56 protein-coding genes and 2 pseudogenes are annotated in these 56309 nt (G+C 68.5%); 22 read left to right on the plus strand and 36 right to left on the minus strand.

Features of this window, described 5'->3' with window-relative positions:
* Positions 1-716 precede the first annotated feature (716 nt).
* The 3 genes from OG841_RS47475 to OG841_RS47485 all read left to right on the plus strand — a co-directional run bounded on the left by OG841_RS47475 (position 717) and on the right by OG841_RS47485 (position 5023).
* A complete protein-coding gene (locus OG841_RS47475) occupies positions 717-3557 on the plus strand; it encodes a DEAD/DEAH box helicase (protein WP_331724723.1) in 2841 nt (946 codons plus the stop codon).
* Complete coding sequence (locus tag OG841_RS47480) at positions 3554-3871, plus strand: hypothetical protein (RefSeq protein WP_331724724.1); 318 nt, start codon at positions 3554-3556, stop codon at positions 3869-3871. Before OG841_RS47475 ends, OG841_RS47480 begins: the two co-directional genes overlap by 4 nt.
* Positions 3872-4051: 180 nt before the next feature.
* A complete protein-coding gene (locus OG841_RS47485) occupies positions 4052-5023 on the plus strand; it encodes a DUF4238 domain-containing protein (protein WP_331724725.1) in 972 nt (323 codons plus the stop codon).
* A gap of 128 nt (positions 5024-5151) precedes the next feature.
* Here OG841_RS47485 and OG841_RS47490 read toward each other — a convergent pair whose 3' ends face one another.
* A complete protein-coding gene (locus OG841_RS47490) occupies positions 5152-5355 on the minus strand; it encodes a hypothetical protein (RefSeq protein ID WP_371571245.1) in 204 nt (67 codons plus the stop codon).
* A gap of 318 nt (positions 5356-5673) precedes the next feature.
* Here OG841_RS47490 and OG841_RS47495 point away from each other — a divergent pair, with 318 nt between their 5' ends.
* The 5 genes from OG841_RS47495 (at position 5674) to OG841_RS47515 (ending at position 11683) form a co-directional block, all read left to right on the plus strand.
* A complete protein-coding gene (locus OG841_RS47495; RefSeq protein ID WP_331724727.1) occupies positions 5674-6030 on the plus strand; it encodes a hypothetical protein in 357 nt (118 codons plus the stop codon).
* Between the two features lie 81 nt (positions 6031-6111).
* Positions 6112-6780 carry a hypothetical protein gene (locus OG841_RS47500; protein ID WP_331724728.1) on the plus strand — a complete coding sequence of 223 codons (669 nt, stop codon included), beginning with the start codon at positions 6112-6114 and terminating at the stop codon, positions 6778-6780.
* Between the two features lie 465 nt (positions 6781-7245).
* The gene (locus tag OG841_RS47505; protein WP_371571248.1) at positions 7246-8388 is read left to right on the plus strand and encodes an AAA family ATPase; all 1143 of its coding nucleotides are present in this window, start codon (positions 7246-7248) and stop codon (positions 8386-8388) included.
* 21 nt (positions 8389-8409) lie between these two features.
* Positions 8410-10629: a S8 family peptidase gene (locus tag OG841_RS47510; protein ID WP_331724730.1), complete on the plus strand. Its 2220-nt coding sequence runs from the start codon at positions 8410-8412 to the stop codon at positions 10627-10629.
* Between the two features lie 97 nt (positions 10630-10726).
* Positions 10727-11683 carry an ATP-dependent DNA ligase gene (locus OG841_RS47515; protein ID WP_331724731.1) on the plus strand — a complete coding sequence of 319 codons (957 nt, stop codon included), beginning with the start codon at positions 10727-10729 and terminating at the stop codon, positions 11681-11683.
* A gap of 162 nt (positions 11684-11845) precedes the next feature.
* On the opposite strand, the gene OG841_RS47520 is transcribed toward OG841_RS47515, so the two are convergent.
* The 4 genes from OG841_RS47520 to OG841_RS47535 all read right to left on the minus strand — a co-directional run bounded on the left by OG841_RS47520 (position 11846) and on the right by OG841_RS47535 (position 16331).
* Positions 11846-12310 (minus strand): hypothetical protein, encoded by a 465-nt coding sequence (locus tag OG841_RS47520; RefSeq protein WP_371571252.1) that lies wholly within the window; start codon positions 12308-12310, stop codon positions 11846-11848.
* The gene (locus tag OG841_RS47525) at positions 12307-14328 is read right to left on the minus strand and encodes a hypothetical protein (protein ID WP_371571255.1); all 2022 of its coding nucleotides are present in this window, start codon (positions 14326-14328) and stop codon (positions 12307-12309) included. Before OG841_RS47525 ends, OG841_RS47520 begins: the two co-directional genes overlap by 4 nt.
* Before the next feature lie 543 nt (positions 14329-14871).
* Positions 14872-15333, minus strand: a complete 462-nt coding sequence (locus OG841_RS47530) for a replication-relaxation family protein (RefSeq protein ID WP_331724820.1) — start codon at positions 15331-15333, stop codon at positions 14872-14874.
* Positions 15330-16331 carry an ArsR/SmtB family transcription factor gene (locus OG841_RS47535; protein WP_371571258.1) on the minus strand — a complete coding sequence of 334 codons (1002 nt, stop codon included), beginning with the start codon at positions 16329-16331 and terminating at the stop codon, positions 15330-15332. Before OG841_RS47535 ends, OG841_RS47530 begins: the two co-directional genes overlap by 4 nt.
* Positions 16332-16632: 301 nt before the next feature.
* On the opposite strand from OG841_RS47535, the gene OG841_RS47540 reads away from it, so the two are divergent.
* Entirely contained in the window at positions 16633-16932 is a 300-nt protein-coding gene (locus OG841_RS47540; protein WP_371571261.1) for a hypothetical protein, read from the plus strand.
* Positions 16933-17294: 362 nt separating this feature from the next.
* Here OG841_RS47540 and OG841_RS47545 read toward each other — a convergent pair.
* The 6 genes and pseudogenes from OG841_RS47545 to OG841_RS47570 form a co-directional block, all read right to left on the minus strand.
* Positions 17295-17612, minus strand: a pseudogene (locus OG841_RS47545) (hypothetical protein).
* Positions 17609-19435, minus strand: coding sequence for a MobF family relaxase (gene mobF / locus OG841_RS47550; protein WP_331724736.1), 1827 nt, complete (start codon positions 19433-19435; stop codon positions 17609-17611). The pseudogene OG841_RS47545 and the gene mobF overlap by 4 nt, the downstream one beginning before the upstream one ends.
* A 461-nt stretch (positions 19436-19896) precedes the next feature.
* Positions 19897-20700 (minus strand): hypothetical protein, encoded by an 804-nt coding sequence (locus OG841_RS47555; RefSeq protein WP_331724737.1) that lies wholly within the window; start codon positions 20698-20700, stop codon positions 19897-19899.
* Positions 20697-21602: a sigma factor-like helix-turn-helix DNA-binding protein gene (locus tag OG841_RS47560; protein ID WP_371571264.1), complete on the minus strand. Its 906-nt coding sequence runs from the start codon at positions 21600-21602 to the stop codon at positions 20697-20699. Before OG841_RS47560 ends, OG841_RS47555 begins: the two co-directional genes overlap by 4 nt.
* The gene (locus tag OG841_RS47565; protein WP_331724739.1) at positions 21599-21817 is read right to left on the minus strand and encodes a hypothetical protein; all 219 of its coding nucleotides are present in this window, start codon (positions 21815-21817) and stop codon (positions 21599-21601) included. The genes OG841_RS47560 and OG841_RS47565 overlap by 4 nt, the downstream gene beginning before the upstream one ends.
* Before the next feature lie 592 nt (positions 21818-22409).
* Positions 22410-23720, minus strand: a complete 1311-nt coding sequence (locus OG841_RS47570) for a competence protein CoiA family protein (protein ID WP_331724740.1) — start codon at positions 23718-23720, stop codon at positions 22410-22412.
* A gap of 418 nt (positions 23721-24138) precedes the next feature.
* Here OG841_RS47570 and OG841_RS47575 point away from each other — a divergent pair, with 418 nt between their 5' ends.
* Positions 24139-24663 carry a hypothetical protein gene (locus OG841_RS47575; RefSeq protein WP_331724741.1) on the plus strand — a complete coding sequence of 175 codons (525 nt, stop codon included), beginning with the start codon at positions 24139-24141 and terminating at the stop codon, positions 24661-24663.
* A gap of 146 nt (positions 24664-24809) precedes the next feature.
* Here the strand turns inward: OG841_RS47575 and OG841_RS47580 are convergent, their stop codons facing one another.
* Positions 24810-25283, minus strand: coding sequence for a lamin tail domain-containing protein (locus tag OG841_RS47580; protein WP_331724821.1), 474 nt, complete (start codon positions 25281-25283; stop codon positions 24810-24812).
* 539 nt (positions 25284-25822) lie between these two features.
* On the opposite strand from OG841_RS47580, the gene OG841_RS47585 reads away from it, so the two are divergent.
* The gene (locus OG841_RS47585; RefSeq protein WP_331724742.1) at positions 25823-26134 is read left to right on the plus strand and encodes a hypothetical protein; all 312 of its coding nucleotides are present in this window, start codon (positions 25823-25825) and stop codon (positions 26132-26134) included.
* A gap of 61 nt (positions 26135-26195) precedes the next feature.
* On the opposite strand, the gene OG841_RS47590 is transcribed toward OG841_RS47585, so the two are convergent.
* Positions 26196-26789, minus strand: coding sequence for a DUF6292 family protein (locus OG841_RS47590; protein ID WP_371571271.1), 594 nt, complete (start codon positions 26787-26789; stop codon positions 26196-26198).
* Between the two features lie 37 nt (positions 26790-26826).
* Positions 26827-27834, minus strand: a complete 1008-nt coding sequence (locus tag OG841_RS47595) for a DNA polymerase Y family protein (RefSeq protein ID WP_331724822.1) — start codon at positions 27832-27834, stop codon at positions 26827-26829.
* 87 nt (positions 27835-27921) lie between these two features.
* On the opposite strand from OG841_RS47595, the gene OG841_RS47600 reads away from it, so the two are divergent.
* Together OG841_RS47600 and OG841_RS47605 are read left to right on the plus strand one after the other, a co-directional pair.
* A complete protein-coding gene (locus tag OG841_RS47600; RefSeq protein ID WP_331724744.1) occupies positions 27922-28323 on the plus strand; it encodes a DUF6233 domain-containing protein in 402 nt (133 codons plus the stop codon).
* A gap of 342 nt (positions 28324-28665) precedes the next feature.
* Entirely contained in the window at positions 28666-29016 is a 351-nt protein-coding gene (locus OG841_RS47605; protein WP_331724745.1) for a hypothetical protein, read from the plus strand.
* A 14-nt stretch (positions 29017-29030) separates the two neighbouring features.
* Here OG841_RS47605 and OG841_RS47610 read toward each other — a convergent pair whose 3' ends face one another.
* Together OG841_RS47610 and ku are read right to left on the minus strand one after the other, a co-directional pair.
* Positions 29031-29327, minus strand: a complete 297-nt coding sequence (locus OG841_RS47610) for a hypothetical protein (protein WP_371571276.1) — start codon at positions 29325-29327, stop codon at positions 29031-29033.
* Between the two features lie 429 nt (positions 29328-29756).
* Positions 29757-30656, minus strand: a complete 900-nt coding sequence (gene ku, locus OG841_RS47615; protein WP_331724747.1) for a non-homologous end joining protein Ku — start codon at positions 30654-30656, stop codon at positions 29757-29759.
* A 248-nt stretch (positions 30657-30904) separates the two neighbouring features.
* On the opposite strand from ku, the gene OG841_RS47620 reads away from it, so the two are divergent.
* Positions 30905-31114 (plus strand): DUF6207 family protein, encoded by a 210-nt coding sequence (locus OG841_RS47620; protein WP_331724748.1) that lies wholly within the window; start codon positions 30905-30907, stop codon positions 31112-31114.
* Positions 31115-31333: 219 nt separating this feature from the next.
* Here the strand turns inward: OG841_RS47620 and OG841_RS47625 are convergent, their stop codons facing one another.
* Entirely contained in the window at positions 31334-32071 is a 738-nt protein-coding gene (locus tag OG841_RS47625) for a hypothetical protein (protein ID WP_331724749.1), read from the minus strand.
* A gap of 70 nt (positions 32072-32141) precedes the next feature.
* Between OG841_RS47625 and OG841_RS47630 the strand changes: the two genes are divergently transcribed.
* Positions 32142-32876: an ATP-dependent DNA ligase gene (locus OG841_RS47630; RefSeq protein WP_331724750.1), complete on the plus strand. Its 735-nt coding sequence runs from the start codon at positions 32142-32144 to the stop codon at positions 32874-32876.
* A gap of 562 nt (positions 32877-33438) precedes the next feature.
* On the opposite strand, the gene OG841_RS47635 is transcribed toward OG841_RS47630, so the two are convergent.
* On the minus strand, positions 33439-34503 hold the full coding sequence (locus OG841_RS47635) for a hypothetical protein (protein WP_331724751.1): 1065 nt from the start codon (positions 34501-34503) through the stop codon (positions 33439-33441).
* Positions 34504-35081: 578 nt separating this feature from the next.
* Between OG841_RS47635 and OG841_RS47640 the strand changes: the two genes are divergently transcribed.
* Positions 35082-35327, plus strand: coding sequence for a hypothetical protein (locus OG841_RS47640; protein ID WP_331724752.1), 246 nt, complete (start codon positions 35082-35084; stop codon positions 35325-35327).
* 231 nt (positions 35328-35558) lie between these two features.
* Here the strand turns inward: OG841_RS47640 and OG841_RS47645 are convergent, their stop codons facing one another.
* The 3 genes from OG841_RS47645 to OG841_RS47655 all read right to left on the minus strand — a co-directional run bounded on the left by OG841_RS47645 (position 35559) and on the right by OG841_RS47655 (position 37281).
* Entirely contained in the window at positions 35559-35762 is a 204-nt protein-coding gene (locus OG841_RS47645; RefSeq protein WP_331724753.1) for a cold-shock protein, read from the minus strand.
* Between the two features lie 305 nt (positions 35763-36067).
* The gene (locus OG841_RS47650; protein ID WP_331724754.1) at positions 36068-36646 is read right to left on the minus strand and encodes a hypothetical protein; all 579 of its coding nucleotides are present in this window, start codon (positions 36644-36646) and stop codon (positions 36068-36070) included.
* Between the two features lie 212 nt (positions 36647-36858).
* The gene (locus OG841_RS47655; RefSeq protein WP_331724755.1) at positions 36859-37281 is read right to left on the minus strand and encodes a hypothetical protein; all 423 of its coding nucleotides are present in this window, start codon (positions 37279-37281) and stop codon (positions 36859-36861) included.
* A gap of 601 nt (positions 37282-37882) precedes the next feature.
* Here OG841_RS47655 and OG841_RS47660 point away from each other — a divergent pair.
* A complete protein-coding gene (locus tag OG841_RS47660) occupies positions 37883-38014 on the plus strand; it encodes a hypothetical protein (RefSeq protein ID WP_331724756.1) in 132 nt (43 codons plus the stop codon).
* A 153-nt stretch (positions 38015-38167) separates the two neighbouring features.
* Here the strand turns inward: OG841_RS47660 and OG841_RS47665 are convergent, their stop codons facing one another.
* Together OG841_RS47665 and OG841_RS47670 are read right to left on the minus strand one after the other, a co-directional pair.
* Positions 38168-38854 carry a DUF402 domain-containing protein gene (locus OG841_RS47665; protein ID WP_371571283.1) on the minus strand — a complete coding sequence of 229 codons (687 nt, stop codon included), beginning with the start codon at positions 38852-38854 and terminating at the stop codon, positions 38168-38170.
* Positions 38855-39152: 298 nt separating this feature from the next.
* Complete coding sequence (locus OG841_RS47670) at positions 39153-40001, minus strand: PQQ-like beta-propeller repeat protein (RefSeq protein ID WP_371571286.1); 849 nt, start codon at positions 39999-40001, stop codon at positions 39153-39155.
* Between the two features lie 379 nt (positions 40002-40380).
* On the opposite strand from OG841_RS47670, the gene OG841_RS47675 reads away from it, so the two are divergent.
* Positions 40381-40683, plus strand: coding sequence for a hypothetical protein (locus OG841_RS47675; protein WP_371571288.1), 303 nt, complete (start codon positions 40381-40383; stop codon positions 40681-40683).
* A 301-nt stretch (positions 40684-40984) separates the two neighbouring features.
* Here OG841_RS47675 and OG841_RS47680 read toward each other — a convergent pair whose 3' ends face one another.
* From OG841_RS47680 to OG841_RS47690, 3 genes are all read right to left on the minus strand, one after another.
* Entirely contained in the window at positions 40985-41281 is a 297-nt protein-coding gene (locus tag OG841_RS47680) for a hypothetical protein (protein WP_331724823.1), read from the minus strand.
* 206 nt (positions 41282-41487) lie between these two features.
* On the minus strand, positions 41488-42309 hold the full coding sequence (locus OG841_RS47685) for a hypothetical protein (RefSeq protein WP_371571291.1): 822 nt from the start codon (positions 42307-42309) through the stop codon (positions 41488-41490).
* A 674-nt stretch (positions 42310-42983) separates the two neighbouring features.
* Complete coding sequence (locus OG841_RS47690; RefSeq protein ID WP_371571294.1) at positions 42984-43457, minus strand: hypothetical protein; 474 nt, start codon at positions 43455-43457, stop codon at positions 42984-42986.
* 415 nt (positions 43458-43872) lie between these two features.
* On the opposite strand from OG841_RS47690, the gene OG841_RS47695 reads away from it, so the two are divergent.
* The 4 genes from OG841_RS47695 (at position 43873) to OG841_RS47710 (ending at position 49846) form a co-directional block, all read left to right on the plus strand.
* Complete coding sequence (locus OG841_RS47695; RefSeq protein WP_371571296.1) at positions 43873-45462, plus strand: hypothetical protein; 1590 nt, start codon at positions 43873-43875, stop codon at positions 45460-45462.
* 20 nt (positions 45463-45482) lie between these two features.
* Positions 45483-46388 (plus strand): hypothetical protein, encoded by a 906-nt coding sequence (locus tag OG841_RS47700; protein ID WP_331724764.1) that lies wholly within the window; start codon positions 45483-45485, stop codon positions 46386-46388.
* A gap of 1224 nt (positions 46389-47612) precedes the next feature.
* On the plus strand, positions 47613-48761 hold the full coding sequence (locus OG841_RS47705) for a ParA family protein (RefSeq protein ID WP_331724765.1): 1149 nt from the start codon (positions 47613-47615) through the stop codon (positions 48759-48761).
* Positions 48758-49846, plus strand: a complete 1089-nt coding sequence (locus tag OG841_RS47710; protein ID WP_331724766.1) for a ParB/RepB/Spo0J family partition protein — start codon at positions 48758-48760, stop codon at positions 49844-49846. Before OG841_RS47705 ends, OG841_RS47710 begins: the two co-directional genes overlap by 4 nt.
* 83 nt (positions 49847-49929) lie before the next feature.
* Here the strand turns inward: OG841_RS47710 and OG841_RS47715 are convergent, their stop codons facing one another.
* The 10 genes and pseudogenes from OG841_RS47715 to OG841_RS47760 form a co-directional block, all read right to left on the minus strand.
* Complete coding sequence (locus OG841_RS47715) at positions 49930-50628, minus strand: hypothetical protein (RefSeq protein ID WP_331724767.1); 699 nt, start codon at positions 50626-50628, stop codon at positions 49930-49932.
* A 134-nt stretch (positions 50629-50762) separates the two neighbouring features.
* On the minus strand, positions 50763-50975 hold the full coding sequence (locus OG841_RS47720) for a hypothetical protein (RefSeq protein ID WP_331724768.1): 213 nt from the start codon (positions 50973-50975) through the stop codon (positions 50763-50765).
* Positions 50972-51481 (minus strand): hypothetical protein, encoded by a 510-nt coding sequence (locus OG841_RS47725; RefSeq protein ID WP_331724769.1) that lies wholly within the window; start codon positions 51479-51481, stop codon positions 50972-50974. The genes OG841_RS47720 and OG841_RS47725 overlap by 4 nt, the downstream gene beginning before the upstream one ends.
* Before the next feature lie 93 nt (positions 51482-51574).
* On the minus strand, positions 51575-52693 hold the full coding sequence (dnaN, locus tag OG841_RS47730) for a DNA polymerase III subunit beta (protein WP_331724770.1): 1119 nt from the start codon (positions 52691-52693) through the stop codon (positions 51575-51577).
* Positions 52694-52842: 149 nt separating this feature from the next.
* A pseudogene (locus OG841_RS47735) lies at positions 52843-53163 on the minus strand (hypothetical protein); the annotation flags it as partial.
* A gap of 4 nt (positions 53164-53167) precedes the next feature.
* A complete protein-coding gene (locus tag OG841_RS47740; protein ID WP_331724771.1) occupies positions 53168-53686 on the minus strand; it encodes a WhiB family transcriptional regulator in 519 nt (172 codons plus the stop codon).
* Positions 53683-54153 carry a hypothetical protein gene (locus OG841_RS47745; protein WP_331724772.1) on the minus strand — a complete coding sequence of 157 codons (471 nt, stop codon included), beginning with the start codon at positions 54151-54153 and terminating at the stop codon, positions 53683-53685. The genes OG841_RS47740 and OG841_RS47745 overlap by 4 nt, the downstream gene beginning before the upstream one ends.
* Positions 54150-54824, minus strand: a complete 675-nt coding sequence (locus OG841_RS47750) for a GGDEF domain-containing protein (protein ID WP_331724773.1) — start codon at positions 54822-54824, stop codon at positions 54150-54152. Before OG841_RS47750 ends, OG841_RS47745 begins: the two co-directional genes overlap by 4 nt.
* A 207-nt stretch (positions 54825-55031) precedes the next feature.
* Positions 55032-55730: a hypothetical protein gene (locus tag OG841_RS47755; protein ID WP_331724774.1), complete on the minus strand. Its 699-nt coding sequence runs from the start codon at positions 55728-55730 to the stop codon at positions 55032-55034.
* A gap of 248 nt (positions 55731-55978) precedes the next feature.
* Positions 55979-56236: a hypothetical protein gene (locus tag OG841_RS47760; RefSeq protein WP_331724775.1), complete on the minus strand. Its 258-nt coding sequence runs from the start codon at positions 56234-56236 to the stop codon at positions 55979-55981.
* Between the last annotated feature and the right edge of the window lie 73 nt (positions 56237-56309).

The raw sequence follows: 56309 nt of genomic DNA on the forward strand, positions 1-56309 counted from the left end.
TACCACATCGCTGCGCGATGTGCAAGCGAACAACCGTGCTGCGCACGGTTGTTGCGCTCCGCCCGCGGGAGCGCTGGCGGGACGCTGCGCGTCCCGCTCAACCCGACTGCTGCGCAGTCGGGTTGACGCTCCGTCCGCTGCGCTCCCGGAGCCTGTGGGACTTCGTCCCACTATCAGGCCTCCGCTTGCGCTCCAGCCTGAAGGGGCGGGTCCGCTGCGCTCCCCCGCCCAACGGTCCTTCCGGCTGCGCCTCCAGAACCTTGGGGCCCGCTAACGCGGGCCGGCTGGCTACGAGGGGGTGGGGTGCTCGTTCGTGCGGGTTCCAGTGTAGCGTGTGTCTCAAGTTGATGCACCATGTAGTATTGGCGGAAACACTGGATGGGGTTCTGGGAGTCGAAACGATTACTTGAGCCAATCCTCCCAGCGAGGGTGGGCCGGGTCGCATTGCCCGTTTTCAATCGCTAGTTGGTGAGCACTCTGCGGACTCACTGAGTCTCCGAAAGAAATGAAGACGCAGTCTGGGTAGACCGGCTGCATGCCGTACCAACAGACCGTTATGAGGAGCACGAGCATGAGGGAGGCGAGAAGGTGCTTCCACGTAGGAGGACCTGAGACGGGATAGATCACGCAGAGAGCGTAAGACAACTAAGAGCTGACCGATCACCTAGCGCTTCCCGGCGACCCATGTATGCCAGCTCACCCCTGAAATGGATGTTATGGCTGCCCTTCAGCTCCGAGAGCATCAGATCGACCAGAAGTCAGCTTTTCGCCGGTGGGTGGGATTCCCCGCAAAGTGCTCTGTGCCCCCGCAGGGCGCCCGCGGGACGATCGTGTCCGCGACCGGATCCGGGAAGACGATCACCGCAGCCACGTGCGCGCTGGAGTGCTTCCCTGGCGGCCGGATCCTGGTGACCGTGCCGACCCTGGACCTGCTCGTGCAGACCGCTCAGGCGTGGCGGGCGGTAGGGCACCACTCCCCCATGGTCGCGGTCTGCTCGCTGGAGAACGACCCGGTGCTGAACGAGCTGGGGGTGCGCACCACCACCAACGCGATCCAGCTCGCCCTGTGGGCCGGGCACGGGCCCGTCATCGTGTTCGCCACGTACGCCTCCCTCGTGGACCGCGAGGACATCGACGCACCCGTGGGCCAGAGGAAGGTTCGCGGGCCGCTGGAGGCCGCTCTGGCGGGCGGAGAGCGCCTGTACGGCCAGCAGATGGCAGGCTTCGACCTCGCGATCGTGGATGAGGCCCACGGAACTGCCGGTGATCTTGGGCGGCCGTGGGCGGCGATCCACGACAACACCCGCATCCCCTCCGACTTCCGGCTCTACCTCACCGCCACCCCCCGCATCCTCGCCGCGGCCCGGCCACAGAAGAGCGCGGACGGCCAGGAGGCGGAGATCGCGACCATGGCCGACGATCCGGACGGCATCTTCGGGGCATGGCTCCCCGGCGCTGAGCTGGGGCTCTCGGAGGCGATCGAGCGGGGCATCCTCGCCGGGTTCGAGATCGACGTGCTGGAGATCCGCGACCCCTCCCCCGTCCTCGGAGAGTTGGAAGAGGCGCGGCGGGGCCGGCGCCTGGCTCTCCTGCAGACCGCCCTCCTGGAACACGCCGCGGCGTACAACCTGCGCACCGTCATGACGTTCCACCAGAAGGTCGAGGAAGCCGCCGCGTTCGCGGAGAAGCTGCCCGAGACCGCGGCCGAGCTGTACATGAACGACGCCTCGGACGACGACCTGGCCGCCGCCGACAAGCTGCCCAAGTCCTCGATCGACGCAGAGTTCTACGACCTCGAGGCCGGCCGCCACGTACCCCCGGACCGGATGTGGTCGGCGTGGCTCTGCGGCGATCACCTCGTGGCCGAACGACGCGAGGTGCTGCAGCAGTTCGCCAACGGCATCGACGCGGCCGGGCGCCGGGTCCACCGCGCCTTCCTCGCCAGCGTTCGCGTGCTCGGGGAAGGCGTAGACATCACCGGCGAGCGCGGAGTGGAGGCGATCTGCTTCGCCGACACCCGCGGCTCGCAGGTGGAGATCGTGCAGAACATCGGCCGCGCGCTCAGGCTCAACCGCGACGGCAGCACGAAGGTCGCGCGCATCATCGTGCCGGTCTTCCTGGAGCCCGGCGAGGACCCCACCGACATGGTCGCCAGCGCCAGTTTTCGCCCTCTTGTTGCGGTCCTCCAAGGACTCCGCAGTCATGATGAACGACTCGTCGAGCAGCTCGCCTCCCGCGCCCTCACCAGCGGAAAGCGCAAGGTCCACATCCGGCGGGATGAAGACGGCCAGATCATCGGGACCGGCGGCGAGGGTGACGGCGAGGACCAGCAGCAGGACGGCACCGACGCCGCTGCCGAGTCGGCCCTCCTCCACTTCTCCACCCCGCGCGACGCGTCGACCATCGCGGCGTTCCTGCGTACCCGGGTGTACCGGCCGGAGTCGCTGGTGTGGCTGGAGGGCTACCAGGCCCTCATCCGCTGGCGGGCAGAGAACGAGATCACCGGCCTCTACGCCGTCCCCTACGACGTCGAGACCGAGGTCGGGGTCACGAAGGCATTTCCGCTTGGTCGATGGGTCCACCAGCAGCGGAAAGCCCTGCGGGCAGGGGAACTGGAGGAAAGGCGCAAGACCCTGCTCGACGCGCCGGAAGCCGGGATGGTGTGGGAACCGGGCGAAGAAGCCTGGGAGACCAAGCTCGCCGCACTGCGGTCCTACCGGCAGGCCACCGGACACCTGGCCCCGCGTCAGGACGCCGTCTGGGGCGAGGGCGACGCGATGGTGCCCATCGGGCAGCACATGGCCAACCTCCGCCGCAAGGGCGGCCTGGGCAAGGACCCGGAGCGGGCGGCACAGCGCGCGACGCAGCTGGCCGCAGTCGACCCGGACTGGGACTGCCCGTGGCCACTGGACTGGCAACGCCACTACCGCGTCCTCGCCCACCTCGCCGAGGACGAACCCGGCGGTGTCCTGCCCGACATCGCACCCGGCGTGCTGATGGACGGCGACGACATCGGACGATGGCTCCAGCGGCAGAAACAACTGGCCACCTGGAAGTTGCTGTCAGAGGAGCAGCAGGAACGGCTGTCTAAGCTGGGCGTGAAGCCTGTCCAGGCGCCGTCTCCGGCCCCTGCCGCCATGCGTACGACGAAGGGCCCGAGCAAGGCACAGCAAGCGTTCCAGCGGGGCCTGGCGGCCCTCGCGCAGTGGGTCGAACGCGAAGGCGCCCACCGGCCTGTACCACGCGGCCACGCTGAACAGATCGCCGTCGACGGCGAACCTGAGCCGGTGATCGTCAAACTGGGCGTATGGACATCGAACGTCCGTGCCAGGCGGGACAAGCTCACCCCCGACCAGCAGGCCGCCCTCGCCACCTTGGGTGTGCCCTGGGCGAAGGCCGCAGTGGTGCCTGCCCCGTCCGGCAGCATGGACGACGGTTCCGTCCGGCCCACGCCGTCGGACGCACAGGCACAGGAAGACCACGGCCAGGGCGACACGGTGACGCGGGAAGAGCGCGAGACCCAGGCAGCACGGGGCCGGGCGCGGGCGCAGGGATGAACGAGCTGATGCGCAACCACACCAAGGCCGAACTGCTGCGCATGGCCTACGCGGGCGGCCTGGTGAACCACAACTCCCCCGAGAAGTGGCGCAAGGACGAAATCGCCTCCGCCGTCGTAGACATCGAGTTCCGCGCGGCCGACCAGCCCAACCCGGCCCGGCCAGCCGCAGTCAGCTCGCGTCCCGCTCCGGCGAAGCCGCTGCTGGAGCGGAACCACCATGACGAGTGCGAGAAGGAGCTATACGAGGGCGGCACCTGCACCTGCGACCTCATCGAACAGTACGGACCGCCCTCCGAACGGGACGACTACTGAGAAGGCTCTGCCTGCTCCCGCCCCACCACGCCAGACCCCGGACCCTCTCTTCAAGAGGCCTGGGGTCTCGTGCTGTCGGCTGGCAGATAGCCGCCGCACCTACGCGTCCCAGCCCGTGAGCGGTCGGCGGACAGCGGAAAACCCAAGCGCGGTCCTTCCCGGTTCGCGACCATAGATCCCGTGAACGTCAAAATCACCGGGCCCGGAAGCAGAGATCCGGAACGGATCGCCGAACTCACTCCCCAGGCGAACGAGAACGTGACGGGCCAGCACGTCGTTTCGAAGGTGCTGTTGCGTGAATGGGCCGCCGCCGTGAAGCACACCACCGTTGAGCACGTGCAACCCTACGATCTACAACACCCGGAGCGCCGACTCAACACCCGGCCGCCTCGGGGCATCGGAAAGATCGAGAACTTCGTGCCGTGGGCTTCAACGTCGCTGGAGAACAAGTGGGGCCTGGTCGAGCAAGAGCTACCCGACGCCCTCGCCGCGGTCAAAACGGGGACCGCACTTGGAGAGCCGCGTACCGCCGGGATTCTGCGTGACCTGATCGCGTTGCATTACATCCGGTCCCACCACTACCGCGAGGCCTTCAACCGCGTTTTCACCGACTTCTTGCCGCGGCAACGGGAGTGGCTCCTCACCAAGCGTGCTGGCCAACTGGAAGCTGCCTACTTGCAGCACACAGGGCGGCCCGCGGCCGGACCGGAGGACTTGGCTGCCATCGCCGACGAGACGTTCAGCCCGATGCTCGACCAGTTCCACGACGGATCACTGCTTCGCGTGCGCATTGAGGCCTCCTTCGACCAAGCCCGCCAGCTCATGGCTCAGTATGCCCTGGAGATCCTGGAGCCCGAAGAGGGCGAATTCCTGATCGGAGACAACCCTGCTCTGACCGTACGCAAGGAAGGCGACAGCCTCTCCCACGGCATGGCCCTTCTCGACTCTCACACCACCGTCCTCCCTATCGGCCCCCACCACATGCTGTCACTGGGGCCGACTCCCCTTTACGGACGCCTCGCCAAGTCCGCGGTCGACAAGATGAACGTGCTGCAGATCAAAGCCGCCCGCGAATACGTGTACACCCGTCCGAACAGCTCCCTCGCCGCGATAATCCGAGAGGAAGCCACCTCAAGATCACCGAGGCTATAGATCAGGCACCTGTTCCTCGAGCGCCGGGCGGTCGACGTCTGCGTACGCTCGAGCAGTACGGACCGCCTCCGACCGAGACGACTTCCGACATGAGACCCCGGGCCGTCGCGGTCCGGGGTCTCATGACTTCAAGGTGAGGGCGTGAGTCGGTGCCACATGAAGATGCAGCTCTCCAGGCTGGCGAGTGACGGCCGGCGCAGCACGGACCGGATCCGCTCGGGTCCCACCAGGACGACGGGCATCCGGCGTTCACGGCCCTGGAACAGGCTCCACAACCCGTAGACGAACTGCAGGGCCCCGGTCCGCAGCAGATGGGCATCGCGTACAACCACCACCCGGCGCTCAAGTCCCCAAAATTGAGTACGAGTTGGGCCACCCTGACAGCACACTGGAGGGCATGGATGGACTGTACGTAGTCAGACATGAGCCGACCTGGCGCGAGGAGCCGGAGCCTGAGCCGGACGACGAGTACGACAACGACACGGACCACAAGACCGTGTACGCCCTCTTCGGCCTGGCCATCTACAAGGCCAACTGTCTCGAACACTCGCTCGTCAACCGTCAACACTCTCGCGCTCACCAAAATCATCACGGCGAGGGAGCAGGGAGAGCAGCTCATCCGCGACCCTTGGACTCAGGGCTTCAAGGACATGATGGGCAAGCTCATCAAGCGCGTCGAGCCTCACACCAGCGCCTACCCAGAGGTCATCGACGACCTCACCAACAGCCTGAAGCGGCGTAACCACCTGGTTCACAACTTCTGGCGCGAGCGCATCCAAGACATGATCAGCGAGGCTGGCCGGGCCAGGCTGTGCACGGACCTGAAGGCGGACTGTCGGCTACTCACGCAGACAGACGAACGCTTCAGCGAGAGAGTCTTGGACCCCATCATGGAGAGCATGGGAATCACGGCTGAGGCCGTTGCAGCCCAGTACGCGAAGGAACGCCGCGAGGCGATGGCGCGCTACGAGACCGAGGCGTTCACGGTCGAAGACGACTCGGACTGACCTGCGTGTTCACACGCCCCGGCGAAGCTGGGCTTGCTCTGGAGTTGCGGCGAGGCCACAGCCGTCATGTAGCTTCCGGCCATGAACACGTTGGCGGGGGACTGGTGGGAATCCGGCTCGTGGTGGCAGTTCGTCATCACGATCGCTGTCGGCATCGCGGTAGGCGTTCTCGCGGCCTGGGCAACGCTCAGGGCCAGCAACCCAAAGCGGCAACTCACCTGGTGGGTGCGGTCCAACACCCCGCTCATGAACATGCCAGGAACCTCTGAGCGGTCAGAGCTCGCGGTCACCTTCTTCGGTGCGCCGCTGGCGTCTCCGCGCATCATCGAGCTCGTCATTGCCAACTCGGGTCGGCGTGACATCACCGCCGCGATGTTCCATGGCTCTCAGCCGCTACGGTTCGACTTCGGCGTCCCCGTCTGCACCATTCTGGACGCGACGACGACCCCCGCTGGAAGTGTCCGCCCCACGTTCGACACCGCTGGCTGGCTCATCGTGGGCGACGACGGATCGGGAGATTCTTGGATTGACGTCCTCCCCTCGCTGCTGAGCAAAGGGCAGGAAGTCGTACTGTCTGTACTCGTCGACGGCGATGAAAAGCCAGTGGACTTGACCAGGTTCCCGCTGGTCGATGTCACTCCAGTCTCCGAAGTTCCAGGGGAACGGTCGCGAGCGCTCGCCGAGGCACTCAGCCGAACGTCGATTTACCTCGGGCCGATCCGCATCAGGGTGCGCTCTGATCGACCCTGAAACCGTGGCGCAAGGGCGGGCGGTAAGACGTAGCGGTGAGGAAGACTCGGCTCAGGGGGTCATCCCCCACCCCTCACGGCTCGACCCGGCCAGCGTCGACCGCACCCAGGAAGTCAAGGACGCACCGCGCGCCACGCTCGCGAAGGATCACGCAGCCTCGGGCCCAACTTCCTCGCCGACTCACTGACAGGCCGCGAGAGCGGCACCCGGCCAGGCAGAAGATGCAACGCCTGCTCGACAGCGACCGTCTTCCCCAGGCCCGTGTCCCCGTACACACAGCACATCCCGCGGGCCGCGAGCAGCCAACTATGGTTCTCCGCACTCTTCCGGGCCCACCGACCACGGCTTGAGCAGCGCATAAGGGAGGGGGCGCATCCACGCAGCTATGGTCGCACTTGGAATCGATACGGACGAGCAACGTTCAGACTGGGTAGATGTAGCCCGGTACTCGTTATGGTATCGGCCATGACCAGGACCCTGGAGAGTCGTCGAGCGGACGACATGACCGACCTTGAGCGTGATTTAGTCCACCTTGCACGTATGGCGCTGGCGGGACGTGGTCAGGACGTTCAAATGCTGCTGCAGCGCATGGCCAGACGGTACAGCCGCAGTAATGAGGCGATCGGGAAGGCACTGCAGGACCTGCTACGGGATGCTCCGAGCGCGGATGCCCCCTTGCGCGGACTGGGCAACACTGCGCCAGTTCCTTTGGACATGGACAGCCGTGTTCCCTTGATTCGCCCCGACCACCTGGCGCCCACTGTCACCCCAGTTCTCTCGCGGGACGTTCGTGACGCCGTTGATCAGCTCTGCGAAGAACACCTCGGGCGGGACCGGCTCCTCAGTGCAGGATTGACCCCAAGCCGGAGCGCGCTCTTCGTCGGGCCCCCGGGCGTCGGCAAGACCTTGGTCGCTCGCTGGATCGCGAGCCGCCTCGATCTGCCGTTGCTGGTGCTCGATCTGTCGTCGGTCATGAGCAGCTACCTAGGACGTACGGGCGGCAACATCCGCAAGGTCCTGGACTATGCCAAGGCCAGTCCCTCGATCCTTTTGCTCGACGAGCTCGACACTGTGGCCAAGCGCCGGGATGACGGTGCTGAGGTCGGCGAGCTAAAGCGTCTGGTGACTGTGCTCCTGCAGGAAATCGATGACTGGCCGGCAAGTTCGCTGCTGCTCGCCGCCACCAATCATGGTGATCTTCTGGATCCTGCAGTGTGGCGACGCTTCGAGGCGGTGATCGACTTCCCGCTGCCCGATGCCGCGCAGCTCCGTGAGGCCCTCGAGCAGTACTGCGAGGGTGAGGCACCCTCAGATGTTCTGACGGTCATCGCCCGTTCCCTCGCAGCTCAGGGCGCGTCCTATTCGGAGGCGCATCGCGTGATGACGACCGCGCGTCGGCGAGCTGCACTGGCTGATCAGCCTGTCGGGGCGAAGCTTCTGGACGTGTGCGGTGAGCAGTTGAGGCAATTGCCCTTTGCAGAACGGGTGCGCTTGGCAGTGGATCTGGTGCAATCTGATCACATGTCGCAACGGCGCGTGCACGAACTGTCAGGGATCAGCAGGGACACCATTCGTAAGCGCGTGCGGCACCAGGAGTCACAGGGGTAGTTCTCGTGGGGGGAGCGTCTGATGCCCGGACCGCACAACTTTCTGCTTGGTCACGGCGAAAGGCTCGTTGAGCCCGTCACACTGCCAGGCGGAGGGGGCGCAACTGCGCTCCCCTACACCGAGGAAGAAGCGCGCTCACGTCTGCGCCCCCAGGTACGGGATGCGGTGCGTCGTTTCGCGCAGCTGCCAGCCGAGGCCTGTCCTGACGGACAGGTCGTCGGCGTTCTCACGATGCATCCTCAGTTCATCGCCAAGAGCTACCACCCTCAGCAGCTGCTCACCGATCTGGGTCTTTCCTATGTCGGTGCCCGCAACGCGATGATCAGGCCTGAGAAGTGGACCAAGCAGGAACCGCCGTCTCTCTCCGAGACCGCGGAGCTCTTCGTGGCGGGCCGGCGAGCTGCGTTCACCTTGTGGAATCAGCGCATGCAAGCCGGGCTCCTCCCCGGCGGTGACCAGCTGCGGAAAGTGGAGGCTTTCCGCGCGCCGACGGCACAGGAGCGGCAGCGCAACATCACCCGCCTGTCGGCGGGCCCGAGGCTGGTCGAGGTAGGCCTCCACCTGCCTCCCCGGATCAGGGAGAAGATCCTCACAGGATTCGCCGAGTACGTGGAGTTCTTAGGCGGCACCGCAGAGATCGGTCACGCGTTGCAGATGCCGGGCATCGGATTCGTCCCCGTCCGGCTGGCTCCCGAGGCGATGGACCGACTGGCTCAGTTCGCTTTCATGCGCGTGGTCCGTCCGATGCCCAAGCTCAGGGCGTTCCATCCGGTGGAGCGCGCCACCACGGCAGCCGGGCTCAAGGCTCCCTCCCTGCCCAATGAAGGCGCTGTGGACCCCGATGTGAGAATCGCGGTCCTGGACGGGGGCCTGGACGTAGACGGCCCCATGGCTCCCTGGGCACGGTCACACGAAGTCTCCGGAGCCTGCGAAGCCACTGGTGAGTACCTCGACCACGGTCACAATGTCACCTCCGCCGCCCTGTTCGGCCCCCTCACCCCCGGGCAGCAGGCCCCTCGCCCGTTCGGCACAGTCGATCACTTCCGCGTCGTCGACGAAGAGCCGGAAGATGACCTCGCGCTCTACCGGACCCTGGACCGTATCGACACAGTGCTGCGGGAGAACCCGCACCAGCTCATCAACCTCAGTCTCGGCCCCGATCTGCCCATCGAGGACGACGAAATCCATCCCTGGACCGCCTTGCTCGATTCGTGGCTGTCCGACGGCAAACGCCTGCTGACCATCGCAGCGGGCAACAACGGCGACCTGGACCGTGCGTCCGGCAACGCCCGCGTGCAAGTCCCTTCCGACAGCGTCAACGCCCTCTCGGTCGGGGCCGCCGACTCCACCCGGCCCTCATGGCGGCGCGCTCAGTACAGCGCCCTGGGACCGGGACGCTGCCCCGGCATGGTCAAGCCCGACGTGCTCAGCTTCGGCGGAGATCACAAAGAGCCGTTCTTCTTCGCCGCTCCGTACGGCCAGGATTCCCCCTCCATGTCCCTCGGCACCAGCTTCGCCGCACCAAGCGCCCTGCGCATGGCCGCCGGCATCCGCGCTCACTTCGGCCCTGTCCTGACCCCCCTCGCGCTGAAGGCCCTGCTCATCCACTGCGCCGAGGACAATCCCCAGGACACCTCCGAGCGTGGCTGGGGCCGCCTGCCAGGAGAACTGGAGCACTACGTGATCTGCCCGCCGCACACCGCCCGCGTCGTCTACCAGGGCAAACTCGCACCCAAGCAGACCGTTCGGATGTTCCTGCCCCTGCCGGAAACAGTGACCTCCGGCGACATACAGGTCACCGCCACCTACTGCATCGCCTGCCCAACCGACCCGCGGGCCCCCCGCAACTACACCACCAGCGCTTTCGAGCCGACCTTCCGACCGAACATGGAACGGCTCAGCCCAACCGGCAAGGTCCCCAAGTCAGAACCGTTCTTCCAGGCCCGCGACTACATGAGCGAGCAGGAATTGCGCTCCGACGCCCACAAGTGGGAGACCGTCAAACACAAAACAGCCGTCTTCAAAGCAGACCGACTGAAGAGGCCAGCCTTCGACGTCCGTCACGTCTTCCGACTCGACGACCTCCCGCCAGACACCAACCCGGACGTCGCCTACGCCCTGGTCATCACACTCAAAACACCCTCCGTACCCGACCTCTACGACCAGGTCGTCCGCACCTACGCCGCCCGCCTCGAGATCCTGCAGCCCCGCATCGATATCCCCATCACAATCCGCCCCTGAACAGACCCAGACAACGTGACAACGCCCCGGGGGTCACTCGGGCGGCCGATGGCCGGGGTGGAAGGCATGGTGCGTGACGTGGACGCTGCCGGAACCCATGCTGAGCACTCTCGTGGCCGTGCCCGATCTGCGGCCGGGCTGGGCGGCGGAGCCCAAGTGGGATGGATTCAGGGCCCTGGTCTCCGTCGACGCGGGCCGGGTGATGCTGCGTTCCCGGCGTGGCACCGAGATGCTTGCGGCGTTCCCGGAGATCGGGGCCGGGGCCGCGCAGCTGCCGGGGGCCACCGCGCTGGACGGCGAGCTGGTCGTATGGGACGCCGCGGGACGGCTCGCCTTCGAGCGGCTGCAGAACCGCCTTCAGCGGCGCGGCGCCGCCGCGGCCCGGGCGGCGGCGGAGTGGCCGGCCCACTTCGTCGCGTTCGATCTGCTGCGGCTGTCCGGGACGGACACCACCTCTTGGCCGTACCAGCAGCGCAGGGCCGCGCTGGAGTCCGTGTTCGCCGCCCGCTGGCTGTCGGCGCCGTGGGCGCTGTGCCCGTCGACCACCGAGGCCGACGTCGTGCGCGAGTGGCTGACGTGGGCGTCGGTCGGGATGGAGGGGGTGGTCTTCAAGAGGCTGGACGACGTCTACCGCCCGTCGGTGAGGGGTTGGCAGAAATACAAGGTCCGCGAGACGAGCGAGGCGATCGTCGGCGCGATCACCGGTTCCCTGGCCGTTCCCCGCACGCTGCTGCTCGGCAGGTACGACGACGGAGGCCGCTTTCAGTACGTCGGCCGCACCACCACCCTCGCCCGGGCGGCAGGTGCGGCGTTCGCCGGTCTGCTCGCTGCGGGGCGGCGCGGTCATCCGTGGACAGGCTGGTCGTTCTCTGCCGGGTGGGGCAGCCAGGAAAAGCTGAACGTCACGCTGGTGCAACCCGAGCTGGTGGTGGAAGTCGGCGTCGACGTCGCCCGCGACGCTGCCGGCCGGTGGCGACATCCCGCACGCTGGCACCGTGCACGCCCCGACCTCTCCCCCGCCGACATTCCCCGCATGACGTCGCCGCCGCGCTGACGGCGGCCGGGCGCGGAGGCCCCGCCGACGCGCAACCGGCTGAGCGCGCCCCGATCCCCGGCTGCGTCCGCGCCGCCCATCACCGCATTGCCGCTTCTACGCACGACGGTGCCTCCGTTCTCCGGGACTTCCAAGAGGACGGAGGCACCGATGTTTACTAGGTCAGGCCGCCCTGGGGCGCGGGATCCACGCCGGCCGTCCGGGGACGGCTGGCAGCCTGGTGTTGTCCAGCGGGTCGAGAGCCCGCCCCGCGCGGCCCTCGCAGCGGCGCAGAGCTGCGAGGGTGACCGTGGCCGGAAGAGTGATCAGCGCCAGGTGCGTCCAGGTGGCTTCCCGCTCGGGGTGCTCCGTGAAGTGCTCGCGTAGCCGAGCGGCGATCGCAGGGCTCGTACGGTGGACGCTGCCGACGTACCGAACTGTCCGTGCGGCGGTGCAGGGGAGGTAGATGCCGGTGCGGACGTTCGACCAGTAACCATTGCTGGTCACCTCGGTGGTCGGCACGATGAGCGGGATGGCGACGCCGCGCACGATGCCGCCACTGGCGGAATCGAGGCGCATCAGCGCATCCAGGTGGTCGGCGATGTCTGCGGTGAGTTCCACAGGCCGGCGGGCGAGCAGACTGCTCACAGGTCTGCCCCCACGGTGTCGCCTTCGCCGTACTTGAGGTTGCCGCTGAAGCTTTGCCCGATGATCTCATGGCGCATCTCCCAGTTGCGCACGAGCTTGGCCGCGTTCTCCAGGTCGGGCGCGATCGTGCCGCGCGGGTCCTTCCAGCCGCGCTGCTGGACGATGGTGGGAATCTTGTCGTCGTCGCTGCGTCCCTCCATGGTTTCCAGGAGAGTGGTGACCTCAGCCACCATGCGACGCAGCTCGTCGCCGTCCTCGGCGAGCATCGCGGACGCGGACTGGTCCTCGACCGAGTCGTCGGAGGCGAGCGCGAGCGTCCGCAGGTTCGGAGCGGTCATCGTCTTGTCGTCCGTCGGGGGCGTGGTCAGGTCAGCGGCGCACTGGTCCTTTTCCAGGCGGCGCACCGGGTAGCTGCGGCGCCCGTCGAAGATGGCCTGGGCGAGCTGCTCCAGGCCCTGGCGGGTGGCGGCGAGGAAGGCCAGCAGTTGGCCGGGCTCCTGGGCTTCGCCCTTCTGGGCGTTGAGCGCGCTGCGCTCCAGCAGGACGGTGTCACCGGTGCCGCAGGTGAGGTAGAACGCGCCACGCAGCGCGATCTGCTGGGTGGCGGGTCCCATCGGCGGGATGTCCGTGTTGCCCCTCGCGCGCTGGAGCCTGGCTGCGGCGAGCTCGGCGCGGGCGTCAGTGAGGATCTCTTCGATGGGCCTGACGTCGACTTCCATGCTGCGCAGGCCCTTGGCGTTCAGGGCGCGCTCCAGGGCGGACTGGCGGCCGGCCTGCCCGGGGACGGCGCGGGCGATGACGGCGGCGGTGAGGAAGCTGCGGGCTCGGGTGCGGTCGCGGCCGACCACGCCGCGGGTGCGCAGCGCGGCGGTGATGTGTCGGTCGCCGGCGGTCTCCGTGTCCAGCAGGAGGGTGGCGGCGACGAGAGCGGCGATGTCGTCGCGGTACGCGATGTGGGTGGGGATCTCGGTGGGGTTGTCGAACCAGCGGCGGGTCTCGGCGGCACTGGTGCCGGGGTGGGTCTTCAGGAAGCCCTTGGCCTGGAGGCTGTCGAGTACGGCCGCGGCGCGGATCTGCCAGGCGGTGTCGGAGCTGAAGGGGGTGGGCTGCTCGATGTGGTGCTGGGCCACGATGCGGCGCCTGGCCTCGGCGAGGGAGACGTCCTTGACGTTAAGGACGATCCTGGTGGAGGGCATGACCGCGCGGACGAGCGTGAGGCGTTCGCGTTCGGTGATCGGCCCGGGCTCGGGGGCGGTGATCTTTCCGGCGATGCCGAGGAGGTTGGCGCGGTGCTTCTGGAGGGGGTGCTCGCGCAGCTCGGTGGCGTTGGTGGGCACCTTCTCCAGCGCGGCGAGGACCTTGGAGGCGGTCATGCCCTCCTTCTCCTGGATGAAGTAGGTGCGGCCGTAGCAGTCGCCGGTCTCCAGGCCGCCGATAGGGACGCGGCCGGGGAAGCGCAGGAGGAAGGGGAAGAGAGTGCCGCCGATCCGGATGCCGTGCGCGCAAATGTCCGCGCCGTACTTGTTCCTCAGCTCGATCTCAGCGTCGATCAGCTTGATCTGGTCAAAGAAGAACGCGGTGCCCTTCTCCTTGTCCAGTCCCAGGCGCGGATCGGTCAGGTCGAGCATGCACGCGGCGGTGCCGTTCTCGGCGTACGTGGTGTAGCGGGGCATCTTGAATCCTCCGGACCAGCGCTGCTCGTCCATGCGCAGGTTCTCCGGAGCTCGCACGAGACCCGCCACCAGGATGTCGGTATTGACCGACTGGGCGATCACGCCGGGGGCCAGCAGCTCGGGGCGGCGCCGCTTGAGTTGGTCCAGCATGTGCTGGGGGTTCGCGATGGTCAGCGGGATGGTGGAGGCCGACTCCGGGGGAATGCCGGCACTGATCAGGGCCTCGCGCAGAGCTTTGTGCTGTGCCCACGAGAGGGGTTTGATCTGCTCTGCGCGGAGGCGCAGTTCGGCGTCTTCGGAGATGGTGTCGTTGACCGTGAAGTCGGTCATGAGGGTCTGGTTCACCGTTGTCTTCCGCGGGTCGGGGCGTGCGGGTCGAGCACGCCGGTGAGGGCGTGCGATCAACGCACGAGCAACGGTGCCCCGGACGTTCCCAACCTCGCGGTCCCGGGTATCGGGCCGGTTGGCCGGAGCGCGCTCGGGCCCGATCCCAGGGTTCGGCAGCCACGGCAGGGCCGTGCGGTTCTCGTCGCCGCGTGAACAGGATTCACGCGGCGGCGCCTTGGGCGTTCCCGGCGAACTATCGCCAGCTGAAAGGACGGTAACAGTCTGTTAGGTCGGGGAGCAATACACCGTCAGTACAGCAGGTCAGGGAGATGGCCGACTACCCCAACCCCTTCGTCCACACGGAGGAGGCTGCCGCAGCGTGACAACGACAGGCCACACTCGGTTTCCAGCCGCCGGGTGGCGCGACGAGTTCGGGAGCCGTCCCGCCAGGCGGGCGGTCACGACCGGCGGGTCGTCCGTCGCCTCCTCGAGGAAGAGGGCAGCGAGAGTGCGCGGCGGGTCGGGTAAGCCGCCGTTGCGGAGCGGCTTGTCCCGACTCTGTCAGCGGCCTGCCGGTTCGGGGTATCGCTCACGGCGCCGGTACGGGTCATCGACGCCGATCTCGTACCAGGGCTCGCCCCGCTGGAGCCGGGGCAGGGTGTTCACCCACACCGCGACGGCGATGCCCTTCACGTCGTCGGCGAGCGCCTGGAGGCGGTTGTCGAGCAGGTGCTCCTCCTTGCCCGCCAGGACGACGTGCAGCCGCGGGAAGGTCTGGGAGCGGGTGTAGCGGTGGCGCTGCCAGAACGGGAACGTGTTGCCGATGGTGCCGCGGGCGCCTTCCCAGACGCGGTGCCCGGCGTAGCGCTCGTAGTCCCAGACCTCCTTGGCGAGGCGGGCCTGGGACATGGTGCCGTTGTCGAGCTCGAAGAGGCGCACCTCGCTGGTCTGGGTCGGCACGGCAAGCACGGCGTCGGTTTCGCAGGGTGGCGACCGTTTTGTGAGCCTGCGGCGGGCCTTCAGCCATGCAGCATGAGAAGGCTGAGTCCGGTGCTGGTGGGGGTGTGCACCGCGCTGTTGCGGTGCCGGAGGGTGGTGACCAGTCCGGCCTGCCGTAGGACGGTTGCGTGTTGGCTAGCGCCGGAGGGGCCGATGCCCAGCACACCTGCTAGTTCGGCCGTGTTGCATCCGGGATGCGTGGCGATGGCATGGAGGACTGCGGCACGGGTCCGGCCCAGCAGTGCGGTCAGAGCCGCGGGGGCGCTTGCGGCCGCGGACTCTGCGAAGAAGGGGGTCAGGGGGGTGAGGACCGCACCGAAGTTAGCGGGGTAGGTCAGGAAGGGCTGGGGCTCGGCATCGGGGTCGATGACCGGTGACTGTGACCCGAACAGAGAAGGCGCCAGCAGCAGCCCCCGACCTGCCAGCCACAGGTCACCCTGCATGCCGGAGGCCATGGCGACTTCCAGCGTCGGTGCTCTCCACCGGATACGCGGTGGGTACAACCCGGTCAGCAGGCGCTCGACACCACCGTGGAGCAACTCGCGCATCCGCACAGCGCGATCGGCCGCAAGGCTGGTCACCACGTGGGGCCAGTACGGCGCCATGACCGTCGTGTGGAGGACATGCATGCTGTCGGCCAACTGCTGCAACACGAGTGGGTCGTCGCCCAGCCGCCGGGTCCAGGACGGCAGCGGTTGGTGTTCCGCGAGGTCTGCCAGGGTCTGGCGAATCTCTTTCGGTGAGGTCGAACGGATCTGTTCCAGCAGATCCTGTGGGCTGCCTGGTCGCACGCGGGCCAGGAAGTCCGGTGTCCAGCCGCGCAGCGGGATCAGATCGAGGGCCAGGCGCGCTTCCGGCGGTAACTGGGCGATGGATCGCCGTCGCCATACGTCGTAGCGGACCGGCTGATTCCGGTCCTGCAGCACCCGTACCGCATTAGTCAGTTCCAGCATGGGCCTCGGTGATTCAGCTACCCGGGTCCGGGACAGGTCCTCGGCGGTGAAATGGATGCGGTAGACCACTGCTTCCCCCGTGCTCGAGCCACGCCTGGCGATCGCCCGTGATTGTGTCAGCGGGCCGTGATTCAAGCCAGATTGAAACACCTCGGCCCTTCCTGCCCGAGTGCGACAGGCTCATCGGGCAGGCAACACGGCGGGCCTGCGGAGCCCCGACGTCAGCCTGAAAAACGAGGGCAGCGTTGAGGCCCATGGCCCTCCCGCTCCAGATTTTCACGTCCGCGACCAAGGGGAATTCATGCGCAGGATGCTCCGAATTGTGACCGCAACGCTCGGTACTGCTGTCTCGACCGCGAGTTTGATGCTGATGCCGACCGAAGCCGTGGCGGCCCCGGCATGCACACATCCGAGCCACAACGTGAACAGTGCCGGGTACGGTTATGTGATCGGTGACGCACTTGCTCGCCGCAGCGGCCCCTCCACATCCTGTGGCATCTATGGCTACGCGGACCACAACGCGAAGATCTACTACCACTGCTACGTCTATGGTGAGGAAATCAACCGTGATCCCTACTGGGTGTGGGGACGGATCGCGGACACCCAGCAGGAGGGCTGGTTCAGCATGGAGTACCTCACCGGCAGGGACACCTTCCCCTCCCACTGCTAACAGGTGGATGGAGACGCGTTCGTCGCTCTCACTGACGATGAGCGGGTGAAACGGTTCGTCTGCGCCTATCCGAGCCCTTGCGCGAACGAGTTCGGACCGCCTACAGCACGGATTAGGGGAAACGTGCCGGCGGCTGATCAGGTCTAGCTTAGGAACGACGCGCGCCCGGCCGCACCTGGTCAAGGTCCGACCGGGCGGCGTACCGCACCGGTGCGGTACGGAACATTGGGTGCGGCGCATCGTGGTGCGCGCGAGAGTGCCGGGCATCGTCGATGGTGCGCACCGTGTGCGGCGCGGGACATCATGGTGCGCATGACGATGCGCAGCATCCGGTGCGGTGCCATCGGGGCACGGCGTCTTCGTCACCACAGCCAGGCGGTGGAGTGCCGCACCCGGGACAGGGCGCGAGCGTCGCGGCGGGCGGCGGCGTTGCCGATCCGGCCCTGCCGGGCGCGGGGCCGGCGGGATTCTCCGGCGGCGAGGCGACGGCGGCCGGCGTCCTGGAGCCGCCTGCGCTGCTTGCGCAGCTCTCGCTTCTTCTCCGCCTTCGACTTGGGCTTCCGGGGCCGCTTCCAGACCGGCTCCTACGGCGGCTCCTCGAGGACGGCGGCCAGCTCCTTGGAGGCTTCGCGGGCGCGAGCGAGGGCGTCCTCGAAGCTGGGCTGTTCCGGGGTGCTCATGCGACTCCTCCTGTGGTCCGGCCCGGCGTGGGCTGAGCGCCGGGCTGCTGGGTGTGCGTCGGCGGGGTCGCCGGTGCGGTGGGCTGTGGTCGGGGGCCGTGGGCGACGGCGCGGTCCCGGACGCCGTCGGTGAGCTTGGCGGCCATTTTGGCGGCGGCGGCCTCGAACGTGGCGCGGGTCTGGTCCATCGCGGCGACGTCGGTCGCCTGCTCGGGGACGCGGCCGGCCTTCCGGTCCGTACGGGTCGGCCGCAGAGGAGACCTTGGGGCAGCGGGCGCGGCGACAGTGTGCGGCCGGGAGCGGGAGCCCAGGCGGTCAGCGCGGCGCACCGCGTGGACCCGGGCCCTCAGGGCTCCGGCGGCGAGGCGGGCCCGCTCGTACGGCGGGGCGGTCCGTTTGCGGGTCAGCGGGCGCAGCACGGCTTGGTCCTCGGTGTCGCGCGGGTACAGGGCGCGCAGGTCAGCGGTCATCATCCGACCCCGGCCGACGGGGCGGGTGTAGTCGTCGACGACCGCCTGCACGATCTGTTCGTCCAGGCCGGGCTGGTGGGGCCGGCCGCGCAGGACGTAGGCAAGGTGGCGACGGGCTTCGGCGAGCAGGTGATGGCGCTTGAACGCGCCGCGCATCACGTACACCACGGCGACGACGTCGACGGCGGCCAGCGCTATGTCGATCACCGGCCGCACCTGCGCCCACACAGCCGCGGCCGCCGCCCGCGCCCGCTCCGCGAGGCGGTCGACGACGTCGGCGCCGTAGGCCCGGACCGCTGAGTCGCGCCATCGCTCGCGCAGCTCGGTCAGCGACAGCAACTCCTTGTGCTTGGGCGGGCGCGTCTGGTCGGCGGCCTGGCAGCCCAGCGCGTAGCCGGCCCGCTCCCCCGGCGGGTGCCCCTGCCGTTCCTCGTACTTGGCCGTGAGGACGGGCAGCGCTTCCTCGATCTGCTGACGGCGGGTCGACTGCCAGCCGATGAGCCGCTGGTCGATGCCCGCGATCTCCATGACGGGCCTGCGGCCGGGCGTCACCTCGCGCGGCTCCCACGCCCACCCGAGCCGGGCGGACACCTCTTCCATGAAGTAGAGGGTGTAGAGGGTGTCGGCCGCGACGATGTGGGCCATCAGTGAGTCCGCCGACAGGTTGCCCCACGTCCCCTTGTCTTCCGGCCGGCGAGCGCGGATCGACACCTCCGCATGATCGTGGAGAAGGGGCTTCGACTCGGCAGCTCTGGACTCGTAATGCCGGAAGATCGCGACGATCAGTCCGTCCCTGACCCGGGCGCGGTGCTTGCCGCCGCTCCCCCAGCGGATCTCCGCGACCGCATCCTCTATCCAGGCCAGCGTCTTGTCCCGGGCGATGTCCTGGCACAGCTCCAGCACCAGGCGGGTTTCGTAGTCACCCAGTGCCCACGCGATGTGTGCCGTCGGCGGGGGCCGGAACGTCAGGTCGAAGCCCAGCCAGGGTGTGCGCTCCTTGGCCTTGTCGGTCTTGGGCGAGCGGTTGTGCTCGATGGGCCTGCCCAGCACGGTCGCCCGCCGGGCCTGCGCCGGGCTCTTGCCCTCCGCCAGGAGCTCGCGCTCAATCTGGTCGGCGTCCGGGTGCCGGCCCTCCCCCAGGAGCAGTTCGGCCTGCCGCTCAGTCACCACGTCCCCGGCCTTGAGGCCGACCGCGGCCAGGCCCCGGCCCTTCCAGACCCCGGGCGGGACACCGGCTTCGTCCTGGGCGCCGCGCAGCGGCATGCCCGCAGGGCGGTGGCCGTCGCCGACCATCACGCCCCTGAAGAGATAGCGCCACCCGTTCCCCGGGCGGACACCCGACATGCTGATCATCGCCCCAGGAAACCCCGGCTTTGACCTGCAAAAAAGCGTGATCCGGGGTCCTTCCCGCCGGGCGGGAGGCCATCACGAAGTCTTTACCGGAACGCCCGTCAGGCGGGCCGCCCGGTCAGCGTGAGACGGTAAGCCACCGACGGGTGCACAGTCCGCCGCATGAACAACGAACCGCTCTACGAAGAGCTCTGCCCGTTGTGCTCGCGGCCGCTCTGACCGGAGTTCCCGTCGCAGCCGCCCCTCCGGCCAGCAGGACGGTCCGGCCCGCGTCTGGTTCAGGGGGCTACCGCTGCGACGGCTGCGAGGCCACCCGACCCCAGCAGTGGGCGGGGGTGATGCGCGCCCGATACGAGAGCTGACCGGGCCGTGCGAATGCTGCGCCCGCTCCTACATCCGCCACAGCCTGACCTGCCGGGACGTCCAGTGGTTCGTACGACGGATCGAGTTCACGTCTTCTGCCGTCATGCTCTCTGGACGGTGTTGGCGGCGTCCGACCGGGGTGAGGTGCGCTCCCTGTCACATGGGCCGCGGCGGGTGGGGGCCGTGCGGCTGCGGAGCGGGTCTGCTGTGGTGAGCAGTGCATTGATGCGGTGGGCGAATCCGGGACCGGGCAGGGGTAGTTCGGTATCGGGCTCGCTGAGGTAGCCGGCGGTTACCGCGCCGGGGATGTAGGCCATGAGGTTGGTGACCGCGGTGGACTGGGAGCGGACGGTCTGCTTGGACAGGTGGCGCAGGATTCTCAGGATGGTCGTGGTGGAGGTGCTGTTGATGCCGTGGTTGGCCGGGTGCCAGTCCCGGGTGCCGCGGGCGTCGGGTTCTTCGTCGGGGGTGGTGCTCTCGGGTGAGGGCTGGACGTCGTCTGTCTGGCGGTGCCACCAGTCGGCGGTGTCTTCCTCGCCCAGGGACAGGTGATGCAGGTAGAGGCAGTAGGCGGCGGCGGCCTGCCCGGCGCCGGCGGCGTACTGCCACCAGAAGCGTGCGCCTTCGTCGGTGTCGGTGAGCTGCAGGACGCAGGCGAGAACGAGGGCGCTGCGGGGTTCGGGGACCTGGTCGGTGACGAAGTCGGCGATCTGCATGGGTGGGGTGTGGGTGACGAGGGTTTCGCACAGGGTGCGCAGGTCCTCGGCCGCGCCGTTGGGTGTGCTGGTCTGTGCGGGGTCGCCGGGCGGGGGTGTGCTCGTGGCGGGCGGGGGGATGATGTCGCGGGGCATGGTGCGCTCACGGACCAGGAGGGCTCTGGAGAGGAGTTCTTCGATGCGGGTCACGGGGTGTTCCCTTCGGACGGCGGCGGGCAGATGACGCTTTCCAGGAAGCGGGTGGCGTGGCGCTCGTTGGAGCGGACGGCGGCCAGCGAGGCACCGAGGAGGGCGGAGACGCGCTCCGGGGAGAAGCCGCACAGGCGGCGCAGCACCATGACGTCGAGTTGGTGGGCGGGCAGGCGGCTCACGGCCGTGAAGAGTTCCAGGCTCTCGGTGAGCTGGTTCATGCAGTCGGCCGGGTTGGTGAGGGACTGCAGGGCGACCGTGTCGAAGGCGGCCCGGCTCAGCTCGGGCCGGCCGTCCAGGTGGGGGGTTCGGGTCATGACGGTGGCGCGCAGGACGTTCCAGGCGAAGCGGCGGGTGTCGTGGCTGGCGAGGGCGTCGTTCCAGGACAGCCAGAGGATGTCGAAGGTGTCGGACACGGCGGTGTCGCGCTGGTCGTCGTCGAGGAAGACCTGGGCGTAGAGGAGGTAGTCGCCCTCCACCATTTCGCGGAAGGCTTGGTGGTCCAAGGGGGCAGGGGTGTCGTCGGTGGTCGTCAGGGTGGTGCCCTGGGTGCAGCGTTCGACCCACTCGCTGCTCTTGTGGGCTTCGAAGGCGGCCTGGCGCCACAGCCGGTACAGGGGCCAGCTGGGCATGTCCAGTTCGACGGCCAGCAGCAGGACAATTTCCCAGCGCGGGTAGAGGCCGACGCCGCGCAGCAGTTCGGAGATCTTGGACTTGGCGAAGGTGACCCGGGTGCTGAGCTCGCTGAGGGTCAGCCCGCTGGCGAGGTAGGCGCATCGCACTGGCTCCAGCCAGGAGCGGTGCGCGCTGCCGACGGTGGCCGCGATCGGTCCGAGCTTGCGGCCGCGGCGTGCGGCGCCGGATCTGTCTGGGGGCGACGGTGGCTCCGGAGGTGTCGTCACGGGGCGTCGTCCTCCTTGTCCGCGATCGCGTCCAGGCCGGGACGGTCGCCGGGCGCGGGGTGAGGGCGGACGATGTGGACGATCTGCTGCACGGTCAGGGCAAGGGCCGGGGCGAGCGCGGCAACAGCGGCCGTCTGGCCGGTGGCCACCATCACCCCGCTCCAGGCGAACACCGTCGCCGTGACCGAGATGACCACTATCGGTCGGGTCTTCATGACTACCGCCTGTCTCTTCGGGAGGTCGGCCTACTTAAGACCGGTGGCCCATCCGGAAGGGCCACCGGATCCCCGGAGCAGGCGGGTGCCAGCCGCTTGCCGGGGAGGGCAACCAGCATGGCCAGAGCGGCAGTTACTACGCCACGTGATCAAGGAATCACGGAACAATGACGATCACCGAGTGGCGAGCGGCCCGGGAAGCAAGTCGGCGCGCTGAAGGGTGGAAGTTCCCGGTTCTCCTTGCAATTGCACGCCGAAAACGGGTCAATGGAACATGACGCCGTTGGGTGTCGGCCTTCCATCCGGAAGGGCCCGCCCCTGTGCCGAAAAATTGGGGGACGCGGGCATCACCGCTCTCGCCTGGCCGGAGTTGGAGGCCAGGCGAGAGCGGGAACCGTCCCTGCGGGACACGATGACCGTAAAGCACGGCACTGACATCCCGAAGAGCCTCGCCCCGGTACCAGCCCCGGTGTTCGTCCAGAGGTTGAGGCCGCGCGTTACGCCGGACTGCTCACACTGCACCTGAGACCGGGCTCGGCAGCGGCACCCCGCCAGCCACCGTATGAACCCGACGGTGTTCCTTCCCCTCCCGCTACGGGCGGTGCGCTTCACAACGCCAACCGGCCGCGTAAAGACGGGCTGGCTGCCCGCACCTCGGCGTGCCGGTCTCGCACACGCCTGGACGGGGACGTGGGATATCCGGAGCTTTGATGCGTACGACGGCGCGGGATTCGCGGACGCTGGAAGGACCAGGAGTCGAAGGAGCGGTCCGGACTGGTGCCGGGTTGTCAACGGTCATCGTCAGCTCGACGCTGTAGGCGCCGCGGCGCTCCAGAGGCGTACCGGGGAACCAAGTGTCCTCGCCGAACTTGCACGTCGGGTCCGCGTCGTTACCCGAGAATCGAATCTCCTCTTCAGGAACCTGCCCTGCCTCGAGATCAGTGGTCTCCGCGCTCCGGTAGTCATGCCACCTGGTCCGATCATCTGCGGAAACCCACATGTAAGCGCCGACACGCCGATCTTTGCGGGAGGGTGCGAATAGCGGTGCCACGCTGCCGGTGGCCGCGCCTATGAGCGTCTGGCCGACCGTGACGCCTCGCGTGTTGCCCTCATGGCCGGTCCACCCGGTGCCTTCATCGTCCAGGCGGCGAGGAGTGTCCCACTGAAGGTGTACCTTCCCGCAGCCTGTCTTCACTCGGCTGTCCGGGCAGGGACGCTCAGCACTCGCGGTGCATCGCCACTCGACGAGGACACGGAAGCCACCCACGAGTGCAAGGTCGGCCGCGCTGCTGATCTCTCGCCAGGTCACCTGCCGCGTCAGCATCCAGTTGGCCCGGTCGATCAGGTGGAACCTGTCGTCGTGGGTAATCCAGTTGGCGGCCAACCCGGCGTCGGTGTGGGCCTTCGACCGGCGGAGCACGGTGCCCGCGCTGGCGTTGTAGTACTGCGCTTCGCATCCCAAGCTCACACCACCGGCACCGACGATCGTCACGTCAGGTCTGGACGTCCGAGTCTTGGTCGTCTTCTCCACGTGGACCTCGAGGCCGGCCGCCTGCGCGGTGCGGGCCAGGAAGTCCTTCATGGCCTTGTGCCTATCGCTCTCCTCCGGCGTCATCTCGTGCACGGTGGGGAGGTGAGCGGCGCGCAGCCGCAGGGCCCCGTCAGGGCCGCGATGCTTCCGCACATACATGTGCGGGCTCTTGACTCCGCTCACTTCGGCTTTGCACTGACGGCCCTGGCTGCTCTCCACGCAGACGAGAAGTTCCCGGTCCCGCTCGGCCACGGGTTGGAGCAGGCTCTCGATCAGTTCCCCCGCGCTCAGTCCAGTGCCACCCAGGCCGAGGTCTTCCTTGTCGAGTTCGAGAATCCGCCGGAGGCCGGAATGCCATACACCGTTCGCCACAGATGTCCCCCACCCGGTAGCAATGCGCCGCAGACGTCTTTCTCAAGGTACGACTCACCGCTGACAGCGGGGATAGGAGACGACTCTGCAGGCGGTCATCCGGCCCTTCCTGCGCCCGAACTCAGGGGCAGCAGTGCCCGCGTTGGCGGCCTGCCAGTCCGTCAGCCCCGCTGGATCACTGCACCCGGGACAAGGAGCTGGCGCGGTTTCGGCAAGCTCTTCACCCGCGGCCACATTCTTCGACCCAACTCCCCAGAGAAACTGGGTATTTGGGCAAGGCTTGTCCATGCTCGGGTAAGGGAAGGGGTCGGTAACCGGAAGTTCATCGTTCAGGTCTACCCGCATAGAGCGGGACGGTGGTGTCATTCCGTCAGCCGCCCGGAAATTCGCCTCCGGGCCGAAAGCGGGAGACCCCCCAATGCGACCTCTGCGCCGCGTCACCGCCACCACCACCGCTCTCGGCATGGCCGCCGCGGGCCTCATCCTCGCCGCGACCGGTACGGCCCACGCCTCCGCCTGTTCCCAGGCCTACCTGCCGCTGCCCGACTCCTCCTGCACGCCCGGCGCGTACAACCCCGACGTCACCCAGTCGACCATCAACAGCACCATCTGCGTGTCCGGCTGGACCGGCACCGTCCGGCCCCCCACCTCCTACACCAACCCCCTCAAGGCGCAGGGCATCATCGACTACGGGTACTCCGACACCAGCATGGCGGACTACGAGGAGGACCACCTCGTGCCGCTGGAGCTCGGCGGTGCGCCCCGCGACCCCGGCAACCTGTGGCCCGAGCCGCACTACGGCACGAAGACCGCCTCCACCAAGGACGGCACCGAGACCAAGCTGAAGAACGCCGTCTGCAACGGCACCATCACCCTCTCCGCCGCCCGCAGCGCCATCAAGAACAACTGGACCACCGCGCTCCAGGTCACCGGCATCGGCTGACCTGCAGCGAGGTCGCAGCCCCGGCCGGTGATCGACCACACTCGAGTACGGCTTTGAATGACGGAGGCCCCGGCCGGGCGAGCCGGCCGGGGCCATGCCCCGTCACACCGCGGCATCATCTCGTGCCGCAGGGACGGGAAGCGGGGTCAGTGGTGGTGGCCGCCGTCGCGGTGGTGGCGCCCGCCCCAGGACGCGTCGTCGATGAAGCGGTCGTGGTCGTTGCGCAGGGTGGCGGTGTCGGAGTTGTTGTCCCACACGTAGTTGCGGCGGTCCATGTAAAGGTCGCTGCCGGTGTCGCGGCCCTCGCCGGTGTGGATACGGACGGTGGCGCGGCCCTCGAGTCGGTAGTGGTCGAAGGTGTAGGTATGGCCGTCCTCGTCCGTCAGGGTCCACTCGTCGAGGTTGACCGTGCGGCGCGTGGTGTTGGTGAGTTCCACCCACTCCTTGTTCAGTGAGCGTCGCGAGCGGTCGTCACGGCCGGGTGAGTCGTACTGGACCGAGCTGATCTCCACCTTCGGCCGGTCGGGCCGGGCGTGGTCGGCAGCCGACGCCGGCAGCGTCACCGCCCCGACGATCGCGGCGGCCGCGAGAGCGGCGGCGGACAGACGACGGGCGGTCACCGTGGAAGAAGACACAAGGCCCCCAGGTTGTACGGGCACCCGCCTCGTTCCCGGCCCCTGATAGCGGGGTGGAGGGAACGGGCTGGTGCGGTGTGCGGGTGGCGGCCGGTCGGCCGCACAGCCACACCATGGCCGTGCTGTGCAGGTCGTGAACGCGATACGGGTGCTCCGTTACTGTTCGCCCGCTTTGCCGTTACTCTCGACTGTAACGTCCATTCATACGGCGTATGCACACAGTTGACGCCCCGCCATGCAGACACCCCTTATCGGGCTTGGCCGCCCGCCGCGACCGCCAGGACGCGCCACCCCAGCAACTGCGCGCCCCTCACCCGAAAGTGCGTAACAGCCCTTGGACTCTGCACCTGGTTCCGGTGCCTACGAGCCGCTGGTCACGCGCGGCCGGCCTGCAGTTGTGCTGTTCGGAGAAGACGATGAGCCGCCGATGACGCCATCGGCATGACATCGCCCGGCAGACGCAACCGCACGTAGCCATACGGGGCTCTCCCCCTGCACATCACCCGCTGCTGGAGGAGACCGACGTGACCATCACCTTTGAGCCCCACACGCCGCAGACCTTCGTCGACCCCTACGCCGCCGACCCGGCGCAGACCATCTGGCCTCCAGCCACCGCAGGGCAGGACACGGACTGTCTGCTGCCGCCGCCCAACCCCGCCGAGCGCCTCAGCATCCTCATCGACCCCCGCGACCAGCGCCGCCTGGCCCTGCACGCCGCACTGACCGTCGCCGGCATCCCACCCCGGCCCGAGGACCGCGACGCCATCGACCAGCTCAGCGCCCTGCCCTCCAGCATCAACACCACCCTCCAGCGCTGGCTGCACCACACCACATGAAACGAATGGGAACACGCGCAAGCGCCGAGTGGGCCCCGCACATTGCCCGTGGGCCTCGGTCTCAAGCCTGTGGGCCACATCCGTACGCGGCTCGCAGCGCCGCGATCGCCTGCTCGTAGGTGTCGGCCTGCGTGTCGATCGTGAGCTGCACTCCCTCCCTTGTGCCGGAGCCGCGGTCGGGGCCGGGATGCCCGGCCGGCCCCAGCCCGAGATGAGCGCGCCGGAAGTCGATGGCGGCAGCCCGTACCTCCCGGGCACCATCCCACTCCGCCCAGAACTCCTGGTCGGGCAACCGCCGGTGACGCACCAGTTCCTCGGCAACATCGGCCACCGTCTCAGGGGCCGCCATCGGCGCGCGCAGCACCGTGAGCACGGTGTAGAGCAGGACGTCATAGGGGTGCAGGTCGGTCAGGGCGTAGTACCAGCCCTGGCGTTCCTCCCAGTCCAGCCGGATCCCGCCGCGCCCGCTGGTGCGGCTGACGTCCCAGGCGAGCCTCATGTAGGTGGTCAGGCCGCGCTCAAGGCCGTGGTGGCCGACCCGTACGGTGCCCGGCGGGATGCCCCGCTTGGTGAGGGCGGCGTCGACGGCCTTCACATAGGGCCAGTGCGGCATCCCCTGGGCCTTGCCGCGCGGTCCTGGCGGGTCGAGCAGCACGGGTCTACCTCCAGCGGGAGCAGGTCGGGGGTGGGGGCTATGAGGCGCGGCGGAAGACGGCGGCCGGGCCAATCACGCGGGGGCCGAACTTGTCGCGGACGCGGTCGATGGCGGTTTCCGCGGCGAGGCGGGCCTCGCGAGCGTCATCGAGGGAGAGCTGCCGGGGCGCCTGGTCGGCGTCGATGAGGTCTTCGCCCTTCAGGGCGAGCCCGGTCAGGCGGCCGCGCTGCAGGCCGGCGGCATCCATCAGCTGGTAGGCGAGCTGGCGCAGGTCGTCCTCATGGCCCGAGGGCGCGGCCAGGCGGCGCGTCTTCTCCCAGCTGCTGCCGCTGGCGAACTTCAAGGTCAACGTCAGCGCACGGGCGGCCTGGCTGCGGCCGCGCAGCCGGGTGCCGAGCCGGACGACCAGATCGAGCAGGGCGGCCCGGACGGCGGCGCCGTCCAGGGTGTGCTCATCGAAGCGGTGGCGCACGCTCGCCGTAGCGGGCAGCGCGCGGGGCACGACGGGGCGGGGGTCGATGCCGCGGGCCCGGTCGGCGGCCAGGCGGCCGGCCTTCCCGCCCAGCAGGCGCTGCACTGTCGCGGGTGGCACCGTCGCGAGAAGGCCCACGCATTGGATGCCGTAGTCCCGCAGCGCCGCTGCCTGTCGCGGGCCGATCCCATGCAGGACCTCGACCGGCAGCGGTCCGAGCCAGCCGGTGACGTCCTCGGGGGCGATCGCCAGGACCCCGCCCGGCCGGGGGACCTGTTCGGAGGCGGTCGCGGCGATCGTGATGGAGGGGCCGATGCCGACGCGGACGTCGACGGCGAGGCGGGAGACCGTCCGTACCCGCAGCACCTCCCCCAGTCGGCGGGCATCGACGCCGTAGTACGGCAGCGCTCCGCGCAGGTCCACCAGCGCCGCGGTCGGCGGCAGTGCCTGCACCACTGGCGACAGCTCAGCCAGCTCCTCCAGGACCTGCCGGTAAGTCTCCTCCGGTAGCTGGTCCGGGCAGCGCACATGCATCACCACACCGTTCCTGCCCGCCGTCGCGCGCGTACTCATCGGCCTCACCTCCCCCACCACGTTATCGAACAGAAAATCGAACACGCGAGGGCACGACGCCTCGATCTTGAGCCTAGAATCAAAAGCGTGTTCGATGATCTGCCGCCCGACCTGGACCGACTGCGCACCCTGCGGGTGTGGCATGCCCTGTGGCTGAACCGCATCGACCGCAAGATCACCCTGCTGGAGCGGCGCGAGGCAGAAGAGGAACACGGGCGGCGCACCCGGCCGCAGCCGCCGGAGTGGGTCGTCGAGGTCGGCATCGGCACCGGCAAGCCGCCCGTCCAGGTCCACGCCGGCACCTGCCACATGATCGGCTCGCGGCGCCGCCCCGTCAGCCGCGACGAAGCCCGCCGCCTCCTGACCGAAGGCCTGCGCGCCTGCACCCACTGCCAGCCGGACACCCAGCTGCACATCATCGACTTAGCCGCCCGCGGCCCACGTGCGCGCCATCGACCGCATCACCGGCTGCCCCCGGTCGCCTCCTGACTCCGGCCGCCGCACCGTCGGCGGCCCTGGCGCAGGCGGCCCCGCCCGGCGCGCAACACCCGCGAACGCGCCCCGATCCCCTCGCCCGCCGCCCGGGACCTGACCCACACCCACCTTCCTTGTTCTTCCTGCTGTGGGGCGTGGTCCGGGGGCGTAGAGGGGATGTCAGAGGCCCGACCACGCCCGTACGGTGGGGGTGACCTGCACGGATGCGGCGGCTTCGGCGAGGCTCGCGCAAGAGAAGTCGCAAGAGATGCCGCAAGAGAAGACGTAAGAGTTGGTGCAGGAGATGTTGCCGCGCGACAGACCGGAGCACGGTTCGAACAGCAGTACCTTTACTCCGTGGCAGCCTCGTACGACTTCCCCCAGGACCTGACCGACGCACAGGACGAACTCCGTCAGGTCCGCGCCGATCTACAGACGCTCTACCGACGGGTGCCATGGTCAGTCGAACCGCTGGACGCGTGGGAGACGCACGAGAACGCCTGGCGGCCGGCATCCCGCCCCGCCTCCCCCGGCTGGAACCCCCAGGACGCGGCGGAGATCGCTCGGCTACGGACGCGGGAGCGCGAACTCGCCACGGCGATCGTCACGCACCCGTACTGGAACAACTTCGCCGCGGCCGACGTCCTCGCGGCCCGGACCGCGCTCAAGCACCACCACGAGCAGCAGACGGCCGGCGCCTCCAGCTAGGCAGTTTCGTTTGATCAGGCCGTGGGGTGGCGGCGGGCGCGGAGCCAGTGGACACCCTTCACGGCGTAGACAGCGGTCAGGAGCGGGAAGCCTGCGAGGCCGAGCCAGAACCAGGATTCTCCCACCATGAAACTCAGCAGCATGCCGCCAAAGAGCAGCAGGGATCCGACAACCTCCAGCAGGTCAAGGCGCGCCTTGAAACGTAGCGCGGAGTTGGCTTCCCGTAGTCGATGGATGACCGGGACGAGACCGAGGACCTGCCAGAAGAACAGAACGAGAAAGATCCAGACGAACCAACCGGGTATGCCCACGGCGCGCACTTTATCGGCCGTCCGGATCGCTCCGGGGGAAGATCAGAAAGAAGCACCCTAGCGACCGCTTCCCCTGCCGCCGTACCGTCGGCGGCCCTGGCGCGGCGGCCCCGCCCGGCGCGCAACAACGGTGAACGCGCCCCGATCCCCGGCTGCGTCCGCGCCGCCCATCCCGCCCTCCCACTCCTCAACTCCTGCCAGGGCATGGGCGAAGGGGGTCGCAACGGGGATGTCCGCGGCCCGACCACGCCCTACGGACGGGGTGACCTGGTCGAATCCCGAAGTGCTGGTAAGGCTCGCGCAACCTCCAGCGCAACACCTACCGCAACACGTTGGCGCAACGCCCAGCGCAACATCGAGCGCAACGGATTCACGTGGCGGACCCCGGATGGCAGCCCGGCGCCGGCACCCCTGCGCGCGGCAGAACCATCAGGCGCTGCGTGATCGGCGTGCAGTCGTCTTCTTCGTGGCTTTCTTCGCTGCCGTCTTCTTGGCCGGCTGCTTCTTCGCGGTCTTTTTCGGCATCTCGTGGACGTCGGCGTCCTCGCCGCGGGAGGCCTTGGCCTGCTGGACGGACTCGTTGAGGGCGGCCATGAGATCGAGGACCTTGCCCGGCTGTTCGGGCTCCGGTGCTTCGGGAAGGGGCTTCTCTTCCCGCTTCGCCTCGATGATCTTCGCCAGGGCGTCGGTGTAGGTGTCGGTGAATTCAGAGCCCTCGAGGTCGTCCTGGGTCATGCGGTCGATGAGCGCCAGCGCCCCTTCGATCTCTTCTTCCGAGATCTCCTCGTGCGGCGGGTCGACGGCGGCCGGATCGCGGACTTCGTCCGGCCAGCGCATCGCGTGCAGAACGATCGCATCGTCGCGCAGTCGCAGCAGTCCCAAGCGTTCGCGGCCCGACCAGGCGTACTTGGCGATCGCGACCTTCGACGACCTGGCCAGGGCTTGGCGCAGCAGCTTGTACGGCTTCGCGGCCACCTGTCCGTCCGGCACCAGGTAGTAGCCCTCTGCGATGCGGATCGGGTCGATGGACTCCAGCGGCACGAAGGCCTGGATCTCGATCGCCTTCGCCGTGGGCAGCGGCAGATCCTGCAACTCGGCGTCCGAGATCGCCACCACCTGGTCCTTGGCGTACTCGTAGCCCTTGCCGATCTCCGACTGGGGGATCTCGCGGTCCTCCAGATCGCAGATCTTCCGCACCCGCACCCGGCCCATGTCCTCCAGGTGGTACTGGTGGAACTGGATCGAATGGTTCTCGGTCGCGGACGCGACGCGGATCGGGATGGTCACGAGACCGAAGCTGATCGCACCTGACCAGATCGTTCGGGGCATGGCAGACCTCCAGTACGCCCCGAGCCCTACCAGCCTAAAAGCACCGCCGGCACCAGGCACCCGAGCAGCAGCTGCCCGCCATCACCGACGTCAGGGGTCACCAGCGCGCTGACCTGCCATGGTCGGCCCCCTGGTCGGGGTGTCCTCCACCCTGGTCGGGCTGGGTACCCACGCCGACTCCAGTCCCCGGACGGGTGAAGCCCGCGCGATCGCCAGAACCTTCACCAGTGCCGGAACGTCATGCCGGTATGAGGCCGATCCATCACACGCATGTTGAACAGCCGGGCCTGGCCGTCGTCGAGGTCGCGGCCGCCGATGATGAAACCGCGCTCGCGGTCCAGGAGCTGATCGCCGCACGGTGCGCGATCGCAGCGGCGGACCGTACGACCCGGGAGCCTGGCGAGCCCGGTGTACGGCTGCGCTTCTTCCTGGACCTGCGCCAGGAGCCCGGCTCGTAGCGCTGCGGGCGGGCGGCCGCGGTCCCCTGACCGGGCCGGTAGTCGGGTGTGCACGCGCCGCTCGGCCTTGCGGACGGACAGACCGGGTGGAAGGCATGGGGCTGTGACGTGGACGCTGCCGCAACCGATGCTCGCCGCCCCTGTGTCCGCCCCGGCTCTGCTGCCCGGATGGGTGGCAGAGCCCAAGTGGGACGGTTCTCCAGACACCTCATATCTGTCTCAGACATCATTCGTGGCCGGCAACGGTGACTGTCCCGGTGCGGCGTGCAGATGAGCACGCACCACCGCGATGAACTCCCCGAGGGCCTGACGATGCGACCGGTAGAGATCACCGAAAGGAACGTGCGGGCGCCTATTGGTGGGTCGCCCGTCCAACTTTGCCTGGTGTTGCCTGGCAAGGCTGGACGCCTGACGTGAGGTCAAGACGCCGGTTTCAACGACGTCTCGCCACAGTTGCCGGTCAATTCGTGTGCGATTCAGTCCGTTGAGCTGGCGCCGAAGGGCCAGTGCCGTATCGCTCCCCTCCTCCGCAGCAGTCCGCAGCGCCAGCGTCGGCGCGACGCGGCGGTGCTCGGCCATGACGGTGGCCAGAGTCCCGTCCACAGCTTTCTGAACGGCCTCCCCACACTGGGCGATGCTCAAAGGGCCCTCCAGCTGGACGACGGCCAGCGCTTTGCGAAGCTCCCGCCGCAGCTGCTTTCCGGGCTCCAGGTCCAGTGCCGTGTGCGCGATTCTGATCTCTCGGGCCAGTTCAAGAGCTTGCTCGACCGCCATGATGAACGCCACCGCAGCATCCCGACGATTGTTGCTCCGCCACTGTGCACTTGCCGCTTGGGCTGCATGCTCGGCGGCCTCGCGGCCGGCACGGGCCTGCCTCAGGCCAACGATCAGTGCAGAGGGGACACCTAGGACTGCCGCGCCGGAAGCTGCTAACGCGGATATCACTTCGATCTGCATGCAACGGAATGATGCCGTCGCACGTGCTCATAGCCGACCAGATCGGCTGAACTACTCGAAGCACAATCTGATGTCTCATGAGACACCCCGCAGTCTGGAGAAGGACGGGTTCAGGGCTCTGTTGTCCGCCGACGCGGGCCGGGTGGTGCTGCGCTCGAGGCGAGGCACGGAGATGGCGGCATCGTTTCCGGAGATCGTGGCCGGGGCCGTGCAGCTTCCGGACACGACCGCGTTCGACGGCGAGCTGGTCGTATGGGATGCCGCGGGCCGCCTGGCGTTCGAGCGGCTGCAGGACCGACTTGCCCGGCGCGGAGCCGGGGCGGCCCGGGCGGCACAGGAGTGGCCGACCCATTTCGTCGCGTTCGATGTCTTGCGGCTGTCCGGGACGGACACGACCGGATGGCCCTACCGGCGGCGCAGAGCCGCCCTCGAGTCCGTGTTCGCCGCCCGCGCTCTCATCGCGCCGTGGGCGTTGTGTCCGTCGACCACCGACCCGGACACCGTGCGCGAGTGGCTGACGTGGACCTCGGTCGGGATCGAGGGTGTGCTCTTCAAGCGGCTGGACGATGCCTACCGGCCTTCGGGCAGGGGCTGGCAGAAGTACAAGGTGCGCGAGACCACGGAGGCGATCGTCGGTGCTGTTACCGGCTCCCTGACCGCTCCCCGTGGTCTGCTGCTCGGCAGGTACGACGACAACGGGCGCCTGCAGTACACCGGCCGCACTACCACCCTCACCCGGACGACCAGCGCAACGGTCGCCGGACAGCTTGTCCCGGCCCGGCACGGTCACCCGTGGACCGGCTAGTCGTTCTCCGCCGGGTGGGGCGGTAGCGAGACACTGAACGTCACGCTGGTGGAACCCGAGCTGGTGGTAGAAGTCGACGTCGCCCGCGACGCTGCGGGCCGGTGGCGGCATCCCGCACGCTGGCACCGTGCGCGCCCCGACCTCTCCTCCGTCGACGTCCCCCGCCTGACACTGCCGCCGCGCTGACGGCGGCCGGGCGCGGAGGCCCCGCCGACGCGCAAAGGGTGAGCGCGCGCCGATCCCCGGCTGCGTCCGCGCCGCCCATCCCGCCCTCCCTCATCCTCAACTCCAGCCCAGGGCATGGTCGAAGGGGGCCGCCACGGGGATGTCAGCGGCCCGACCACGCCGAATGTTCGTGGTGACCTGGGCGGACTCCGGGACGTTGTGGAGGCCGGCGCAACACCTACCGCAACCCCCAGCGCAACACTTGACGCAATCTCCACCGCAACGCCGGGCCTTATGAGGTGAAGCGGCGGCCGGGGCGGGTTTGTTGATGGGCACCGGCACCATCGTGGTGCTGCGGTACGGGGCCGAGCCGCCAGACCCGGCCCCGTAGGTAGTGCTAGATGAAGATCTGCTCGAAGCCCCAGATGCTGGGGCCGCCGGAGCCACGGTGGAGGACCACGATGCGGTTGTCGTGGTACTTCGCCGGAACGGGCACCCCGGGTCCGGGGAGGTTGCCGCCCAGCCGCTCGGCGTCGGCGAAGGCGTTGCTGTTGGGCTGCCTCTGCTCGCAGATGTAGAGGCTGCGGTCGTTGGCGACGACGAAGACTTCCAGGCGGCCGTCCATGGCGAGGATGGCCACCGGTGTCTCCACGATGGTCCCCTGGGTGGTGCCGGGCGTGCCGTAGGCGGTGCCGTAGCCGGCGGGCTGGACGGCGTGGTAGCCGGTGGTGCCGGCCCGCCAGAAGACGCGGATGCGCTGGTCGGCGTCGGTGACAGCGGTGGGACTGCCGACGACTCCGGCGTTTTGGGCGGAGACGGGGAAGTAGCTGGTCCAGGTGCTGGTGCTGTCGGGGTCCTGCTGGCTGATCCCCCAGATCTCGTCCTGGTGGCCGTGGACGAAGGCCTGGATGCGTCCATCGCCGCCGCGGGCGGCGGCGGGTGCCAGACAGTTGTTCGTGCCGGTGTCCCCGGCCAGGCTCTGGGGCGGGTCCCAGGTCGCGTAGTCGACATCGTGCTGGTCGACGTGCCACAGGGCGCGGTCGGTGCCGCTGTAGAAGACGGAGACCCGGCCGTCCGCGTTCAGGACCGCGGCCGGGTCGCTCGCGGCACCGGAGGCGATCGGCGTGACCACGTCGTAGGTGCTGTTGATACCGCTCTGCCGCAACGCCCAGATGCGGTCGTCCGGGCCGCGCCAGAAGACGTTGACGATGCCGTCCGGGCCGCGCAGGGCGACGGGGGTGCCCGCGACGGTGCCCTGGGTGCCGGCGACCAGTGTCCAGTTCGCCTCCCAGCTCCAGTCTCGCTTCTGCGACTTGACGTAAAGGTCAGGGCCCAGACCCCGTACGAACACCGACAGACGGTCGTCGGCGTTCGGGGCGACGGCCGGATCTAAGCTGACGCCGCCGCCGAGGGCGACCGCCTGCGATGACCAGACCAGACCGGGGGTGGTGGAAGGTGCCATAGAACTCTCCCCTGCTCACACAGCACGACATGGCTCGCCGGGTCGGCCCGCGTCCCCTCTGGGCGACCCGCACCTTCCCGGCACCCGGAGATTCGCAGTCGCCGGGCAGGACACGCCCGGGTTGGACTGGCGTCCATCCGATGCGGTGACATCCGGTTTAGGTGGCGGGAGCCAAGGTGCCGCGAACGTCACCAGCTGCACAGCGGACAGGCTCGAGGCGTGCTCCAGGAGCGGGCCTCCAACGCTTCTTCTCAGCGGAACTAGGTGCTGTCGTCGCTGATCGACACCGGTGTCAGTTCTCACCTACAAGGCCACCCCGCTCGCGGCGCTGGCGAAAGCAGGCCGCCGTGGTGTGACGCCGACGGGCCCCGTTCGTTGAACGGGTCTGCGGAGCAAGGAACAAGCCTCCGGGGCGTTGAGCCCCGGAGGCTTCGTCGTCCCAGCCCACCGCCGGAAGGGACCGGCCGCCGCGCTCCGGGCCGTTGAGCGGCACGGACGCGAGTTATCCACAGGCCGGAACGCGATCGGGGGTTCCTTCATACGCTGCTGCTCAAGTCGATCACACGGGGGTGTGCGGGATGCGGTACGGCGTAGTGGTGGAGGAGCTCGCGGTGGAGGTCATGGCGCAGCTGCCGGACGACCGGGCCCGGCAGGAGGAGATGGCGCTGGTGGAGGTGGCACGGATGGATCCGAGGGCCTGGCCCGATGTCCGCGATGCGGGCTCGGTGGAGGAGATCCGGGAGGCGTTCGGCCGACAGTGCTGGATCCAGTACCTGCCGCACGCCGGGGCGATCGAGGTCCGTGACATCGGCTGGGCTGGCTGATTCCTCAGCCGCGGCGAAGTTCCTCGGACCAGTGCCGGAGCTGGTCTTCGAGGCAGGTCAGGGCGCAACGCGCCCCGTTGTTGCACTGCGGTGTCACGCCGCAGCGCCGGGCCCTGCGGGGTCCTGGCAGCCACCGGCGTCGGGCTGCGCCTGTGTAGCTGTTGGCGAACCTGGGCTGCGCTCTGCTCCATCGACTTTCGGGTGGAGCAGAGCGCAGGTGCGTAACGATGGCTACAAGGGGCGGACCATTCCCGCTTGTGGACCCTTCGAGCCTTGGGTGACCTCGAACTCCACCCGCTGGTTCTCTTCCAAGCTTTTGTAGCCATTGGTCTGGATGGCTGCGGATTCCACGAACACGTCTGCGCCGCCATCGTCCTGGCTGATGAAGCCGTATCCCTTGTCGGGGTTGAACCACTTCACAGTGCCTGTTGCCATCGGTTCCGTCCCTCGTTCGGTGCCACGGTGCCGCTGCCCAACCGAGCCGGCTGCGGCACGTGCATCTTTTCCTTCCGGTGCGGCGAAATCCGCGGCCCTCCCAGGACCTCACCCTTGGGGATGAATCTCGCCGCGTCACAGCTCTCCTGTGAGGTGAGGCGTGACGCGGCCAGCAGGCAGGCAGTTCGCCACCGCATCTCGGTGGGGGCAGGCCCGGCTCCCGGCGTGAGCCCGGGATACGGGCGAGCCGTGAATACGCCGGGCCCCGGCAGTCCGTGACTGCCGGGGCTCGCACACTGGTGTGATCAGCCTTGGGCCTGGTGGATCTTCCAGTCGGCGACGTTGGAACTGCGGTTGAAGTAGGCGTTGGTGCACACGTCGTACTTGGCGCCCGTGTCGGAGCTGCCGCCGTTGGTCTCCAGGAAACCGCCGTTGTCGTCCCAGGTGTTCCAGAGGAGGACCGTGTCGCCGAATCGGACCTTCTGGTCTGCGGGGGCGGAGGTCTGGGCGAAGATCCGCCAGCGTCCGGTTCCCGGTGCGCGGTCCCTGGCCGGGGATGTGGAGACGTCGTACTTGGCGCCGTCGTTCGCCTGGGTGGTGGTGGGACCGCTGTTGGTGTCGAGGTAGCCGCCGTCCCCGCCGTAGAGGTTGCGCAGGTAGATCAGATCGCCGCTGGTGACAGGCTGGCCCGCCGCCTTGCCGGAGGCGGACAGGATCTCCCAGGTGCCGGTGCCCTTCGCGCGGGCCGGTGTGCTGGTGGTCGAGACGCCGTACTTGGAGCCCTGTGCGGGGTTGCCGCTGTTGGTGTCGAGATAGCCGCCCTGCCAGCCGCCGTAGCCGTTCTGCAGGTGGATCAGATCACCGTACTTGAGCTCGTTCGCCATCTGGAATTCCCCTTGTCCGCCGATGTCTGTCTCGAACCCGGACGGTCCTTAACTGGAAGCCCCTCAGCGCCCCCGCTGCGGGACGCGGCCCCTGCTTCCGTCCAGGCCGGGAGGCCGGGATCCCACGCCGAAGTCGATGACGAGCGCCATCCCCCGCCCCCCTCTTTGTTCCTGCCGCCCTTGTCCGGCTTTGCCGCCCGGGAATGAGTGGCCTAGAACCCGGGGCTCACCCAGTGCGCCATGACTCCCGTACGTCCGTCGCCGTTGCTGAGGACGGCGGTGTTGCCCCCACCGATGCGGTACGCGTGGAGAGTGATGACGTCGTTGACGTCGAACTTCTCCAGGATCGTCTGCCCCGCGGTGGTCTGCATGACCGCGCCGCCGGTGAGGGCTTCCGTGCCGGGGATGAGCTGGCCGTTCTTGAACAGTGCGGTGCGCACGAGCTCCCCCGCTCCGCCGGTGTACGAGCGGGCGTGGTAGGAGATCTCCCACACCCCGGGGTGGAGGACCTTGAGTTCCTCGACCTCGGAGATCCGCTCATCGGCGCGATCGGCGCCGGAGAGGGGGTGGTTGAAGTCGACCGGGACAGTCTGGAGCCACGTCGAGCCCTTCCGGTAATTCGCAGGAGTCGTCATCCCATTCCATTCCTTTGCCGCGCCGGGATACACACTGACCGTGCCGGGTGCTCATGCCACCGGCACCGGACCTATGAGAGCGGCGCCACCCGCAGTCGCGGTAGGCGGCCCAGGGATCGACAGGCCAATCCCTCGTTACGGGTTTGATCCGACTTTCCGGTCCTGCACCAAGGGCCCCCCGCACGCAGAAACCCTTCTCCATACAGGCGTTCACCCGTCATGGCGCTCCACAACGGCGGAAATACGGCTCTCCCACCACCCATCCCGTCATCCGCAGGGGTGAACGACACCACGCCCGAGTTGACGTTGGCCCTGCCACAAGGGCGGTCCCTGCCAGCTTGGTTGGTCTCTGCGAGGCAGCCGTCGACGCACACGCCCGCCTCAACGACCTGGGCGTCGACTACGACAAGAGCGACACAGCCGGAGGCCTGGCAGGCCCCTGGCGGACGGGCTGCCCTGGACCTGCGCCAGGAGCCCGGCTCGTAGCGCTGCGGGCAGGCGGCAGCGCCCCGCTGACCAGCCGTGGTCGGGGTTGGCGGCAGCATGGTCGGCGCCGTGGTCAGTCCGGCCATCTGCGGGGGCGGTCGTCCGAGGTGCGGCGATGAGCGCTCTCCGGCCCGGTGACATCACTGACGAGATGATCCAGGCCATAGACACGGTCCGGCAGCAGGGACTGCAGAAGGACTTGCGTGCCCTGGCCGCCAACATCGGTGCCGACGCCGAAGGCCGGTAGGACGGTGCGGAGCCCGGGTGACGGGCTAGCGTCGAGTGGACGCTGCTGTGGATCGAGAACACTGCCAGTCAGCTGGCCGCCGAAGGCCGGCCGTAGGCCACGGCGCCCAGCGCGCTGACAGTCAGGGTGTATCGCCGGCGTAGTAAAGCGAGTTCAGCCGCCCTCCGGTGCGACCCTCTCCGCGGCCACCGTGGGCCGGGGCAGGCGCGGCGTAGGCCAGGCCGGCTCCCACGCCCAGGCCGCCCAGCGCTCCGTGTGCGCGAAGACGCCGGCACGGTCGGCGAGCATCGCCAGCACCTGGGCGCGGGCGTCGTCGACGGCCTGGTGCTCGGTGTCGGAGATGATGCCGAGGCGGCGCACGTGCGCGTACTCGTCTTCGTCCTTCCACTCCCAGCCGGTGAGGTCGGGGTGGATGAGCAGGTCTACGGTGAGATCGAAGGTGTCGAACCCGGTCTCAGTACGGCGGGTGGGGTGCTCGAAGTTGACGTACCAGTTCCGCAGCCGCCGCCCGGCGCCGTCGGGGACGAAGAAGGCGTTGATGCTGAACCAGGCCGCCGGAGGCTTCCACAGCAGCAGGTCGGTCTCCTGCCACACCGCGTCCGCGAGCTCCCACCTGCCGGTCGCCATCGCCTCGAACGCCTCCGTGCGCACCGAGCGGTCCCCTTCGTCGCGGGCCTTCGCATACAGGGCGGGCCAGCGGGCCTCCGCCCCGGGCGCACAGGCGGTCACCAACGCCTCATCGATGTCCGCGAGAACCCGCAGCGCCTGCTCGCTCCACACCCGGCCCGAGCGGTGCACGTCGCGCCGTACGACCGTCTCACCCGTCTCGAAACTTCGCACCACACTCCTCCACCGGCCACGGTCGGGATGTCCGGCCAGACTTGCCCACCTCAGCGCGCACCGGCCGGAGTGGGCAAGCCGCCGTCCGGGGCAGCTTGCCCACGGATCCCCTTGAGTTTTCCCACTCCCCCAGAACACACAGTTTCGGCAGTACGTGCCGGGTGTAGCCTCCGCGCAGGCGCCCGGACCGCCCACGGGTCGGTCGGCCACCGGGGGTACTGCCGCGAGCGGCGCCGGACGGCGGCAGCTTCGGAGATGGACAGCGCCGCCCAGCCAGAACACGTCGGCGAGCTGCTGATCATCCTCGGCCGCTCTTTCCCGTGGCAGCGCTGAGGGCGTACAGCTTGCCGTCGTCGTCGCCGAAGTAGAGAACGCCGTTCGCGACAAGGGGCGGCCCGTATGGGGTTTTGGCAGGATGGGTCCACATCGTGGCTCCGGTGCGGGCGTTGAGGGCGCGCATCGTGTTGTCGTCGCTGCCGATGTAGACGAGGTTGCCGGAGACGGCGGGCGAGTAATCGTTGCTGTGGGTGTCCCGACTCCATTTGATCTTGCCGTTGTGGAGGTCGAGAGCATAGATCTTCGTATCGCCGCCGTTGATGTAGAGGGTGTCGGCGGCGATGACGGGTGTGGAGTTGAGGTCGCCCCGCCCAAGTACTTGGACCCACTTCAGGTCGCCGGTGGCCTTGTTCAGGGCGTAGACGCGCTGGTCGTAGCTACCGACGTAGACAGTGTCGTCGCGGATGATGGCCCCTTCGCTGACCCCATCTCCGCCGACGAACTGAGTCCAGCGGACCGTACCGGTGGCCGCGTCCAGGGCGTAGAAGACGTCACCGTCGGCACCCACATAGAGGGTGCTGCCTTCGATGATCGGCCGGGCATCGAAGGCACCGTTGGCCTTCTTCTTCCAACGGACCTTCCCGGTGGCCGTGTCGAGTGCGTAGAGGGTGAAATCCTGGCTTCCTACATAGACCAGGCCGTCAGCGACAGCAGGTGAGGAGTAGAGGAGATCCTTGCCGACATGGCTGGTCCATCTGACGGCGCCTGTGGTGGCGTCGAGTGCGTAGACCAGATTCTCGTTGCACTCGATGTAGACGGTGCCGGGCACCGCGCTCCTGTTCCACCAGGCGCAGCAGGTCGAAGACGACATCTCGGGTAGGCACCAGCCGGCCGGACTGCATGCGCTGCACCGAGGTCTCCCCGCGCCCGGATCGCTGACCGAGCCACTGTGGCCCGCCTCCGCTGGACTCCGCGTCGTCGGGTGCGGGCGCCATCCGCTGCAGGTGTTGGGCGATGTCCCGCAGCTTCAGTGGGTGCTCGCCGCTCATCAGCGGTTGGAACACCGTCGCGCGCAGAGCCTTGCCCCACTCCCGCACTCCCCTCGGCAAGTCCTCGCCGATCGGCTCCACCGGCCGTCCGGGACGGGTCATCTTTCATTCCCCCCTGGACCAATCACTGGTCACCTTCTGCATCAATTCCGCGCCGGAAACGCTGGGAGCTGCCTCTTCCCGCCGCCGCAGGAGCTCACCATGACGCCTCATACCCCCGCCCCGCAGCCCAATGGTCAACCCCGTCCTCCCCGCAGCACCGCCCTGGCCGGAGCCGGTATCAGCAGCGTGGGGAGCCTGGCGGCCACGCTGGCCGGCGCTCCCTGGGGCATCGTGCTGGCCGTCGCTCTCAGCGGCCTGCTGATCGTGCTGGTGCAATCTGTCGTCCAGGGAATGATTCCCCAGGACTCAGCCGATCGTCTCTCCTGGTGGCAGGCCTACTGGAACCACCGCCGGGCACGCAGCCGGGCCACCGCCCTGCCCGAGCGTCGCCCCCCGGCATGACGACGGGCGGCGGCCGCGATCGATACACGGGACCAGCGATCTGTACCCCATCGAGATCACTGACGAGATGCGCCAGGCCATGGACACGGCCCGGCGGAAGGGACTGCAGACGGATCTGCGGACCCTCGCCGCCAACATCCGGGCCGCCGCGAGGGTCGGTACGCCGGCGCGGAGCCCGGATGGCAAGCCGGAGTCGAGTGGACGCTGCTGTGGATCGAGAACACCGCCAGTCAGCTGACCGAGGGCAGACCGTAGTTGGCTGGTGGGCGATGAGCAGCGCGCTGACCTGCTGTGGTCGGGGTCAGGGAGTGTCACCGGAGTAGTACAGGCGGCAGCTCACGCCCGAGCCCGGTGTGCGGGGTTCGCCGGGGTGCGGGTCGTACAGGGCGCGGCCGCCGGGCCACCGCGTCAGCTCGGTGGACAGGGCGACGCCGTCGTCGACTTCCTCGGTCCGCCATCCGTGGATGTCCAGCAGCAGGCCGTCCAGCGGTCCGCCGACCAGTTCGGCATACGTCCGGTGCGGGAGAGGACCGGGGTTGGGGTGGTCATGGTCGTGGCCGTAGACGCGGCCGTTCAGCAGCTGCTCGTCTCCGTTCATGCCGTCTAGCTTCGCAGCCGCCACCGACAACGCCCGCGTGGCTGCGGGCCCGGCCCGAGCCTGCTTCATCGAGGCCGGGCCGGGGCGGGCTGTAGCGAACGTGGTCTAGGTTGTGGCGATGGTTTCAGGCTGGCCATTGACCACTGGTGGCATTCAACCGTGGTGGAATCGGCCGGCAGGGACCGCAATCCTTCGATGAAGAAGACTCAGGACTCTGTGTGCTGCAGGAGCCTCCGAGCGATACCGGTGATCATCACCATGCGGAAGCGTGCCTCGTCGGCACTGGAGCGGCCGGGATGAGCGCCTTCTGGGTGCGAGATATCCCAAGTCCCTTGCAGGAGACGGCCCCAGTTCTCGGGCACGACCTTCTTCTGATCAACCATCCAGTTGACGGCGGCACCGCCCTTCTGGGTGCCCGAGTATCCATGACCATTGGCAACCTGGAGGATCAATTCTTCGAGCATCGGCCGGAGTGCACCGTTACTCGCCTCGTAGTTGTGGTGGTTGAGATTGTCGATCGCCTGCCTGTAGTGGTTGAGGGCGACGTCGTAGCCGACTGCGTCGAGCTGGGCCTCCAGAGCAGTGATCTCCTGGGCCATCTCCGTGCCGGGGGCTTCGGTGGGGCGGATGTGATAAACGACGGGCCCCTGATCAATCTCGATCACGCCGAACGGTCCGTCGGGCCTTCGAATGGTGGGGTCTTCCCACTGCAGGTCGTAACCGTCCGCGAGGAGTGCGTCCCTGAGCTGGAACAAGAGGCTCTCCGGGCCGTGCGTGTCAGGGTGCTGGAAGTCACCAGTCAGCTCCTTAGCGAACGCCAGCAGGCCCCTGTGGGCATCCTTATCCCCTTTCTGAACTGCTTTCCGAGCGTTCATCAAGGTCAGTTGCACCAGTCTCTCCTTGGAGGTGTTCTCGGTGATGAATCGGTCCAGATCAGCGGCGAGGAGGCTGGTGGTAATGGCGGTCTTGAGCCGCATGACGGCGATCTTGGTGAGGATGGCCAGGGTCGGGCTCGACAGGGTCTGCATGACGGACATCCTCTGCGAGCAATGTGCTCGTCGTCGCGTAGTTTTGCGGTAAGTCACCGCTCTGTTCGCTCAGTTGGAGGGCAGCCGGCGCGATGGGACATGTCCAGCCTGGTGATAGCCCGGGCTACCTGCGGTTCCGTCAGTGGTTTTCTGTTCTCCATGGTGAGCCGCATGAAGCGCCTGCGGTGCGGCCCCTTTAGACAGGAGGTGCGCACCGACCGCACCGTCACCGTGCGCATGCGCGCGTCGCGGTGCAGTGCGCAGTGCCGGGCGCACGGTGATGCGCACCGGTGCGGCGGCCGGGAGTGTGCGCACCGGATGCCGGGATGCCCCGCACTCATCGCTGGCGGCGTCGGAGCAGGCGTGCGGGTCGCCACGGGTTCGGTCGGCCGCCGGAGTACTGCCGCGAGCGGCGACGGACCGGCGGCGGCTTCGGAGACGGATACTGGGCCACGCGCAGCCGGGACGCGTCAGCGAGCCGTTGAAGGCGCTTCAGGTCCTCCGGCGAGAGGTACGGCGGGATCGGGTCAACCATGCGGGCCTCCATGCTTCGGCGAGTCGGTCCCCCGCACCCTCGCCCGTCCCCGCCGCTTCCAGAGCGTGCGCTCCGGCCGCGTCCCGGCAGCTGGCACGACGACTTCGCCGCCGTTCCGCCGGGCGGGCTCCGGTCTCCCTCAGCGGCTGCGGCCACCCGCTCCCCTGCCCTGATCCGGCTGCGCCGGATGGTGCTGCTGACTGCCCAGGTCGGCGGCCGGGGCCTGCCTCGTCTGGCCCGCCTGCTCTTCGACAATGCGGCCGCGGGCCTCTGCCGCGTAGGTGAGCGCGTCGATACGGGCGAGGTTCTGCGCCGAGGTCGCCCACGTCTCGGGGGCCGTCGTCCGGCCCTCCAGGTACTCCTGCGGCATCGCGGCCTGCTGGTGGGCCTGGATGGCAGCGGCCCGCTGCGCCGGAGTTAGAGCGGCGTCCCGGCCCGGGTGGTCGACGGCGTGCGGTGCGGCCGACGTGGTCACGACAGGCGCTTCGTCCCGTACGGCGGGCGGTGCGGTGAGGGCGGCCCGGATCGCGTTCTGCAAGGCGAGGCTGGCGACCCGGGCCCGTTCGTAGCGGGTCGACTCCGGGGCGGCTTGCCGTCGGTGCCCGCGATCCACCAGCGGATGGGCCAGGCGAAGTCGGCGGTGTAGGAGAGCTGATCCGGGGCCGGAATCCGCCGGCCCTTCTGCGGCACGGTGAGCTGGCGGCCATAGCGCACCAGTGCCCGGTCGGCGATGTGACCGTCGATGCCGGGCACATAGGCGCGGCCGCGCAGGGTTTCCATCAGATGCCGTCGCGCTTCGGCCAGGACGTGGCAGGTCGGATCGGGCCGGGCACCGGGCACCGGGCACCGGGCGCACTAAAGGCACGCATTCCGGCATCTCTGATTGCGGAACATGCTCAGAACTCTCCTGGTGATGGCCTGTAGCGCCTACGGGCCATCACCAGTCAGCGCCCTTAATATGCGAGGGGATGGAAGAAAATTCACCAAGTAGCACAAATCACTTCCAGGGCGGCATAAGGATCTGGGTGGTGGTGGCCGGTATCAGCTTGGCTCTGGCAGCATCCCTCACTCTGGCCAACGCCATGGGCGCAAAACCCGGCCGGGCAGCGACCCTCATCGGTGTCCTGGCCGGCCTGACCGGCTTTCTGGGGTCCGTCACCCAACTTCTGCGGGACAAACTGGCCGAGGTGCCCCGATGGCAGCGCGCCACATACGCAGTCGTGATCGGTTGTGTCTTTGCCGGCGGGGTCGTGGTACTCCTGCGCTTCCAGGCCCCACCGCCCCCGCTGCACCGGCTGACCGGTCCTCAGGACGTGGCCGTGGTCGGCTTCAAAGACCGTGACTCCGGGCAAGACCAGCAGCTTTTGGACGATGTCTCCTCGACCTTTGCCCAGGCACTGAGCAAGGCCCTTCCCAAGGGCACAGACGTACACGACTACGCAACGCAGTACGAGCTTCCGCTGAGCGAACTGCTCCATGGCGATCACCACCGCCTCGACAACCGCACCCGGAAGTTTGTCGGCCAGTCCAACGCCGCCATCCTCGTCGGCGGCATCGTCACCCCCGGTTCCGGCGGGCAGATCAACGTGCGCCCGGCTGTGTATGTCCGCGCCGACCAGGTGGCCGACGCCCCCGAACTCGCTGGCTGGTACACCAGCGAACCGGTCCCCGCGGACCAAAGCCTCGGCCTTGCCTACAGCCGGCGCGCCCTAGTGGCCGAGTTGGTCCGGCAAGCCAGCGGTCTTGCCCAGTTCACCTCCGCCCTAGACGCCTGGCACTCAGGCCGCACCACCGAAGCAGCAGCCGGCTTCGCCCGGCTGCTGCCCGGCAAAGGGGCGTCGGAACTGGATTCCGGCACTGGATTCGTCACCTCGGACCTTGTCCACCTGTTCCGGGGCCACGCCCTGGAACAAACCACTGTCAACGGACAAGCGGCTTCGCGTTCCGTACTGGAGTCCGCAGGCGCCGACTACCGGGCCATCCCGGCAGACTCTCCCATCCGGCTCCGGGCACAGCTCAGCCTGGCCGACAACATTTATCTGCGTGCGGTGACAGCGACAGACTGCGCTCCCGGAGCCCTGCGTGACTCGGACATCCCCGGCGTCACCTCCACCCTCCGACGGCTGATGTCCGACGCGAACTTCACCACGCTGGGCCGTCTCAAAGCCGCGGTCAACCTAGCCCAGGTGGAGTATTGCCGGATCAATGCGGGCCTCACCAACGACGACGGCACCATCGATGCCATTGTGCGGCGGGTCCGCGCCGCAGAGCCCGGCGTAGGCGTTCGCGAACTCAAGGCGCTAGCTGCCTCCATCGCCGCCCAGCGCGAGGCGGACCGAGGGCACCTGGAGGTCGCGATCTCCGGCATCCGGCAGGCACTCGCATTGGAGAGCCGATTCGTCGTTCGCGCCCAGTGGCTGGGATGGCTGGCCGCCTGGGCCTTCGCTCGATGCGACCTGGTCACCGGCGACCAAGCCGCGCGGGATTCTCTCGACCAACTGCGTAACGCCTTCCGCACCGGTGCCGCGAGCCGACAGGACTACGACGCGGACCGCAAGTACCTCGACCAGCAAAGAAACCAGGCCCGCGCGCAGTGCGGGTCTGGGAGCCCACAGTGAGCACATGAAAGGAAACCCTGATGAAGCGTCGACAACTAGTCGGATGGCTGGTGCTGCTGTCCATCACCGCCGCTGGATGCGACTCGGCGACCCAGGACGCCACACGTCGAACGAACACGACAACCGGAAACGCAGCAGAGAACCGACAAGCCGCAGACGCACGCACACCCAAACCGCACAAGGGCCCGAAACTGCCGGGGAAGTTCAGAAACCTCGCGGCAGGCGACGGCGCCGCCCCCGACTGTAAGCGAGATCTTTCCTCTCTGCCTGCGGAGTTCACCACCTCGCCCGCCGTATGGATGAGCACAATCCAGGGTCCCCGCAGCCTCGTGCTCAATAGCGAGAACGCGCTGTGCCTGCACGGCTTCACGGCCAAGCGAGCGGTCTCCGTCACCGTCTCTGACGGCCGCCATGGCTACACCACCACCGCGCAGCCCACCGCGGGCAAGCTCACCTTCGACCGGTACGAGCCTCCGGAGTCGCTTTTCAACGGTGCGCGGCTGCGGGTGTACGACATCGGCAGCGGCGTGATGCAAAGCGAGACCTGGGACTTCGTCCCGCAGTCCGCCGCCCGTGAAAGCCTGGCGGCAGCGGGCCACTTCACCATCAGCGCCGCCCAGGGCAGCACCACCGCCTCGTACAGGCAGTCGGTTGGCGTACCGACGAACCCTGAACGGGCACGGTTGCGCGGTGAGAACAAGCGCCGACTGGTCATCTACGGTTTCAAGCAGGGAGACACGATTCCCATCGGTCTCTACCAGCTGGCTGGCGAGGCGAGCGACCAGGCGACCCTCGTCCGACAGCTCGGCAGCGTCGTGATGCCCCGCTCGCGCACCGCCGTCTTCGCCGTCCCGCAATCAGCGGCGGGCAATACATACTGCATCACGGTACCCCTGGCCACGCAGTACAACTGCCCGTCCTTCTGATCCACTGGTCGGGGTGATCTCGAGTTGTTCGCCGCTGCCCACCTCGCGACCCATCAGACTTCGCTTCGTCGTCAGGTGCGGTGAGTAGTTGTCACAGAGGATCGCAATGCGCACGTCGATCGGGTGCTGTGAGCGCGGGTAGCGGGAGAACTTCGGGAACTTCGACCAGCTCTTGCCTTCTGACGTGCCCATAGAGCAGGTCTTTGGCAAGGTCGTAGGCGGCGAGCAGTGCTGTGCTGGTTGTGACGTCGTTCAGCGGCCCCGCGGTCGCGAGGAGACGCCGGTAGGGTGCTGAACGGGTCCGCTCCGAACGCAGTAGGCACACACCCACCACGCGGCCGTTCCACACCCGGCGTCGCTAGCCCGGGCAGTTTGGTCCGCCGATATCGCGAGCGGCTCCGCCGTCGCGAGGCGAGGGGCAGCGGGCATCGGCCCCAGGCGCACAGTCGGTCACAGAGCCTCGCTCGTGCCGGCGATAACGCGCAGCGCCTGTTCGCTCCCCCACGCGGCCGCTGCAGTGCACCTCGCGTCGTACGACTGTCTCGCCTGACGTCGAAAGATCGCGTCACACGCCTCTGTCCAGGGCCGGTTGAACCCCGGCGGCTTCGTCGTCCCTGGTGCTCCGTCGAAAGGACCGCCTGCCGCGCTCCGGAGCCATTGAGCGGCACGGACGCGGGTTATCCACAAGCATCGTCGAACGCGGCTCGCAGGCCTTCCAGGGAACGGGCGAGCTCGGCCCACGGGTCTTGTCTCATGCTCCATGACGGTATGCGTGCGCCGATTGAGGCGCTGAGATTTTGGCACTGCACCGGCAGTGGGGGCGGACGACCGTCACAAGTGCCTTTCCGTGACGCCCGCCGTGGCGTCGCTGTCCCACCTGCGAGTGACGCTCCCCAACAATGGGGCGAGGCGATGTGAGCCCGCTATGAGAACGACTGGCGACGTCGTGCGAATACTGCGGACAGGCAGCCACTCATGCCTCACCCGCCGCGCCGACCCGCACCAGGCACCTCCACCGCCACCCAACACACCCTCCCCTGTTGCTGGAGTCTCAAGTTGGGAGGGCTGCGTCAACACGCTCTGCGGCGGCGTCATTTCGGGTGTTCACCTGTCGTTGGCGGTTCCTCGATTCCCCAGCGGCGCGTCCCCTCCGCGAGCCTCAACAGGTGATGCGTCAGCCGACTTCCCTCTTACCGCGCAGAGAACCTAGTAAAGTTCGGCCGCATGAGCATCCCGAGCCCCAGAGGAGAACGAGAGAAGCTAATTACGGCTCTCGCTCCGAAGCTGCGCAGGCACCTGAAGATCCGCGCCTTTGAGCACGGAATGGACATCCAGGACGCGACCGAGCACGCCATCAAGGCCTGGTACGAAGCCGATGACGTCCCCGAAGTCGACACCGAGGGAGCCAAAACCTGGGGGACGTTCCTCCCAGTCGGCGGCCCAGACGAGTTCAAAGCCGCCTGCTCAGAGCGCGGCATCACCTACGTGCAGGGACTCGCGCAGGCGTTGACTCTGTGGCTCGACAACCATCCCTCCCCCACGACCCCCTTGGTGTCACAGCCGGTCGTGCGGGTCATAGTGGCCAACCAGAAGGGCGGCGTCGGCAAGACATTCATCTCCTCCGGCATTGCGCAGGCTCTCGCGGAGGCCGGCCATCGCGTCCTGATCATTGACTACGACCCTCAAGGGCACCTCACGGCTGAGCTCGGCTTCGAAGACCTCATGTATGAGGACGATGTCGAGACGCTGATGATGCACATGGACGGCACCGCGAAGGGCGATATCCACGACCTACTGGTCGCCTTGGACCAGAAGCGCTTCGGTGAGCGGCTGCATCTGCTTCCTGCGTCTGACGACGCGTTCCTGCGGGACGTCGCTCTGTCCAAGGTGAGCTTCAGCGAAGCCGCCTTGGAACGGGCCCTGGAGCCGCTGGAAGAGGACTACGACGTCATCATCATCGACGGTCCGCCCAGCCTTGGTCTGAACATGGACACCGCCTTGTACTACGTGCGCCGCCGCGAAGGTGAACTCGCGGACCGATCAGGCGTCATCACCCCGGTCTGGGCCAACAAGGCGTCCCACCGTGCCTTCCGCCTGCTGAAGTCCCAGAAGGACGACTTGTGCAAGAAGGGTCGGATCCAGGTCGACTACCTGGGCCTGATCATCAACGCGTACGACAGTCGGCGCGGCAAGCTCGTGAAGGAGAACAAGGATGAGTGGGAGAAGAGCAGTTCCCCGCCTGTTCTGGCGGTGATCGGTGACCTGAAGGAAGGCCGCGAGGCCGCTGATGGCGAGATCCCGCTGCTTGAGTACGCCCCGGACAGCGAACATGCGCAGGCGATGCGCGACCTGGCGAAGGAACTGGCGGTATGAGAGACACCAACAAGAAGGACGGCCAGCAGCGGGTCACGCGCGGCTTCAGCATTGATGAGGACAGGCCGGGCGGGGAACAGGAAGGACCGCGTCGCGTCCGGACTCGCTCACAGATCATGAACGGGGAGGGCAAGAGGCCCCCGGCCTCGGTGAAGCTGGCACTGCTGGCGCACAACCCGTTCAACCCGCGTGAAGAACTCACCAACCTCGAAGAGACCGCTGACTCGATGCGGGCCAAGGGGCAGATCCAGCCGGTCACTGTGGCGCGGCGCTCTGCCTTCCTGATGGCGCACCCGGGGCAGGAAGAGGCGCTCGCTGAAGCCGAGTACGTCGTCATCGACGGCAACCGGCGTCTGGCTGCCGCTCGTCTGGCTGGCCTCGAAGAGCTGCGGATCGACGTCAACGACGACCTGGCGGCTAGTGCAGCGGATCTCCTGGAGTCCGCGCTGATCGCCAACATCCACCGCGAGGATGTGGCTCCCCTGGACCAGGCGAAGGCGATCCAGGATCTCGTGAAGGTACACGGGTCGCAGGGCGAGGTGGCCAGGCGTCTGGGGAAGACGCCCCCCTGGGTGTCGCAGCGCCTGGCGCTCCTGGAACTCACGCCCGAGTTGCAGGAGCAGGTGGAGACAGGTGAGTTGAAGGTGGAACCGGCTCGCCGGATCGGTCGGCTCCCCAAGGCTCAGCAGGCGAGCGAGGCGAAGAAGGCCATCGAGGCTGCCAAGGCCCCTCGCCAGCGGCGCAAGCCTGCGGTGGAGCAGGCGAGCGAGGCCTCAGCCGTTAACGCCGTTAATACCCTCAAGGGCGGTGCGCCGGCGAGCTCCTCCGCGTCGTCGACCGTTAACGCCGTTAATACCCCGGAGACTCAGGCTCCGGAGAACGCGGCGCTGTCCGGAGCCGAACAGCCGCGTCGGCTGCCATACGACGATGCCTTCTCGGTGGTCACTCACCTGCACTTGAAGATGGAGCCGGCGGTCTTCGCCGACGGCGCACGCGTGTGGCTGCGGATCCTGCGCGAACAGCACCCGGACGCGTACGGCGCGCTGCTCCAGGAGCTGACCCAGCCAGAGCAGCAGCCTGCCTGAGTTCCCACAGCCCCTGAAACGCCAGAAGGCCCGTACGCCCCGAAGTTCGCGGGGCGTACGGGCCTTCTGGCGCGCTCACAGTCCTATGTCATGCCGCCCGAGTGGCGGTCTCGTATAGGGCTGTGTCGCTCGCCCGTTTCCTCGTGGTCGATGGTGGCCGCCAGGAGCGCGGCGATGTCGGTCTCATAGGGGTCGTGGTAGGCGGCGTGGTCGCTGACGACGAACAGCGTCGCCTTGGCCACGGCCCCGGAGCCTCCCTTCTGCAGCAGGGCGTTGAGGCGGTCGGCGTCGCGTTCCGTGTGGCGGCACTGGGTGTAGGGGCCGATCTGGAGCAGGAGCTGCCCGAATTCGCCGTGCGGGTACCGGGCGATGTGCACGGCGTAGTGGGCCTGCGGCATCGCGACGTCGTCGGGGAGGTCCAGGCCCGCCGCGGCGTGGGTGAGCATCCGGTAGGCCGGGTTCCAGGTACCGAGGATGGTCGACGTCTCGCAGCGCAGCCAGCCTTTGCTGGTGTAGCCGTCGGCATAGGGCACGTACGGGGTGTCAGGGTGGACCAGGGTGACGGCGATGACGTCGGGCCCATGGTCGTCGCCGGGGATCGGGTGGGCGCGCTCGATGAACGGGCCGATACCGATGGCGATGTCCTGGCCGCTGCCGGGCGTCCAGGGCTGCGGCTTCTTGCGGGCGGCGAGCATTGCACGGAACGCGTCGACGACGACCTGGTCCTCAGCGGTGAGGGTGCCGGGAGCGTGGCCGCAGCGGCGGAAGAGACGGCGCTTCACCAGGTGAACCTGCCTTCCAACTGGGGGACGGGGGTGCGGGCGGACCCGCTCGGGGTTCCGTATGCGCCCTCGCGAGGGTCGGTCGCGACCGTCAGTACTCGCGGTCGCGGCACCAACCTCGTGAGGCGGCGCAGCTAAGGGGTGGGTGTGCTCGCGTCGGCGGCCGCCGACTGGGCAGCGTTCGCCTCGAGTTCGGCGTGGCGCTGTCGGAGCTGGTCGATGGCCGCGTGATCGGTCAGGGCCGTGGTGATCAGATCGCGCTGGTACTCCATGCCGGCGACGACGCCACGGTGGTAGCGGCACTGGTCCTGAGCTTCGGCGCAGGCCAGGCAGTCCTCCCAGTTCATGTCGTCGTACGGTGCGCCCTCCGGCCCGGGAACTGTGGCGTGACGGGGGCGTTGGGGGAGGGGAAGAGGTAGGTGCGGGTTAACAGGTCCTCACGCCAGGTGGGCGGCAGCTCGGTGAGGTGGGCGGCCAGCGCTTGCGCGATGGCGGGGTAGTGGTCGTACAGGGATGACCACAGTCGTTTGGCCTCGGTGTCCGGGTCGCTGGCTGCGTTCAGCCAGTCGGCCTCCCGCGCGTAGTCGCGGATCTTCTCGCGCCGTTCCTCCCAGTGGCTGGTGTCGATCCCGGCCCGGATGGCCGCGCCCATGACGCGGGTGTCGTTGAGGAAGTCAGGGTCCATCTGGCGGTGGGCGAGGGTTTCGGCGGCGGCCGGGTCGCGGTCGGCGAGGGCGGCCAGGGCCTGGTCGGTGAGGAGGGCGGAGCGCTGCGTCCAGAAGTCCGCGTTGGCGTAGGCGGCACTCAGCAGCCGGGTGCGCAGGTGGGTGAGGCGGGTCGTGGTGTCCGTCATGGGGACTCTCTCGGTGAGTGGGCTGGTGCTGTGGGGCGGCCGGAACATGTCCACGGCCGCCCCACAGGTCAGGGTTGGGCGTGCGCGGCGGTTTCAGCCGCTGAGGCGGATCGGCATGAGGAGGTAGCGCAGCGCCTGGTCGTCACTGTCGTAGCCGCGCAGGACCGCGGGCTTGGTGGCGGTGGTGAACTGGAACTGGACGCGTTCGGCGTTCAGGGCGTTGAGGCCGTCGATCAGGAAAGACGGATTGAACGCGATGCTCAGCTCGCCGCCTTCGAGGCTGGTGTCGACGTTGTCGACGGCTTGGGCGTCGTCGCTCGTGCCGCCCTCCAGCACGAGGGTGCCTTCTGCCGTGAACGTGAGCTTGATCGGCGATTCCTTCTTGGTGGAGACCAGGGCGACGCGCTGCACGGCCGCCTTGAGCGCCGCGATCTCCACCGTGGCCTCGTGCTGAAACTCCGTGGGGAAGAGCGCCTCATACTTGGGGAGTTCGCCCTCCATGGCGCGGATGGTGGTGGTGTGGCACTCACCGCGCAGAGTGAACAGGCCCGAGCTCGCGGTGGGCAAGGCGATGTCGACGGTGGTGTCGTCGGCGACGGCCTTGGCGGCGTCGATGAGGGCCTTGGCCGGGATCACGGCGGTGCAGTCGGGCAGGTCGGCGTCCTTCCACGCCAGGGTGCGCACGGCGAACCGGTAGCGGTCGGTGGCGTGCAGGGTGAGGGTGCCCGCCTCGTTGTCGTGGCGCAGGCCGATGCCGGTGAGCAGCGGCAGGGTGTCGTCCTTGCCGACCGCGCTGGCGACCTGGGCAACCGCTTCGGCGAGGTCTGCCCCGGCGAGGGTGCCGGTGGTGGCGCCCGGGGCGGGCAGGGCCGGATATTCCTCTAGGGGCAGCGTCGGCAAGGTGAAGCGGGCTGATCCGGCGCGCAGCAGCATGCGGCTGCCGGTGAGTTCGAGGTGCACGTCGCCGCGGATGGTGGCGATGATGTCGGACAGCAGCCTGCCGGAGATCAGGGCGCGGCCGTTCTCGGTGACGGTGGCGGGGGCACCGGTGTCGGCGGACACCTCGTAGTCGAAGGCGCTGACGCGCAGCCAGTCCTCGTGTGCGTCCAGGAGGATGCCGGCCAGGACGGGGGCCGGCGGGCGGGCGGGGAGGCTGCGGGCGGCGTAGCCGACGGCGGCGGCGAGGTGTTCCTGTCCGATGGTGAGCTTCACGGGCGGATCCCTTCAGGGGTGGCGTGGAGGTCCAGGAGGAGCTGTTCGGTGCCCGGGGCCGCGGCGGCATGGAAGATCTGTGGGCGGGTGGGCGGCATGACCGGGGTGGCGGCATCGCCGACGTCGACGGCGAGCTGGCCGGCGTCGGCGAGGGCCCGGGCCCGGGTCGTGGCGCGGGTGACGGCGTGGTGCCCGGCGTCCAGGTGGAGGTGGCAGCTCTGGCACATGGCGCGCAGATTCGCGGGGTCGACGTGTTCGGGGGTGTGATCGAGGTGGGCGGTGGTGAGGCAGACGGTGCTGCCGGTGCCGTACGCCGGAGCGCCGTGACGGTTGGGGCAGCGGCCGGGGTGGGTGCCCCGGCCGCATTCGCCCTCGCACTCGCACCGCCATCCGGCCCGTTCCTTGATGGTCAGGGAGATCTGGGGCCAGTCGGGCGGGTAGCGGTGGACGTTCTCGGGCCGGATCGGCACCGCTCTATGCCGTGAGGGCGTGCACGAGCCGGTCGTAGTTGCGCTGCTGGTCCTTGGGGGTGAGGGGCTGGCGCGGCATCGGCCCGTTGAGCTCGCGGTCCAGGCGCACGATGCGGGCCTGGTTCACGGTCAGCGGCTGGTGGCGGGCGGCCGCGGCGCGTTCGCGGCGGGCCTGGTCCCGGTCGGCGAGGACATTGATCCAGTCCGGTCCGAGCCGGTCGGTCAGGCGGTTGCGCAGGTCGGTGCGCTGGCCGGGGGTGGTCGCAGCCCAGATCCCGTGCCGGGTGAGGTGTTTGTTGGCCAGCGCCCACTTCAGGCAGTCGGTGGCGATGGGGCAGCCGGCGCACGCCCGGCGGGCCTGTGCCAGCCGCTTGTCGGTCGCGGCCCGGTCGGCGGCGCGGTCGCCGTTGGTGAAGTCGAACAGTCGCGGGGTGAGCTGGCAGCGGGTCGGGGTGGAGCTGTGCGGGAAGGCGAAGCGGGCGGCCTGGTTCGAGGCCGTGGGGGTGGTGTCGGTGCGGCTCATGACGTGACCTCCTGGAACAGCTCGGTCAGGTGGGGGAGTTGGGTGAGGACCTGCTCGAAGACAGGGAGCGGGACGCGCCATGGTCCGAGCGCCCCGCGGCACGGCACGGGCAGCGGCAGAGCGTGGACGTCTTCCAGCTGCACGTGGAAGCAGCCGTGCTGCGCCCACGGAGAGCACGGGCCACCGGTGTCGGTGTAGGCACCGTGGCTGCCGGTGATCCGGGCGACGGCCAGGACCGCGCTGAAGTGCAGCTGGTGGCCGCGGATCGTGCGGGCCACGAGCGGGTCGCGCAGCGCGTGCCGGTCCATGCCTGACTCGGCACCGGCGTGCAGCAGGCGCCAGCCCGGCGCCCACGCCTTGGGCCGGTTCTCGATCCGCTTCTCGCCGTGAACGATGCACGCCGTCCAGGGCTGCTTGATGGTGATGCCGCGAATGACGTCGGGGGCGTACAGGATGGGGGTCCTCATACGATCGCCCCCAGGCTGGCGGTGCCGGGACGGCCATTACGGCGGCCGTTGACGGACGCCGCTGTGGCGTGGGAGCGGTCGGCGAGGACGGCGCGGCCGGTGTGCTTGCCCGCGTACATGGCGGCGTCGGCGGCCCGCAGCAGCAGGGACAAGTCGGTGGTGCCGACCGTGTCGGGGGTGGCGGCGCCGATCGAGACGCCGACGTCGACCAGATGGCCGTCGCCGATGTCGACGGGGCGGGTGAGCGCGGCGGCGAGCTGGTCCAGGCGCAGCCCCCGGCGCGCGGTGCCGATCCGTACCGCGAGAGCGAACTCGTCTCCCCCGAGCCGGCCGACTACGCCGCGGCTGCCCGCCCATGCGGTGAGCCGGGCCGCGGTCGCGGCGAGCACGCGGTCGCCAGCGGCATGGGAGAAGTTGTCGTTGATCTGCTTGAAGTGGTCGACGTCGCAGATCAGGACCATCGCGGCCGTCGTGTAGCGGGCGGTCAGCGCGGTGGCCCGGGCGGTGTAGCCGTCGCGCCCGTGCAGGCCGGTGAGCGGGTCGCGGCGGGCGGCGGCGAGCTGGCGGTGCAGGCTGACGGCGTGGACGGTCCAGCCGGTCAGCGGCACCGCGGCCGCGGCGATGACGAATGTGCGGGACGGCTGCCCTAAGGCGCCGGGTATGGGCATCATGGGATCTCCTCCCGCCCGTGCGGGCGGACAAAGGGAAGAGGCGCACCCCGGGCTGTCCAGGCGTAGGGGTGCGCCTCTTTGCTGTGTGATCTCGTGAGGTGCGGCCTTGAGTAGTGCTTCGCCGGCGTCAGTCGACGAGGTCGTCCTCGGCGGCGCCGTGTTGTGTCAGCCGGAGTGCCGCCCCGGGTTCTGTGTGGTGTCGGGCCCTCAGATGGCCGCGAGCGGCCGGCCCAGCGGGGCGACGGGCCGGACGGTGCGGCAGTCATCGTGGCTGTCGTCGTGCACGGACTTGCCGTGGGTGGGCCGCAGTTCGGCGAGGATCTCGATCAGCATGTCCTCGCTGTCGAGGACGATGTCGGTGTAGCCGTGGCCGCAGGTGCACGGCACGATCAGGGTGAGCACGTCGACGGCGCCGTCGGCCTCGCTGATGCGCAGGGTGTGGTGCAGCCACAGCCCGCCGTCCAGCCAGGCCGTCGCGGCCGGCTCGAAGGCGAAGCCGGCGGAGTGCAGGGCGGGGTGGCCGGTCCAGTCCATGGCGTCCAGCACCGTGCCGAGCGTGTCCGGGTAGGCGTTGTACACGTAGTGCGCGGCGGCCGTGACGGCGTCTTCGCACTGTTCGTCCTCGGTCGGCTGGCCGATGCCCTCCGCCATGTCGAGCAGGTGCGCCACGGGCGAGTCGGCCGCGTATGGGCGGGGCGTCGCGGTGAGGGTGTCGTGCATGTCGAGTCCCTTCCAGCTGTGCCGGGCCGGGCTGTCCGGTCCTGCGCCCGCTCGCGCCTCGCCGTCGGGCGGCGGGGTGGGAGGGGACGCAGGACCGTCAGACCAGGACCGGCGGCCACGAGAAAGGAGGGCGAGGGCGACCAGGCTCAGGTCGACCGCGAGCCGCAGCTGGCGGTAGTTGCGCATGGCGATGGTGGACAGGACGCGGATGCGGGTGGGGCCTGCCGATCCGGCGGCGCGGTCGGGGAACGAGCACGAGTGATCTCCTTCTCGCGTTGGGGAACAGCGCCGCGCCCCGCCAGGGGTTTCTGGCGGGGCGCGGCTTGGATGATCAGCGGGGTTGATGCGGGGGTCAGTGCCTGGGTTGCTGAAGTCCGGTGCGGGTGGCAGGCGTTGCGTCCGAGCAGTCCGTGGGTCGTATACGCCGTCGTTGGTCATCGGAGGGCTGCGAGGGCGGCGGCGATGGCGGCAGCGAGCGTGAGGGTGGCGGTGAAGGCGATGGCGGCGCGGGTGAGGGCGGTGGGGTAGCTGGCGCCGTCTAGGCGGGCGAGCTTGGCTGCTCCGGCGGCGGCCAGGAGCGCGATGACGAGGATGAGGGCGATGGTGAGCAGGACGGTGGCGAGCACGGGTTCCTCCGCGGTATGGCCGGCCGGAGTGCCGACGGACATGAAGGTCGCGGTTTTGGTGTTCACCGGTGTTCGCTGTGGACGGTGTTGAACAATGCGGTGCAATGCTGAACACACCGCGGTGATGGGACGGCGGAGG

The sequence above is a fragment of the Streptomyces canus genome, from assembly GCF_041435015.1.
Classification (GTDB): Bacteria; Actinomycetota; Actinomycetes; order Streptomycetales; family Streptomycetaceae; genus Streptomyces; species Streptomyces canus_G.

Coding starts and splice junctions, on each gene's coding strand:
- OG841_RS47475 (WP_331724723.1), top strand. CDS start 717: ATGGCTGCCCTTCAGCTCCGAGAGCATCAGATCGACCAGAAGTCAGCT.
- OG841_RS47480 (WP_331724724.1), top strand. CDS start 3,554: ATGAACGAGCTGATGCGCAACCACACCAAGGCCGAACTGCTGCGCATG.
- OG841_RS47495 (WP_331724727.1), top strand. CDS start 5,674: ATGATGGGCAAGCTCATCAAGCGCGTCGAGCCTCACACCAGCGCCTAC.
- OG841_RS47500 (WP_331724728.1), top strand. CDS start 6,112: ATGAACACGTTGGCGGGGGACTGGTGGGAATCCGGCTCGTGGTGGCAG.
- OG841_RS47505 (WP_371571248.1), top strand. CDS start 7,246: ATGACCAGGACCCTGGAGAGTCGTCGAGCGGACGACATGACCGACCTT.
- OG841_RS47510 (WP_331724730.1), top strand. CDS start 8,410: ATGCCCGGACCGCACAACTTTCTGCTTGGTCACGGCGAAAGGCTCGTT.
- OG841_RS47515 (WP_331724731.1), top strand. CDS start 10,727: ATGCTGAGCACTCTCGTGGCCGTGCCCGATCTGCGGCCGGGCTGGGCG.
- OG841_RS47540 (WP_371571261.1), top strand. CDS start 16,633: ATGCCGACCGAAGCCGTGGCGGCCCCGGCATGCACACATCCGAGCCAC.
- mobF (WP_331724736.1), bottom strand. CDS start 19,435: ATGATCAGCATGTCGGGTGTCCGCCCGGGGAACGGGTGGCGCTATCTC.
- OG841_RS47565 (WP_331724739.1), bottom strand. CDS start 21,817: ATGAAGACCCGACCGATAGTGGTCATCTCGGTCACGGCGACGGTGTTC.
- OG841_RS47575 (WP_331724741.1), top strand. CDS start 24,139: ATGCGACCTCTGCGCCGCGTCACCGCCACCACCACCGCTCTCGGCATG.
- OG841_RS47595 (WP_331724822.1), bottom strand. CDS start 27,834: ATGAGTACGCGCGCGACGGCGGGCAGGAACGGTGTGGTGATGCATGTG.
- ku (WP_331724747.1), bottom strand. CDS start 30,656: ATGCCCCGAACGATCTGGTCAGGTGCGATCAGCTTCGGTCTCGTGACC.
- OG841_RS47620 (WP_331724748.1), top strand. CDS start 30,905: ATGAGGCCGATCCATCACACGCATGTTGAACAGCCGGGCCTGGCCGTC.
- OG841_RS47625 (WP_331724749.1), bottom strand. CDS start 32,071: ATGCAGATCGAAGTGATATCCGCGTTAGCAGCTTCCGGCGCGGCAGTC.
- OG841_RS47630 (WP_331724750.1), top strand. CDS start 32,142: ATGTCTCATGAGACACCCCGCAGTCTGGAGAAGGACGGGTTCAGGGCT.
- OG841_RS47635 (WP_331724751.1), bottom strand. CDS start 34,503: ATGGCACCTTCCACCACCCCCGGTCTGGTCTGGTCATCGCAGGCGGTC.
- OG841_RS47640 (WP_331724752.1), top strand. CDS start 35,082: ATGCGGTACGGCGTAGTGGTGGAGGAGCTCGCGGTGGAGGTCATGGCG.
- OG841_RS47645 (WP_331724753.1), bottom strand. CDS start 35,762: ATGGCAACAGGCACTGTGAAGTGGTTCAACCCCGACAAGGGATACGGC.
- OG841_RS47650 (WP_331724754.1), bottom strand. CDS start 36,646: ATGGCGAACGAGCTCAAGTACGGTGATCTGATCCACCTGCAGAACGGC.
- OG841_RS47655 (WP_331724755.1), bottom strand. CDS start 37,281: ATGACGACTCCTGCGAATTACCGGAAGGGCTCGACGTGGCTCCAGACT.
- OG841_RS47660 (WP_331724756.1), top strand. CDS start 37,883: ATGAGCGCTCTCCGGCCCGGTGACATCACTGACGAGATGATCCAGGCC.
- OG841_RS47670 (WP_371571286.1), bottom strand. CDS start 40,001: ATGTCGTCTTCGACCTGCTGCGCCTGGTGGAACAGGAGCGCGGTGCCC.
- OG841_RS47675 (WP_371571288.1), top strand. CDS start 40,381: ATGACGCCTCATACCCCCGCCCCGCAGCCCAATGGTCAACCCCGTCCT.
- OG841_RS47680 (WP_331724823.1), bottom strand. CDS start 41,281: ATGAACGGAGACGAGCAGCTGCTGAACGGCCGCGTCTACGGCCACGAC.
- OG841_RS47685 (WP_371571291.1), bottom strand. CDS start 42,309: ATGCAGACCCTGTCGAGCCCGACCCTGGCCATCCTCACCAAGATCGCC.
- OG841_RS47700 (WP_331724764.1), top strand. CDS start 45,483: ATGAAGCGTCGACAACTAGTCGGATGGCTGGTGCTGCTGTCCATCACC.
- OG841_RS47705 (WP_331724765.1), top strand. CDS start 47,613: ATGAGCATCCCGAGCCCCAGAGGAGAACGAGAGAAGCTAATTACGGCT.
- OG841_RS47710 (WP_331724766.1), top strand. CDS start 48,758: ATGAGAGACACCAACAAGAAGGACGGCCAGCAGCGGGTCACGCGCGGC.
- OG841_RS47720 (WP_331724768.1), bottom strand. CDS start 50,975: ATGAACTGGGAGGACTGCCTGGCCTGCGCCGAAGCTCAGGACCAGTGC.
- OG841_RS47725 (WP_331724769.1), bottom strand. CDS start 51,481: ATGACGGACACCACGACCCGCCTCACCCACCTGCGCACCCGGCTGCTG.
- OG841_RS47740 (WP_331724771.1), bottom strand. CDS start 53,686: ATGAGCCGCACCGACACCACCCCCACGGCCTCGAACCAGGCCGCCCGC.
- OG841_RS47745 (WP_331724772.1), bottom strand. CDS start 54,153: ATGAGGACCCCCATCCTGTACGCCCCCGACGTCATTCGCGGCATCACC.
- OG841_RS47750 (WP_331724773.1), bottom strand. CDS start 54,824: ATGATGCCCATACCCGGCGCCTTAGGGCAGCCGTCCCGCACATTCGTC.
- OG841_RS47755 (WP_331724774.1), bottom strand. CDS start 55,730: ATGCGCAACTACCGCCAGCTGCGGCTCGCGGTCGACCTGAGCCTGGTC.